Origin of the sequence: Bacillus sp. cl96 (genome assembly GCF_900100505.1) — a bacterium.
GTDB classification, from domain to species: Bacteria; Bacillota; Bacilli; order Bacillales; family Bacillaceae_G; genus Bacillus_A; species Bacillus_A cereus.
In genome coordinates this window covers 57,053-114,723 of record NZ_FNDM01000005.1, presented here as the reverse complement: position 1 = coordinate 114,723, position 57,671 = coordinate 57,053, and the positions used below count along the sequence as shown (strand labels likewise).

The window sequence follows — 57,671 nt, the reverse complement described above, 5'->3', positions numbered from 1 at the left end:
ATTAAATTTACTCCAAGCGGTGGTACGATTACTATTCAGTTAAAGGAACATGAGACAGTAGTGGAAGTGCGTATCCGTGATTCAGGAATTGGTATATCAGAAGAACAGAAACAACATATTTTTGAGCGTTTTTATAAAGCGGATTCTTCACGAAATCGTGCCTATGGGGGAAGTGGCTTAGGTTTAGCTATTGTAAAGAAAGTACTCGACCTTCATCAAGGAGAGATAAAAGTGGAGAGTGAGGAAGGAAAAGGTACTGAATTTATTGTGCGTATGCCGAATCATGAAGAGAAATAGTGTTAGAAGGTTCTCCTTCTAACACTATTTCTCTTTAAAAATGCATTTACCGTTACTGCAATTATATTGATAAGCTTTTCCTTCGCTATTCATACGATATGAGTAATCGGATTCTTTATCTTTCTTAAAGTCAACGTATGCTTCCGCACCGTTTTTATCGTCATCTATATCAATGAATTGAACGTGTCGTATAGAATAATCTTTCTTTTCTCTTAAACCTCTTCCTTGCAAGTTTGTATGAATACCATCTACTAACTGGTCAAACAACGACCAGTTTAAATTAAGATGTTCAAATGACTCAGTGTGTCTTCCTAAAATACCGTTGTCTTGTATTATTTTTTTATTATCATCGTATGTATAAGAGTAGGTGAAATATGGTTTGTCTTTATATACTACTGTTGCATAATAGCCAATATTATAAAGGGGAGTATATTTTCCGGTTATGTTTTGTATTTCTTTTTGCTTATAACCTTTTTTAGTATGGAGATAATGGCTAGTATCTTTTTCTATTACTTTATAATTTAGTGGGTTACCAAATATAAAGTACAGTGCAAACAATATGATACATAGTCCGACTGCAGTTAGTAACAAGAACCATTTTTTTCTTTTCATACTCATACACTCTCCTATGCTGGATTTGTTTTTATTTTACATGAATAATGGTAAAAAAATGAAACTTATAAATAAAACCTTTCTATAGTTACCTACAAGTAACCTACGCACATGAAAGTGCATCATTGCCTTTTTACATAAACATAGATACAATTTTAATATAATACATAACTGAGATGATTAAGGAGTGTTATACTTGGCAGAATTATTACAAGGTAAAAATGCTTTAATTACAGGAGCAGGTAGAGGGATTGGTCGCGCTGTAGCAATCGCATTAGCGAAAGAAGGCGTAAATGTAGGCTTATTAGCTCGTTCAGAAGAAAACTTAAAAGCTGTAGCGAAAGAAGTAGAAGCAGAAGGTGTAAAAGCCGTTATTGCAACTGCTGATGTTTCTTCATACGAAGAAGTAACAACTGCGATTGAAACGTTAAAAAATGGTTTAGGATCTATCGATATTTTAATTAATAACGCTGGTATTTCTAAATTCGGTAAGTTTTTAGAACTAGACGTTGCTGATTGGGAAAAAATCATTCAAGTAAACTTAATGGGTGTATACTATGCAACTCGTGCAGCTTTACCGAGCATGATTGAACAACAATCTGGTGATATCATTAACATTTCATCTACAGCAGGACAAAAAGGCGCACCTGTAACAAGTGCATATAGTGCTTCTAAATTTGGTGTCCTTGGCTTAACAGAATCGTTAGCGATGGAAGTTCGCAAACATAACATTCGTGTAACAGCTTTAACTCCAAGTACAGTAGCAACTGATATGGCTGTAGATTTAGGATTAACTGATGGAAACCCTGATAAAGTAATGCAAGCAGAAGATATTGCAGAATTTATCGTAGCGCAGCTGAAATTAAATAAACGTACATTTATTAAATCTGCTGGGCTTTGGTCTACTAATCCATAGGAATTAAATTTAACTTTAAAAGAAGGGATATCTATTCTATAAGGGGTAGATGTCCCTTCTTTATTTTTTGTATTCAAGACAGAATTTTCGGTATAATTAAAAGTGAATGGTAGAAAGCATTGGTAAATTGAAAGGAATGGCAGTTGTAAAAGAGTGATGTAAGGAGGGAAAAGGAATGAAAAAGAAGTTTCAAAAATTATAACGTGTAGCGTGTATAACGAGACTAGCTCGTGGACCTCCAATATACATAACACTATATTGTATATTAAAAAATTGGAGGCTATAAGTAGATGAGAACTGAAAAAGAAATGTTAGATTTAATTATAAATACAGCAATAGAGGATGAAAGAATTCGAGCTGTCATCATGAATGGATCGCGTGTAAATCCAAATGTGAAAAGAGATTGTTTTCAAGACTATGATATTATGTATGTTGTAAATGATATACAATCTTTTACGTCTAATCATAATTGGATTCATAGATTTGGAGAAATAATGATTGTACAAATGCCAGAAGAAATGTTGTTAGTTCCACCAGATGAAGACGGGAAGTTTCCATATTTAATGCAGTTCATGGATGGGAATCGGATTGATTTAACGCTAGTTCCAGTTGAGTTAATAAAAAAGTTCGTTGGACAAGATAGTTTAAGTAAACTGCTTCTTGATAAAGATAATTGTCTGGAAGAATTCCCGCCAGCAAGCGATAAGGATTACTTAATAAAAAAGCCTACAGAAAAAGAGTTTTTAGATTGTTGTAATGAATTTTGGTGGTGTAGTACGAATATCGCAAAAGGGTTATGGCGAGAGGAACTTTCTTATGCAAAAGGAATGCTTGAAGGACCAGTGCGAGATATGTTCATCGTAATGCTAGAATGGCATATTGGTATGAAAACAGACTTTACAGTTAATACAGGGAAGTTTGGAAAGCATTTCGAGCAATATATTGAAGAAGATATGTGGGAGCAATTTAAAAGGACATTTTCTAATGCAGAATATGAAAATATATGGGAGTCATTCTTTGTTATGGGTGATTTATTTAGGGAAGTGGCGAACGAAATCGCTAACACATATGAATATCAATATCCGCAAGATGAGGATGATAAAGTGACGAACTATTTAAAACATGTGAAAGCTTTGCCAAAAGATAGTACATCAATTTATTAATAATATAAAGTAGTAAGGCTTTCCTAATTAAGGACAGTCTTATTTTTGTTTATGAATAACAATTTCTCTAACAAAGTGCAGATGAATCACATATGAAAATTTAGGGAGGTTTTTTATCATGTATTATTTTTATTCGCCAGAAATGTTTGCTCCATATCAATGGGGACTAGAACGAGATGTTTCGTATGCTTATATGCCATATAACTCATTTTATTATGGAGACTATATAAACTCATTGCCATACGCATATATCCCTCAAAATTATGAAGTACAAATGAAAGCAGATGATCGTGGATCGTGGACACCATTTTCATGGGTTGAAAAATATGCGTACGCATTTTCAGGACCGTATAATAAAGCGGAAGTCGCTCTTACATTTGATGATGGACCAGATTTAGAATTCACGCCAAAAATTTTAGATAAGTTAAAACAACATAATGTAAAAGCTACTTTTTTCTTACTTGGTGAAAACGCAGAAAAATTTCCGAACATAGTAAAGCGTATTGCAAATGAAGGGCATGTAATTGGTAATCATACGTATAGTCATCCGAACTTAGCGAAAGTAAATGAGGATGAGTACCGTAATCAAATTATAAAAACGGAAGAAATATTAAATCGTTTAGCTGGTTATGCACCGAAGTTTATACGTCCGCCATACGGTGAAATACTTGAAAATCAATTAAAATGGGCCACAGAGCAAAATTTTATGATTGTACAGTGGAGTGTTGATACAGTTGATTGGAAAGGTGTGAGTGCTGATACGATTACAAATAATGTGTTAGGGAATTCATTTCCTGGAAGTGTCATCCTCCAACATTCAACACCAGGTGGGCATTTACAAGGATCTGTTGATGCACTAGACAAAATCATTCCGCAGTTAAAAACGAAAGGGGCACGTTTTGTAACACTTCCAAGTATGTTCCAGACATCAAAAGAAAGAAAGTGAATGTGTTATAAATTGGAAAAATAAGGGTTGTGTCGTATAATGAAAGTGTAAGTTAGGGGGGGATATAATTGATTGATGCACTAGTAAACATAGGAATAAGCATATTGATTGGTATTATTTTTATACTTGCGGCAATTATTCTTCAAAAAAATCCACCGACCGATATTAATGCGGCATATGGTTATCGTACGAAACGATCTATGAAAAATAAGGAATTATGGGATGCGGGTAACAGGTATAGTGCAGAAGTGATGAAGCAAAACGGATTTATCATGATGTTAATTGGAAGTGTTATTAGTATACTGTTTAGATATCCACATACAATAATAGCGATTATAGTGGTTATGCTGTTATTAATCATTCGTTTATTTATACAAGTAGAGAGTAGATTAAAAATCCTTGAACAATAATAAAAAATAGGACTCTACGCAATATTATGCTAGGAGTCCTATTTTATTTATAAACTATTATTTTTTAATAATTCTTTTCCTTGCTCTATAACAAATTCATAGTATGCAAGATCATACGGATAAATATCTTCAAATGTTATCGTAATCGGTGTATTGTTTAAGACTGAAATAGTCGTTAAAGATGAAATCTCTCCTTTTAATAGTTGTAGAAAAGAAGTTGCATGTACTTTCATCACATCGTCTACTTCTTCACCTGGTGCGAATGGAAGTGGATTGATGACGTTGTGAAAATACATATGACAAAACTCGCGATCAGTAAGATTTGAAATTTCATAATCTATTTTAAAGATTCCCTTGTATGTTAAATCATTAGTTTGAAAGGAAAGCCCTAATTCTTCCTCAATTTCACGAAGACCACCAATTTGTACATCTTCATCATGCATAATATGTCCAGCTGAAGTAATATCCCATATACATGGAGCTTCTTTTTTATTTTTAGAGCGTAATTGGAAATATAAAAACATATCTTCAGTATCTTTTTCTACAAACCAGCAATGAAATGTCTCGTGCCAATCGCCGTCACGATGCACTTCATCACGTAATTTCTTCCCAAGTGTATTTCTTTCAGGATCAAATATTGTTAACCACTCTGTCATTTTAATTCCCCTTTCCTCAAATTTTATTATACAATATTTGTATTGAATTTTGGGAAAATAAAGAAAAAGGAGTGGTTATAAGTGGGGATAGAGCGTACGGAAATAAAATCGATTATTTCAACAGAGGAAGAGTTACGGAAAATATTGGGGCAACCAAGTGAGCGAGCGTTGAAAAAAGTCATTTCATCATTAGACCACCATTGCGTAGATTTTCTTTCTAAATCTCCTTTTCTAGTATTATCCACTGGAAATCAGTTGGGGGAGTGTGACGCCTCGCCGCGAGGAGATGCACCTGGATTTGTATACGTACTCAATAATAATAAAATTATCATTCCAGAAAGACCAGGAAATCGTCGTATAGACTCCATTTTGAATATTATTTCAAATCCACGTGTAGGACTAATCTTTTTTATTCCAGGTCTTGGGGAGACACTCAGAATAAATGGCCGAGCGTATATTACAAACGACGAAGAAATTTTGAAAGAAATGCAGGCGAATGGACGCAATCCGTTGCTTGGAATTGTTGTTGAAATAGAAGAGTGTTATATTCATTGTGCAAAAGCGTTTATTCGTTCTAAGATGTGGGATCCAGAATCTTGGTTAAATAAAAAAGAGTTACCATCAGCAGCAAAAATGTTGCTGGAGCATGCGAAAGTGAATACTTCAGAAGAAGATGTTGCACGTTCTTTAGAAGAAAGTTATACAAAAAGATTGTATTGAAAATTTTATTAATATAGCTTTGTGGAGCGGATATGTACGGGTTTTAGAATGGGGGATTTATCCCGCATTAACGGGCAGTAAGACCCCTACCTCAAAATTCAGCGAAAACAAAGAAGTCAGGTGGGGATCAACTGCCCGTAAAAGCCCGATTGGTGAAGGCTAATAATCAGTGGGGATGAACAAAATCCCCACTGATTAAAGTTTCACTTTATATATGAACCGTTGATTTATAAACTGGAGAAATGACAAAATAGGTAAATTGAGTGGCAGTTGCATAATGCTATTGTGAAATATAATAAAAAGTTATTTTGAAAATAGTTAGTAAAAATAGGCTTGCTTTTTAAAAAGTTGATAACTATAATAAGTTAACAAATAGACATGAACGAAAAAGTAATGATAAGGACATGAAATCATTTTTACGGTTTACAGAGAGGGAAGTCAAGGGTGTGAACTTCCTAACACGAGAAATGATTTTACCACCTTTGAACTTCAATAGTGAACGAGTAATCTAGTAATTATTGACGGTATCAGCCGTTATCTGAACTTGAGCAATCTAGGGAGAAATACGTCTAGATTGGAACAAGGGTGGAACCACGAAAACACATTCGTCCCTTTCCTAGGGATGAGTGTGTTTTTTTACGGATTTAGAGATTGAAAATTTAAAATAATTAAAAAATAGTATTGATTTTGTTTTTTATGCGAGTATAATGAGTTAACAAATAAACATGAACGAAAAAGTAACGATAAGGACACGAAATCATTTTTACGGTTTACAGAGAGGGAAGCCAAGGGTGTGAGCTTCCTAACACGAGAAATGATTTTACCACCTTTGAACTTCAATAGTGAACGAGTAATCTAGTAATTATTGACGGTATCAGCCGTTATCTGAACTTGAGCAATCTAGGGAGAAATACGTCTAGATTGGAACAAGGGTGGAACCACGAAAACACATTCGTCCCTTTCCTAGGGAAGAGTGTGTTTTTTTATTACTTTGAAAGGAGGTGCGGTAATATGAAACGATTTATAAGTACGGAAATAACCACCACCTGCATGACAAAAAAGCAGAGTAAGGTGATTTATAGGTGTAACAATTAAACTTTTAGGAGGAGATTAGAAGATGAATAACGTTATAAATGTTGGAGTATTAGGTTTAGGTACGGTCGGAAGTGGTGTTGTTCATATTTTGAAAGAACATTATAAAAAAATCGCTCTTGATACAGGATACGAAGTGAAAGTGAAAACAGTCGTTGTACGTGATTTGGAAAAAGAACGCGATGTTTGTATTGACGGGATTGCAGTCACAAGTCATGCAGATGAAGTTCTAAATGATTCGAATATTGATATTGTAGTAGAGGTAATGGGCGGAATTGAAGAAGCGAAGCAGCATATTGTTAAGGCTTTACGAAATAAGAAACATGTCGTGACAGCAAATAAAGATTTAATGGCTGTATATGGTGCAGAGCTTCTTCAACTGGCGAACGATAATGATTGTGATTTATGTTATGAAGCGAGCGTAGCAGGCGGTATTCCAGTGTTAAGAGGACTAACTGACGGGCTAGCATCAGATCAAATTGAAAAAATAATGGGAATTGTAAATGGTACAACAAATTATATGTTAACAAAAATGAGTCAAAATGGATGGTCTTATGAAGAGGCTTTACAGGAAGCGCAAAAATTAGGTTTTGCAGAATCGGATCCGACAGCAGATGTAGATGGACTAGATGCGGCAAGAAAAGTAGCAATTCTTGCAAACTTAGGTTTTTCGATGAATGTTTCATTAGATGATGTGCAAGTAAGAGGGATTCGAAAGGTCGAAAAAGAAGATTTACAAATGGCTGAAAAGTTAGGATTTACTATGAAGTTAATTGGTAAGGCTGAAAAACAAGGACCAGCCATTCATTTAAGTGTAGAACCGACGCTTTTACCGAGCCAGCATCCATTATCAAATGTGAATAATGAATTTAATGCGGTGTATGTTCATGGCCAAGCGGTAGGAGAAGTGATGTTTTATGGACCCGGAGCTGGGAAGTTACCGACTGGTTCTGCTGTAGTAAGTGATATTATTTCCATCGTTAAAAATATGAATCAAGTTCCGAAAAATAAAAGTGCGTTAAAAGAACCAGTTCCTTATGAATTACAAGGTGATGAAGAAGTAGTTTCGAAATATTTCTTACGCATTTCATTACGAGATGAGCCTGGGATGTTACAAAAAATAACAGAATGTTTCGTTAATTACTCTGTAAGTTTAAAAGAAGTTATTCAATTACCTTTAAACCGTGAACTGGCAGAAGTCGTTGTTGTGACACATCGAACTTCCAAGTATCAATTTGAACGAGTTTTAGGAGCGATAGAAGCTGTCGCAAGTGAAATAAACAGTTACTACATTATTGAGGAGGAAAAACAATATGTATAAAGGACTATTAAAACAGTATGCTTCTTATTTACCGGTGAATGAAAATACACCTGATGTCAGCTTAATGGAAGGAAACACACCACTTATTCCATTATTAAACATATCAAAACAATTAGGGATTCAGCTATACGGTAAGTACGAAGGAGCGAATCCGACAGGTTCTTTTAAAGATCGTGGTATGGTCATGGCAGTTGCTAAGGCGAAAGAAGAAGGTTCAGAAGCAATCATTTGTGCATCAACAGGTAATACATCAGCATCAGCTGCAGCATATGCGGCACGTCTTGGGATGAAATGTATTATCGTAATACCAGAAGGAAAGATTGCACATGGAAAATTAGCGCAAGCGGTCGCTTATGGAGCTGAAATTATTTCAATAGAAGGGAATTTCGATGATGCACTTAAGGCTGTAAGAAATATTGCTGCAGAAGAGCCGATTACGTTAGTAAATTCAGTGAATCCTTATCGAATTGAAGGGCAAAAAACGGCAGCATTTGAAATTTGTGACCAATTGCAAAATGCACCAGATGTTCTAGCTATCCCTGTTGGGAACGCAGGAAATATTACAGCATATTGGAAAGGTTTCTGTGAATATGAGAAAGAAAAAGGTTATAAGAAGCCAAGAATCCATGGTTTTGAAGCGGAAGGAGCAGCTGCAATTGTAAAAGGGCATGTAATTGAAGAACCTGAAACAATTGCAACAGCGATTCGCATCGGTAACCCAGCAAGTTGGTCGTATGCAGTAGAGGCTGCCGAGCAGTCTCGTGGTGAAATAGATATGGTATCAGATGAAGAAATTTTACATGCGTATAGGTTATTAGCAAAAACTGAAGGAGTTTTCGCTGAACCAGGATCAAATGCTTCATTAGCCGGCGTAATTAAACATGTTGAATCTGGAAAAATCAAAAAGGGAGAAACAGTTGTTGCAGTATTAACTGGAAATGGTTTGAAGGATCCTGATATCGCTATTTCTTCAAATCAACTAGACATCGCAAGTGTGTCAAATGATATAGAACAAATTAAAGATCATATTAAAGGGGTGATTATGTCGTGATACCATTTAGCGTTCGTGTCCCTGCTAGTACGGCGAATGTTGGTCCTGGATTTGATTCAGTTGGAATAGCTTTGTCATTGTATTTAGATGTGGTGGTTAAAGAAAAAGCTGATAAATGGCAAGTGATCCATTCCTTTGAAGAATCAATTCCGACAGACGATAAAAATTTAATCGTTAGCACGGCATGTAAAGTCTGTCCTTCTATATCACCTCATATAATAGAAGTTACTAGTAATATCCCATTAACGAGAGGGCTAGGAAGTAGTGCATCAGCGATTGTAGCTGGGATAGAGCTTGCGAATCAACTAGGCAATTTGAACTTAACTGCTGATCAAAAAGTTCAAATTGCTACAAATTTTGAAGGACATCCTGATAATGTTGCTGCTTCTATATTAGGTGGAACTGTAATTGGAGCACTTGATGGAAAGGATGTTTCCGTCGTAAGAATTGAGAGCAAGGAATTAGGTGTAGTTTCTCTCATTCCGAATGAAGAATTAAATACAGATGAAAGTCGATCTGTATTACCAAAGATGTTTCCGTTTCATGAGGCAGTTAAAGCGAGTGCGATAAGTAACGTATTAGTAGCTGCATTATGTCAAAAGCGGTGGGAAGTTGTAGGTGAAATGATGGAGAGAGACCATTTTCACGAGCCATATCGTTTAGAACTCGTACCGTTATTACCATCTATTCGTAAATGCGCAAAAGAATTTGGTGCGTACGGCACAGCACTTAGCGGTGCGGGACCATCTATTTTTATATTAGCACCATATGAGAAACGTCAAGAAATCGCTGAGCAATTAGCGAGAGTATTTACAGATATGAAAGTATGTGAGCTTGAAATCGACCATAAAGGTATTATTGTAAATAAGGAAGAGCATATTGGATCGTAAAGAAAGCTGGCATGGCTAGCTTTCTTTACGTTGCAAACCTATTTTAAATTAGGTTTTTTCGGAAAAAAATATAAAACAAATGTTGATTTTGAATAATGTAAGTAAAGAGTGCATTCATTTTGGAGGTGATTACATGAATAAAGAGTCACCAGAAGAAAAAAGAGAGCGTATGAGACAAAGTGAATTAAAAAGTAATCCTACGGGTTCTTTACATGACGGACTCAATAGAGCGGAAACAGGTAGTCCAGTTGATATAGCAGGCGGTATGAATTGGAAAGGTACAGGGATAATCATTTTAGTACTACTTTTAGGATACATTGTATACACTTATTTTTTCAGTTAAAGAATGCTTGTTAAAATTTTGATTTGTTTAGTTTCATAATTGTTGAGAAAAAATGCAGTTACTGTATTACATATCTTCTAAGCAAGTTATAGTTGTTCATATCAACTTTTAATACTCCAAATAGAGCTAGCAAAATGCTAGCTCTATTATTTTTTGCCACATTCCTGTAACAAAGCACCTGTATATTCATTGGTGGAGGTGCAGAGGATGAAAAAAATGATAGCGATATGTCTTCTTACAACTATGTCGTTTTCGACTTTAGTCGGTTGTGACGTAAAAGGTAGTAATGCTGTACAAGAGTCTAAAATAAAGAAATCGACGTATAAAGATTTTACTTATGATGTAAATCCAGAAACATTCACATTAACTGTAGAACATGAGGGGGTAAAGGAACAGGCATCACAACCCCTACCGAAAATGAAGGTATCGAATGTAAAAAAAGAAAAGGATCGTACATCGTGGGAATATCCAGATCAAAAAGTAAAAATAAAATTAGAAAAGAAAAAAGACCACTTAAACATTGAAGTGGAATCGACTGGTGCAGAAAGCTTTACATGGCCGAAAGTAGAAGCTGAAAATTATACACTTCCGTTATGGGAGGGTAAGCAAATTCCGAGCAATGATGAGAATTGGAAGAAGTTTTTAAAGGATGATGCATATTCATTTGCTGAATCATTTTCTATGAAGTTTTTCGCATTAAATGGTTCGAAATATTCAATTGTATATATTGCAAACAATATGTTTAATAATGAATTGAAGTTTCATTCGGATCCGAAAATAGGATTTGATTTTACACATGAATTTCCGAGCATAAATAAAAATAAAACATATGGATTTCAATTATATGTGACAAATAATGATGCGGTAAGCATTGCTAAACTGTATAAGGATGATATTGTTCGAAAAGGTGAATTTAAAACATTACAAGAAAAGGCTAGAAAAAATAAAGAAATCGAAAAGTTATATGGAGCGGCGCATTTTTATTTTTGGAATCAAAATGGTCTATCAGAAAATAATATAAATTGGCCAAAACTAAGGGAGCAAATAAATAGCCCGCTGTTTAGTCATATAAAAGAACTTATTCAAAAGAATAGTTCAGAGCCTGGGGAACTGAATGTATTAGATCAAGTAAGTAAACAAGATTTCATTGATAAGTATCAAAAAAATGTTATTTTACGTTATATAAACGAAGTATTATCCATGAAGGAATTTTATAAAGAGGATATTTTTCAAAACGTTGATCAGGAAGCTAGTGTGCTATTAAAGAAAGGTGTAGGTCACTTAACGAACACAGAATTGTATAGCTTAAATAAGCATTTATTAAAGTCGCTACTTGGTGATGCGGTTGAAGAGGTAAGTAAATGGGGTAATGCAGATGGAACGGACATACTAAAGGAAATGAAAGAGGTAGGAATAGAAAAAGCGTGGATTGGTCTGCCGAACTGGGAACAAGGATTTATGCAACCTAATTTCGTGACAAAAGCGAAGGAAATGGGGTATTTAGTTGGTCCGTATGATTCATATCATTCCATTCACGAAAAAAGTGATAAAAATTGGAACACAGCATCCTTTAATGACCCATCATTATATGAAGAGGCTACTGTAACGAAGAAAAACGGAGAAAAGGTGCAAGGCTTTTTAGGCAGAGGTCGCAAGTTAAACCCGGCTTTATCGCTGCCTAGTGTAAAGGAACGCATGAATGATATATTACAAAATGGTCCTAAATATAATTCATGGTTTATTGATTGTGATGCGACAGGTGAAATTTACGATGACTATTCAGCGAAACATATAACGACACAAGAGCAAGATTTAAAAGCACGTTTAAAACGAATGGACTACATTGCGCAAGAAAAGGGTATGGTCGTTGGTTCTGAAGGTGGAAATGATTTTGCTAGTAGTACGATTGCATTTGCACACGGAATTGAAACACCTGTTATTAAATGGGACGATGAAGATATGCGGAAAAATAAAACAAGTCCGTATTATGTCGGTGGATATTGGTCACCAAATCAAAATGTTCCCGAAAAATATGCAAAACAAGTACCATTGAAAGAAGAATATAAACAAGTGTATTTAAACCCAGTATATTCGGTACCATTATATAAATTAGTATACAATGATTCCGTTATTACAACGCACCATTGGGAATGGGGAAGTTTAAAGGTAAAAGATGAAGTTGGAAATCGAATGCTGTCTGAATTATTGTATAATGTTCCTCCGTTGTACCATTTAGATGAAGTAGAGTGGAATAAACATAAAAAAGAAATTACAGAGCATCTAAAAGTTTGGAATGAAGTTCATGAAAAAGCAGTAAAAGAAGAGATGACGAATTTTGCGTATTTGTCAGAAGATAAGCTAGTACAATCTGTTTCTTATGGAAAAAATATTAAAATCATTGTGAACTTCTCAAATGAAGACATGGAAGTAGAAAAAACGAAAATAAAAGCAAAGTCGGCTTTTATTGATAATCAGGGGAAGAAAAGCATGTATACGCCGTTTGAGAAATAATAACGTGAAATATACTGTATTCATAGAGGTTTTATCATTAGCTGGACTCTTTATTCATATCGTTTATCTGGAAAAAGATATCCTAATTTAAAATGAAAGAGTTAATGAATTTATAAATTTGCATGTTGCGAAGTGCTAAATTTTTGAAATTGGTAAATAGTGACTTGCCAAAAATAAGTACGAGAGTATAATGTGAAATGGAATACATATTGGGTTTTAGTAGTAACCTTACAAAATTGTAAGGTTAATGAAAGGAAATTCAATATGAAGATAAATAGACTTACATTATACTTGGTAAAGAGAAAGAGAGGCGAATGGGTATGAGCTCTGAATTAGAACAAAATACGAGAAGTAATAAAAAGCGTTCTAAAAGAAAGTCAATAAAATGGTTCATATTAATTCCATTTTTCCTACTTATTTTTGGAGGAGTAGGATATGGTTCGTTTATATATAATAAAGCAAAAGCTGTTGTAAATGATGCGTATGCGAAAATTGAAAAGTCATCAAAGCGTGATAAAGAAGTTGAACCTTTAAAGGATAATATTTCAATATTAATCATGGGTGTAGATGGAAGTGAAATGAGAAAAAGCCAATATGGCGAAGCAGTTCGAACAGATGCACTTTTATTAGCAACAATTAATAAAGATGATAAGTCTGTTAAGCTAGTAAGTATTCCACGTGATTCACGTGTTTATATTCCAACTAGAAAAAAATTAGATAAAATTACTCATGCTCACGTATTTGGTGGCGTAGAAAGCACACGCGATACGGTGGAAAGATTCTTAAATGTCCCTGTTGATTATTATGTGAAGTTTAACTTTGAATCATTCGTACAAATTGTCGATTCAATTGGTGGTATTGATATTGATGTACCAGTTACTTTCACTGAACAAGATAGTAAAGACCAAGCTGGTATGATCCATTTAGAAAAAGGTTACCAACATTTAAATGGAGAACAAGCACTTGCACTTGCAAGAACGCGTAAAATTGATAGTGACGCAATGCGTGGACAGAGACAGCAACTTGTAATAGAAGCAATTGCTAAAAAAGCGATGTCTGTTCAATCAATTAGCAAAATGGGCTCTTTACTAGATGCGGTTGATAAAAATATGAAAACGAACTTAACATTTGACGATATGCTTGCCATTACAAAAAATATGGCAGGATCTAATTTGGAAATGGAAAAATTGCAAATAGAAGGTACAGATAAACGTATCGGTGGTATTTATTATTACATTCCAAATGAAAAAAATGTAAAAGATATTTCAAAAAAATTAAATGATCATTTAGGTGTAACGCCAAAATCAGTCCGAAATGAATAATAAAAAAAGATTGGCTTTTGCCAATCTTTTTTTTTGGAATGTATTTGTAACTTTTCTGTAACGATTTTTTAGTTTAGAAAAATTATACTCATATGTATGAGTATAATGGATAGGTAAAAAAGTAAAAGGACATATTCAAAATTTGTGGTAAGGAAAGATATCATATGCAGAAATGGTTAAGCATGATGGGAATTATCTTTATATTGACTGGATGTAAAATGTCTGAAGCTCCAACAAGTCTAATGGAAGCTCCTACAAATGAAAAATGGATTAATGAATTAAAGGAACAAATTGATAAAGATTTACCTGTTAATTATCGCTTACTTACTCCAATGTCTAACAAAGATAAACAGATGATTTGGTCAATGAATTTTAAACAAGATAATAAGAAAGAAGCCATCTTATTTTATAAATTGCCGAATGAAGATCATAGCGTATATTTAGCCGTATATGAAGAAATCGGAAATGGCTGGAGAATAAAGTCCACACATAAATTTGATGGTGGAGATGTAGATATCGTTGAAGTCGGTGATTTTACAGGGAACGGGAAGAGAGAGTTGTTAATCGGAATCTCTGTAAATCGTGAATCGTTAGAACATGTTATGTATGTTTTTTCGGAAGAAAATGAAGAGATGAAGGAAATATATAATCGAAGTTATACGAAGTTATTCATAGAGGATCTAAATGAAAATGGACTGAAAGATATAAGCCTTGTTACATTTGAAAAAGATGAGAAGCTGACAGTTGAGTTCATGGAACAATTTAAGACTTTATCTGAAGTGTCATACGATCCATTTATAAATAGTATTCAAAGAATACAAATGGGTCGTATTTCTAAATCATTAAAGGCAGTTGTAATCGATGCGGGAACAGGGGCTCATTCAGGTATAACTTATGTAGCAAAATTTGATCAGGATCATTATGAAGTATTACCTATGGATGGGAAAGAAGATTTATTTAATGAATATGTTGTAGAAAGTAAAGATGTTAATGAAGACGGCATTATTGAATTTGTTCGTACTGTACGCCCAAAAGGTTGGGAAGATAAATCACATGGTGATAGTCCGCTTTTCGAACGTTACATACAGTGGAGTGAATCTGGAATTAAACCAATTGAAGAACGATATATAGATATAGAAAAAGGGTATTATGTGAAAATCCCTAAAGAGTTAATAGGGAAAATTACAATACCAGATCAGCAAAAAGAATCAAATTCTCAAAAGTTTTTGGATACAAGAACAAATAAAATATGGCTTGAAGTTCATATTTTTAAGCGGAAAGAATGGTTCAATATAAAAGGCTACAGCGCAGCAATTAAAACGGCTTCTCACGTATATGCAGTACCGAAGCAATCGGAATTTGAAAAAGTGAAAGCATATATAAAACCGCTAGCGGATTATCAACAAGAGTAGGGGGTGGGAATTATGTCAAAAATTTTAGTTTTAGAAGATGAATTAACGATCCGTAGCTTTATTGTTTTAAATTTAAAACGTGCTGGATTTTATGTAATAGAAGCTACTACTGGAGAAGAAGCGTTACAAATTTTGAGTGAACAAACTGTTGATATAGCACTGCTGGATGTAATGTTACCGGGGATTGATGGTTTAGAGGTTTGTAAGGCTATCAGGAAAGAAAATAAAAAAATGGGTATTATTATGTTAACCGCACGTGTACAAGATGAAGATAAGGTGCAAGGACTAGGAATGGGTGCAGATGATTATATTGCAAAACCGTTTAGTCCAGTAGTATTAACTGCACGTATACAGTCTTTATTAAGAAGAATAGAAGTACATGAAGAAAAAACGAATATTGTTACGTCAGGTCCATTTTCGTTAAATATTATAGAAGAAAGATTGTATAAAGATGGACAATTAGTCGATTTAACACCTACAGAGTATATGATATTACAGTATTTAATGAATCAGGCTTCAAAGCCAGTTTCGCGTGATGAAATTTTAAATATGATTTGGGGAACCAATTACGTAGGTGAGACGAAAGTAGTAGATGTAAATATGAGACGGTTACGTCAAAAGATAGAATGTAATCCATCAGAACCTGAATTTATTCTTACGGTGTGGGGAAAAGGATATGTGTGGAAGGAAAGTATGAGATGAAACGGAAAGTGACTTTATATTTTATGACGGTCATTACACTTATGCTTGTATTATTTGAAGTTGTATTTTCAGTCTCAATTTATCGATACTATTATAATGGTATTGTGCAATATATAGAGTCTCATGCGAAAACGAGTACACGTTTTTTTTCAGAATACAATTCACTATACTTTATTCGATTACAAGAATATAGTGGTGACATAATTAGTAGCTTTCAATTAGAAGGAACAGAATTACAGTTAATCGATCGTCACGGCTCGGTTATACAATCTTCAAGTGGTGAAAAGGTAGAAGGTAAAGTGAATATTCCACAATCATTATTAGAAGGTGAAATGTATAATCAAGTTACTACGAAAGGTAATAAAAAACAACTAGAGGTGCTAAGCCCACTTATACATCAAGGACAAACTATTGGTGTTTTAAAATATACGACTGTTTTAACAAATGTAAATAAAAAGATTATTGAAATTATTACGTTTACTATTTCTGTAGGTATTGTTATTTCGGGAGTCGTCTTCTTAATTAGTAGACGTTTGGCAAATTCATTTGTTGAGCCAATTGAATCCATTATTCAAGCCTCTTCACAAATTGCAGAAGGCACATTAAAGCAAAAAATTAAAGAAGATTATCCTGGAGAATTAGGTGACTTGGCACATAGTTTAAATTATATGGCCTATAAAATAGATAAGGCTGAGCAGATGAAAAATGAATTCATTGCTTCTATTTCGCACGAAATACGAACGCCTTTAACAGGAATTAAAGGTTGGAGTGAGACGTTAAAAACAGTAGATCATTTAACAGAAGAAGAAATAAAGCAAGGTATGGGCATTATTTCAGGTGAGACAGATAGATTGATTCATTTAGTAGAAGAATTGCTAGATTTTTCAAGATTACAATCAAATCATTTTAATTTATATAAACAAAAGGTTCAATTGTACGATATACTAGAGGAGACGATTTGGCAATTAACTCCTAAATCGGAAGAGAAGGAAATTCAATTTATTACTACTATAGACCGAATTGAATTGATGGGAGATCGAAATAGGCTAAAGCAAGTTTTCTTGAATATTGTTCAAAATGCAATTAAGTATTCACATAAAAAAAGCACAATACACATTGAAGCGACTAAAATAGAAGGACAAGCAGTGATTAAGGTAAGAGACGAAGGGATTGGAATTGCTAAAGAACATTTACCATATATTGAGCAATCATTTTACCAAATTAATAATCATGCTGCAGGTGCAGGTATTGGTTTAGCTATCGTTAAAAAAATGGTGGAGCTTCATGGCGGTGCGCTTAGTGTTACAAGTAAAGAAGGAATAGGAACAACAATTTTGATAAAACTCCCATTATAATACAAATAAAATCTATTTATATGGTGAAATAAAAATAAATAGATGTATAATTATATTGGGCGATTTATATATAAGATTAATAGGGAGAGGAATTCGATAGAATGGAAAAAGCTTTAAAAATTAAACAAATAGTAGTCGTTTTAATAGCGATTGCCGCAGTAGCTATTGGGTATTACATGTTTCAATCAATTACTTCACCAGCAAAAGCTGTTGCGAAACAAGAAAATGTAGTGCAGCTTGCAAGTGAACAGCCGAAAGTTGAAATGAATAAAACGGCACCAAGTCGTTTTAATGGAAAAGAAAGAAAAGTTGCTTATCTTACATTTGACGATGGGCCAGGGAAATATACGGCTGAATTATTAAATACGCTAAAACAACATGATGCGAAGGCGACGTTCTTTTTAATTGGAGCGAATGTAAAAGAATTTCCTGATTTAGTGAAACGTGAAAATGCTGAGGGTCATTATGTAGGCATGCATAGTATGACACATAATTTCGCAAAGTTATATAAAAATGGCGAGTATGTAAATGAGATGAAAGAAGATCAAGGTTTAATCGCTAATATTATTGGGAAATCACCTAAATTAACACGTCCTCCATATGGTTCGATGCCTGGATTGAATGAAGGTCTTCGAAATAAAGTGGTAGAAGGCGGATTTAAAGTATGGGATTGGACAATTGATTCATTAGATTGGAGATACAATAAAATGCCAGTTGATGCAGCTGCAGCACAAATTGCTCAAAACGTATTAACAAACGCAACAAAACCACAAGAAGTAATTTTAATGCATGATATTCACCCGCAATCAGTTGCTGCTGTGCCAGCAATTTTAAAGGGACTAAAAGAAAAAGGTTATGAGTTTGAAGCTTATCATGAAGAGAGTCACTTCCCAGTGAACTTCTGGCATGATAACCGTATGTAATGGAGGAATGAACGTTGAAGTATGGAAAAGTAGCAGTAGTTGGAGCATTATCAGTAGGACTTTTAACAGGTTGTTTCGGTGAAAAGCCAGAAGAAAATCTATATACAGCTTTTGAAACAGCAGCAACACAAGAAAAATCTTTAGTGGATGAAGCAAAAAAATTAGAGCAATTAGAGAAACAAGGGCAAGAATTATATGCTCAAATTTTGCAAGAAGGTAAAGAACATAATGAAGCAGTTGTGAAGAAAATAGAGCAAGCTACTGCAAATGTAGAAGATCGTGAAAAAGTATTGAAAAGTGAGAAAGAAATGCTAGAAAAAGCACAGAAGGAAACGAAGTCTGTTCAAAGTAATATAGAGAAGATTGAAGATAAGAAGTTACAAAAACAAGCAAAAGCAGTAGAAGAGTCGTATAAGAATCGTTATGATGCATTCCAAAAGATGAATGAAAATTACACGAAAGTGTTAGCGACTGAAAAAGAACTGTATGAAAAATTAAAAGTAAAAGAAACGAAATTAAAAGAAATCGGTGAAAAAGTTAAAACTGTTAATGAATTAAATGTGGAAGCACAAAAGTCGAAAGAGCAGTTTAACAAATTTACAAAAGAGTATAATGACAGTAAATTAGCATTCTACAAAGGTGCAGAAATTAAGATTAAAGATCAGAAATAAAGAAGAATCTAAAGTGTAATAAAAAGCCGGAGAAACATCGTTATAAATGTTTTTTCGGTTTTTTACGTTAAATGAATAGAAAAGACTGGAATTGATATCATAAAAGAGTTATAGTGAGTTATTCTAAGGGAAACATTGTAAAGTAAGGAGAATAGGAATATGTCATATGAATTTTTACTCAAATTAGGTTTAGCACTCTTTTTAGGATTATTCATCGGGATAGATAGGCAGCTAAAGAATAAACCACTTGGTGTGAAAACAAGTATGGTTATTTCTGTAGCAAGTTGTTTAATTACGATGGTTTCAATTGAATCTGTACATGTATATTCTGTTCCAGGACATACAAATATGGATCCGATGCGACTGGCCGCTCAAATTGTTAGTGGAATTGGTTTTCTTGGCGCGGGTGTCATTTTACGAAGAAGTAATGACGTTATTTCTGGATTAACAACAGCTTCTATGGTGTGGGCTGCTTCAGCTTTAGGGATCGCAATTGGTGCGGGATTTTATTTACAAGCGACAGTTGCGATGGTTTTAATTATTTTAGCGATTAATGTACTTCCGCAACTTGTGAAAATTGCAGGACCGTATTCATTAAGACAAAAGGATTTATCTATAAAAATTACTGTTAAAGAGCATCATGAGTTAGATGGTATATTTAAGCAAATTAAAAATTTAGGCATGCATGTGAAACGCGTGAAAATTAAAGATATAGATAGTGGAGCATTTCAGCAACTAGAGATGGTTATTTTAGCTCCAGAAGATTTATATACAACAGAGTTATATAGTTCCCTGAAAGAGATTGATCGAGTAGTTTCAGTTGAAGTGGAAAGTAGATAATTGTGATAAAAAAGAGTGAAGTGAATTCACTCTTTTTTATTTGGATTTTTAAGGAATGAAATTGATATAATGATGAGTAATAAAGGGGGGGAAATGATGGGAATACATATTAGAAGAGCAATAAAGGATGATATACAAGGTATAGCAAAGGTGCATGTCGATAGTTGGAAAGCAACGTATAAAGGGATATTTGCTGACGAAATTCTAGATAATATAGCATATGAGAAACGAGAAAAACAATGGGAAGATATTTTTCAAAAAGAGGGTAATCATCAATTTAGATTTGTAGCAGAGAATTTAAATGGAGAAATAGTTGGATTCATCGATGGGGGAGTAGAAAGAACTGGTACTTATAATTGTGATGGAGAATTATATGCAATCTACCTTTTACAAGAGTATCAAGGAATGAAAATAGGACAAAAGTTATTTCAAGCTTTATTATCGGATTGTATAAATAATGATATGCAATCACTTTTAGTTTGGGTTGTTACGAATAATCCTTCTAAAAAGTTTTATGAAAAATTTAACCCAGAAAAAATTGATACAAAATTTTTAGAGCGATTACAGGTAGAAGAGACAGCATATTGCTGGAGAGATATAAATAATATTATTATGTAAATTTTATGTTTGAAAGAGGTATACCAATTAAGGTATACCTCTTTTGTTTAAACATTTTGGATAGATTACTAATGAAAAATAGTAAGTATGTAGTTTGAAACTGAGTATTTTTTTGTGTATTTTTAACTAGATCAAAGAAAAGAGGGAAAACAATAAAAATTAAAGCAGATAAAAAAATTCTGAAATATACTATTGAATTGAATATCATTATCAATTAGAATCATAGTTGATAACGATATTCAATTATCAATTGTAATATGAAATTCTCATAGCGTTAATATAAAGAGGAGGACCAACATGCAGCATGCGAAACAAATCGCAGAACATGCAACATTACAAAGCTTTTTAAACTGTTATTTAAGAGAAACAGGGAGTGGAGAATGGATTACAGAGGATGAAAGAATGAAGAGTATCTTCAGTAATACGTTGAATAGAGATACAGTCCCCACATATTTATGTTGTCGGCTATCGGCACAGAACGTTACTTTGTATGGAGAAGTTATATATAAATCATCAACAGATCGCCATTTGTTTGGAGAACAATTTTATTATCAAATTGGAGATAGTAATTCTGTTATTACAGCAGATTACGTTACAGTTATTACATTTTTAATAAAAGAGATGTCTATCAACTACGGAGAAGGAACGAATCCTGCGGAACTTATGCTTCGAGTCATTCGTAGTTGTCAAAATATTGAGGAATTTACAAAAGAGAGAATAGAAGATAAATCCGCATTATACGGTTTCCATACAACTTTTATAGAAGCGGAGCAGTCTTTATTATTTGGGCATTTAACTCATCCTACACCAAAGAGTAGACAGGGGATATTGGATTGGAAAAGTGCAATGTATTCTCCAGAATTAAAAGGAGAATGTCAGCTTCATTATTTTCGGGCACATAAAAGTATAGTAAATGAAAAATCATTATTATCAGATTCTACAACAATGATTATAAAAGAAGAATTAAGCAATGATGAGACGGTTAGTAAGGAATTTATAGCGAAGTACTGTAAGGAAGATCAATATGCATTAATTCCAATTCATCCGCTTCAGGCAGAATGGCTCTTGCATCAAGCTTACGTACAAGATTGGATAGTTCAAGAATTGCTTGAGTATATTGGACCTATAGGTAAGTATTATATGGCAACATCATCACTAAGGACACTGTATCATCCCGATTCGAAGTATATGCTTAAGTTTTCATTTCCGGTGAAAGTAACGAATTCAATGCGTATTAATAAACTGAAAGAACTTGAGAGTGGTCTTGAAGGGAAGGAAATGTTAAATACGGCTATTGGTGAAGTACGAGAAAGATTTCCAGGATTTGATTTTATTTGTGATCCAGCCTTTATTACATTAAATTATGGAACACAAGAATCTGGATTTGAAGTAATTATTCGTGAGAATCCTTTTTATAGTGAACATGCAAACGACGCAACATTAATTGCTGGGCTAGTTCAAGACGCTATACCTGGAGAGCGTACGCGGTTATCGAATATTATTCATCGTCTAGCAGATTTAGAAAGTAAAAGCTGTGAAGAAGTAAGCTTAGAGTGGTTTAGACGATATATGAATATTTCTTTAAAGCCAATGGTATGGATGTATTTACAGTATGGTGTTGCATTAGAAGCTCATCAGCAAAATAGCGTTGTTCAGCTAAAAGACGGTTATCCGGTCAAATATTATTTCCGTGATAATCAAGGATTTTATTTCTGTAATTCAATGAAAGAAAAGCTTAATAATGAATTAGCTGGTATTGGAGAACGTACTGGAAATTTATATGACGACTATATTGTGGATGAGAGATTTCGTTACTACTTAATTTTCAATCATATGTTTGGCCTCATTAATGGTTTTGGCACAGCAGGATTAATTAAGGAGGAAATTCTTCTCTCGGAATTAAGGTCTGTACTTGAATCATTCCTTCCGTATAACCGGGAACCTTCAACATTTTTAAGAGAATTATTGGACGAAGATAAGTTAGCGTGTAAAGCAAATTTACTAACGAGATTTTTCGATGTCGATGAGTTAAGTAATCCATTAGAGCAAGCAATTTATGTGCAAGTACATAATCCGCTCGTTAGAGAAGTGGCTGTTCGTTCATAAATAGCGTTAAAATTTCACGTAATACAAATAATGGTATTTTGTCATAAGGTGGAGGGTTTTATGAGAGTGGACATGTATCATACGAAAGTATTGAAGGCGCTCGAATCAGAAGATTACATTTCAGTAAGAAGAAGAGTGCTACGTCAATTAGTAGAATCGTTAATTTATGAGGGGATTATTACACCGGTTCGCATAGAAAAAGAAGAACAAATTCTTTTTCTAATACAAGGACTGGATGAAGAAGACAAAAGTGTCACGTACAAATGCTATGGCAGGGAACGGATGACATTTGGACGTATTTCTTTAGACTCATTAATAGTAAGAGTCCAAGATGAACAGCAAGAAATACAGTCTGTCTCGCAATTTCTAGAAGAAGTTTTTCGGGTTACTAGTGTAGAACAAGCTAAATTAGATTCTTTTATGCACGAATTAGAACAAACAATATTTAAAGACACGATTGCACAATATGAAAGAAATAATAAGAGAGAATATACTCAAAAATCTTACGATGAGTTTGAAAGCCAATTAATAGATGGCCATCCATATCATCCTAGTTATAAAGCACGTGTTGGATTTCAATATCGTGACAATTTTCAATATGGTTATGAATTTATGCAGCCAATAAAACTCATATGGATTGCAGCACATAAGAATTATGCGACTGTAGGTTATGAGAATGAAGTGATGTATAACAACATTTTAAAAGAGGAGATTGGCGATCGTAAATTAGAAGAGTTTATGGAACGAATTCGTAATAAGGGATGTAATCCAAAACAGTACGTGTTTATACCTGTTCACCCATGGCAGTGGGAGAATTTCATCATTTCAAATTATGCGGATCATATACAGGGTAAATTTATTATTTATTTAGGAACATCAGAGGACGATTATTGCGCGCAACAGTCAATGAGAACGTTAAGAAATATTACGAGTCCAAAGAAACCGTACGTTAAATTATCGATGAATTTACTCAACACTTCAACACTTCGTACGCTGAAACCATACTCTGTTGTAAGTGCACCAGTAATATCAAATTGGTTAAATGATGTTGTAAGTAATGACGCCTATTTAATGGATGAAGCACGTTTAATCTTGTTAAGTGAGTTTTCAAGTGTAACGTATGACACGAATAAGAAAGCTATATATGGTTCATTAGGATGTATTTGGCGCGAAAGCGTTCACAAGTATTTAGATGCACAAGAGGATGCAATTCCTTTTAATGGTTTATACGCTAAAGAGAAAGATGGTACACCAATTATTGATGCGTGGTTGAATAAATATGGAATGAAGGATTGGCTACAATTACTTATTCAAAAAGCGATAATACCAGTTATACATCTTGTTGTAGAGCATGGCATCGCACTGGAATCACATGGACAAAATATGATTCTAGTCCATAAAGAAGGGGTGCCTGTTCGTATTGCGTTAAAGGATTTTCATGAAGGGCTTGAGTTTTATCGTCCATATTTGAAAGAAGTTGACAAATGTCCCGACTTTACTAAAATGCATAAAACATATGCGAATGGAAAAATGAATGATTTCTTTGAAATGGATCGCATTGAATGTTTGCAAGAGATGGTGTTAGATGCACTATTTCTGTTTAATTTAGGAGAATTAGCATTCGTACTTGCGGATGAGTATGGATTGAAAGAAGAACATTTTTGGATGATGGTTGTTGAAGAAATTGAAAATCATTTAAGAATATATCCACATTTGAAAGGTAGATTTGAAAATATTCAATTATATGCACCTACATTCTATGCTGAACAATTAACGAAACGTCGATTATATATGGATGTGGAATCGCTTGTTCATGAAGTTCCAAATCCATTGTATAGAGTAAGACAACTTATGAAACAAAAATCAGCTGTTACAGGGGGAAATTATGCTAATCGTTAATAAACAAGAGTATAGCAAAAGTGATTTTGAATTGAGATTACAAGTTTATGAGGAAATGGAACAATTTCAAAAAGCAGAAGGAAATAGATTTGCACTTTGTCTGAAAGATCCATTCGATATTATTACGCTTGTGTTTTTCTTAAAAGAAAAGAAATCATCAGTATTACTTATACATGAAGATACGCCAAAAGAAACGACTATTGAAATGGCAAAGCGTGCGAATTGTGTAGGGATTTTATATGGAGAATATGGCGATTTTACAAAATTAGAAGTAGGGAACTTTTTACTAGAAGAGCCTTCTTTATTGCAATATAGTTCGGGAACTACGGGAGAACCGAAACTGATTCGTAGAGCATGGACGGAAGTTGATACAGAAATTACTGCCTATAATGAAGCTTTAAACTGTGAAGTAGATGAAGTGCCAATCGTTATGGCTCCTGTTTCACATTCATACGGACTAATATGTGGTACGTTATCAGCAATTACGAGGGGGAGCAAGCCTGTAATCATTACGAACAAAAATCCTAAATTCGCATTAAATATAGTTCGCAATACAGAAAAACATATTATATATGCAGTACCACTTATGTTACACATTATGGGGAGTTTTCCATTAGGAACGTTCCAGTTTCATAAAATTATGACATCAGGATCGCCTTTGCCAGAAGCACTATTTTATAAACTAAAAAAAATGACAACATATATGATGCAGCAATACGGTTGTTCTGAAGCAGGTTGTATTAGTATATGTCATGATATGAAAAGCCATTTAGATTTAGGAAACCCTCTACCTCATGCAAGTATAAGCATAGGTTCAGATGAAAATGCACCGGAAGAAATCGTCGTGAAAATGAATGATAAGGAAATTTTCACGAAGGATTTAGGGTATAAATCTGAGCGTGGCATTCATTTTATGGGGCGTATGGACGATGTAATTAATGTCTCAGGATTAAAAGTCTTTCCTATAGAGGTAGAAGAAACGATGCTTCGATTGGAAGGTGTGCAAGAGGCAATTGTATATCGGGGGAAACATCCTGTGATGGGCGAAATAGTTAAAGCGAAAGTGATCTCTCATGTTGATCCAGTGAAAATAAGAGAATGGTGTATTCAGCACTTACCTTCTTATAAAGTTCCGCATGAAATTGAAAGTGTAAATGAAATTCCTAAAAATAAAACTGGAAAAGTAAGTAGAAAGTTACTAGAGATGGGAGAGGTTACAACATGAGACGGGAAGCGTTAAAGAATGCCGTGTTAAAAATTATGATAGAAAAAATGGAACTGAAAAATGTAACGCATTTAGAAGAAACGATGCGCTTAAATCAAGATTTATATATAGATTCGGTAATGATGTTACAGCTTATTGTATACATAGAAATGGATGTAAAGCTATGCGTTCCAGAGGATGAGGTAGACCCAAAGGCATTTCTTACTGTAGGATCTTTGCTTGATTTTATGGAAGAGTTAGAGCCGTTACAGGAAGTAAATGTGAATAACTAACCTTTAGGAAAGTGGATGAGAGTATGACTTCAATTAAAGTGCACTGTTTAGTGAGTTGTTTTTGTGAAATTATAAAAATGCGTAGCGACATTGATTTTCGTCCATTTTATTTTGGACTATGGGATGGAGATTTTGATATAACACAAGGCGGAATTATTTCATATCACTCTGAAAACATTAACCATGATCATTATTTACTTTGGTTTGAAAAATTGTACGGTATTAAAGTAAACGAATGGTATGATCATGCAAAAGATAAAGATAGCAATGTAGAAACGTTTTTAGAATTAGTAGAAAACAAGCCGGAAAATCGTTATGTCATTGTAATGGTTGATATGTCTCTATTACCAGAGAGGGAAAATAAATTTCATCAAAAACCGTTTCCACATTATTTAATGATATCAAAAACAGAGAAAGAAGAAGAGTGGTTCATGCTAGATCCTGATTTTCGTTGGGAAGGAAATATGGAAAGAGAAAAAGTACTTCACTCTATTCAAGATAACCCATTTGGTGGAGGTTATTTCATTGATATAGAAGGAATTGGGGAGCCAACGCAAGAAACAGTAGCTAGTTATTTCACAGAAACATTCAAAAAGAACGACAATGAACTGACTATGGAACTGAAAAATTTAATTGTAAAAATGGCAAATGAGGAAGAAGGATATGCGCTTTCTGGACTTGTAGCAGCAGTAAAACAAATACCAGTACTTGCAATTCGTAAATATAGTTATGAGCATGCCTTTGCATACTTCCGTGAAACGTTGCAATATTCGGAGCAAGAATTTGATTATTGGTGTGATCGGGTAGAGGATATTGTACAAGGATTTACAAATGTACAGTATCGTGCAATTAAAATGGCAATGACGAATAATAAAGGTATGCTAGTATCGATTATTGAAAAACTGGATGAAATGAATGCAATTGAACTGCAAATTAAGAAGGAATTAGAGAGACAGTTTCTATCATGGAAAGGTATGAAAACAAATCAATCTGTCGCAACTCTTTAATAAGCTAACTGAATTTAAGATAGGGGAGTTTAATACTATGAAATATTCGCTATGTACCATTTCATTTCGTCATCAATTAATTTCATTTACTGATATTGTTCAATTTGCATATGAAAACGGTTTTGAAGGAATTGAATTATGGGGGACGCATGCACAAAATTTGTACATGCAAGAACGTGAAACGACAGAACGAGAATTGAATTTTCTAAAGGATAAAAACTTAGAAATTACGATGATAAGTGATTACTTAGATATATCATTATCAGCAGATTTTGAAAAAACGATAGAGAAAAGTGAACAACTTGTAGTACTAGCTAATTGGTTTAATACGAATAAAATTCGCACGTTTGCTGGGCAAAAAGGGAGCAAGGACTTCTCGGAACAAGAGAGAAAAGAGTATGTGAAGCGAATACGTAAGATTTGTGATGTGTTTGCTCAGAACAATATGTATGTGCTGTTAGAAACACATCCCAATACACTAACGGACACATTGCCTTCTACTATAGAGTTATTAGAAGAAGTAAACCATCCGAATTTAAAAATAAATCTTGATTTTCTTCATATATGGGAGTCTGGCGCAGATCCAATAGACAGTTTCCATCGATTAAAGCCGTGGACACTACATTACCATTTTAAGAATATATCTTCAGCGGATTATTTGCATGTGTTTGAACCTAATAATGTATATGCTGCAGCAGGAAGTCGTATAGGTATGGTTCCGTTATTTGAAGGTATTGTAAATTATGATGAGATTATTCAGGAAGTGAGAAATACGGATCTTTTTGCTTCCTTAGAATGGTTTGGACATAATTCAAAAGAGATATTAAAAGAAGAAATGAAAGTATTAATAAATAGAAAATTAGAAGTAGTAACTTCGTAATGTGAAATGATGTGAGAGTCTCGTTTAGAGGCTCTTTTTTTATGGTAAAAAATAACCAAAAATTTCCATGTATTTTAATTTGAATTTAACACAATTTATATATAAATAAGGAGGTGATTGGTAATGGCTAGAAATCGTAATTCTAATCAATTAGCATCACATGGAGCACAAGCAGCTTTAGATCAAATGAAGTATGAAATTGCACAAGAGTTCGGTGTACAACTTGGAGCTGATACTTCTTCACGTGCAAACGGTTCTGTAGGCGGTGAAATCACAAAACGCCTAGTAGCGATGGCAGAACAACAGCTTGGTGGCGGATATACTCGCTAAATGTATAAGGTTATAGGAGAAAGGAAGGATTCTTCCTTTCTTTTTTTTTCAATTAATTGGTATGGATATATAGTGAACAGAATTCAAAGAATAGAAGTAATACTATATTTTACCCAATTTCTTTTGTTGTGAATGGGAAGTATTAAAGATGTAATAGCCCTGGTGGAATGAAAATTATGTTCCAACAGGGCTATTATATGGTAAGAAATATATGATGAAAGGTTCCGAAATCAACATGTTAAAAAAAGAAAACTGTTGTTTAATTGCGCTTGCATCAGTTCCACTTGTCATGACATTAGGGAATTCAATGCTCATTCCAATCTTGCCGACAATTGAAAAGAAATTACATATTTCATCGTTTCAAGTATCCATGATTATTACAATTTACTCTATCGTAGCCATTTTACTTATACCGATTGCTGGTTATTTATCAGATAGATGGGGACGAAAGATGGTAATGGTTCCGAGTTTGCTGATTGCGGCTATAGGAGGAGCGATAACTGGTTGGGTATCATGGAAAATTGATAATCCCTACATTTGGATACTAATCGGTAGAGCGATTCAAGGTATTGGTGCTGCTGGTGCAATGCCGGTTGTTATACCGTGTGTTGGTGATTTATACAAAGATGAAAAACAAGTTAGTACAGGGTTGGGAATCATTGAGACATCCAATACATTTGGAAAAGTGCTGAGCCCTATTTTAGGATCTGCTCTTGCTGCCATTGTATGGTTCTTACCATTTTGGGCGATTCCAGTTTTATGTGTCGTATCAATTGTTTTGTTACTTGTTCTAGTAAAGGCAAAGAAACAAGAAGGAGAAGTACCACCACTTAAAGAGTTTATAAAATCTATTCTGTCTACGTTTCGAGAAAAAGGAAGATGGTTAATTGCCATTTTTGCATTAGGTGCAATTATTATGCTTATTTTATTCGGAATTCTCTTTTATTTGTCGACTATACTGGAATCAAAGTATGACATTCATGGTATATGGAAAGGGTGTGTGCTTGCTATCCCGTTACTTGTACTGTCACTTAGTTCCTATATGGCCGGTAAAAAAATTGGAGATAATCAAAATGTTATGAAGAAGTGTATTTATATTGGTTTTTTAATGGCAGCTGCATCAGTCATCATTCCTTTATTTATAAAAGGGATTTATTTACTACTTCTTTGTCTCGTTATTATGGGGATAGGGATTGGTATGGCACTCCCATGTTTAGATGCCCTCATTACACAAGGAATTGAAAAGGAGCAAAGGGGAACGGTTACGTCATTTTATAGTTCAATGCGATTTATCGGTGTAGCAGCTGGACCACCTTTATATTCTTTTTTCATGAAAGGGGCGGACCATGAAGTGTTTTATTTGACAAGTATTTTCGCTGCCATTGGTGCTGTCATAGCAATCATTTGGATTAAACCAGCAAAGGATGCAAAGACGGTAAAACAGAAACCAGAGCCTACTTCATAATTTGTAAGAGAATTGCATGATGTTTTGAGTAACATGCAATTCTCTTTCGTTCATTAAGAATAAATAACTTGTTTTAACATATAAAGCGCGACACCCCATATGATGAGACCAGAAAATTTATTTAATAATAAAATTGTCTTTCCGGTTGAGTCTAGTCTTTTTAGAAATTTCCCCGCTAACGCTAAGCTTATAAACCAAATCCAAGAAACGATAATAGTTGCAAGTGTGAAAGCCCATTTTTCACTTCCTATGTATTGAATAGAATTTGTTCCAATTACACCGATTGTGTCTAAAATAGCATGTGGATTTAATAACGAAACGGATGCTGCGAAAAGGATTTGCTTTTTTAAGGGCATACTTTTTTCTTGTTTTACATCGTTGGAAGGGTTACTTCTCCAAATAACAAAGCCCATGTATAGGAGAAAGAAAAATCCAACTATATATAACGAGTTAGTTAGCCAAGAAAAAGTAAGGAGTACAAGGGAGACACCTTGCACTGCAATCAATATGAGTAACGTATCACATATAGAGGCAGTTAATATTACGGGGGCTGCCCTCCAAATGTTTGGTTGGCTCGCACCTTGGTTAAAGACAAAAACATTTTGTACACCTAATGGAATGATAAGTCCAAATGCAAGAATGATACCATGAATAATTGCTTCACTCATCATATTACCTCCTATTTTAATTCATTATGATAGTGTATATTGTATAGAAGAAATGAAAATTTGTATCCATCCATATGGTTGGGGAGGTTACCAACCAAAAAGAATATAAGGTGATATAATGGAAAGATTCGTTTGGAAACCGAATATGTCTCTAGCGACTCCTCTGTATAAACAAATAGAAACGTATATAAAAGAAAGGATCGTTAATGGAGAATGGACCGTTGGAACGAAATTACCTTCACAAAGAGATTTGGCCCATACATTTGGTGTGAATCGAAGCACAATTGTAATGGCTTTCGATGAACTAGTTGCAAAGGGATACATTGAAGGGAATGGCAGGAAAGGAACAATTGTTGTAAATAATAATGAGAATGCTTCAACTTACGCACCCCCGCCTAATTGGCAGTCTTATGTAGAAACAGGACTTCATTATCCGAATCTCCCAGCTATTCAGGAGATTAATCAAGCTGAATTTTATCCACATGTAATTCGATTAGGAACAGGTGAGCTCGCGCCGAGTCTCTTACCTGAGAAAAAGATGAAAGAAATTATGAATAAGCTTTTAAAGTCAAATGTGAAGCTTGGGTATGAAGAGCCGAAAGGAAATTTTTATTTAAGGGAAAAGATTTCCGAATACTTAAAGGGGCATGGTATATGTGTATCTCCTGACTCTATATTAATTGTTTCAGGAGCAATTCAAGCGCTGCAACTTATCTCTATGGGGCTTCTTCCAAAAGGGGCATCCATCTTATTAGAGAAACCATCCTATTTATACTCGCTTAATGTTTTTCAATCCGCAGGAATGCGTTTCATTGGAATACCAATGGATGAGAACGGTTTAAATACATCATATATTACAAAATATAAGAAGCAATTTAATGCATCTATTTTATATACAATCCCGTCTTTTCATAATCCAACGAACTTTAGTATGAATGCGAAGAAACGAATAGAAGTGATGGAAATATGTAATGAAATTGGATTACCTATTATAGAGGACGCAGTGTATCAAGACTTATGGTTTGATTCACCTTGTTCGAAACCTTTAAAAGCCTATGATAAAAATGGAATCGTACTACATATTGGAAGCATGTCCAAAGTAATTAGTCCAGGGTTAAGAATTGGATGGATTGTTGGACCTGAGCCAGTAATTCAAAGATTGTCAGACATAAAAATGCAAACAGATTATGGTTCAAGCACTATATCTCAGAAAATTGCAGCAGAGTGGTTTACAAATGGTCTATATGATGAGCATTTGCGCTTTGTAAGAAGTGAATTGAAAAAACGAAGAGATTTTATGTTACTAATGTTAGATAAATATCTTCGTGAAATAGCAACTTGGCATGAACCAACAGGGGGATTTTATATATGGGTACATATAAAAGTACCCATTTCATATCGCAGTTTATTTGATAAAGCTCTGCAAGAAAAGGTTTTATTAAACCCAGGTACTTTATATGATAGAAGTGCAAATCAATTTTTGCGCCTATCGTATTCATACGCAACGTTAGAAGAAATTGAAATAGGTATAAAAAAACTTGCACAACTAATGAAAAAGTAAGAGGAGAAAGTAATGAAACAATATGTAATTTGCCAAATGATCAATGGAGAAAAATATTTAGCTGCTTATGCAGAGACGAAGCAAGAAGCGATTGAAAAAGCAGAACTGTTAGGATTAAGAACGGGAAATCGTTACATAGTTATTACTGCAGAGGAAGCCGAAGGGTTAACGTATCCTTAAACAATGTACGAGATTATATAATAATAAATAAGTCTAGTAATATAAGAAATTACTAGGCTTATTTATTATTAAGTTGTTAAACGTTCTCGTATTTATACGCAAAGTAATAATATTATGAGTCAAGTTGACGAAAAAATCGATTTGTCTTTCGGTCTTGATTTCCTTTTCTATATTCATCGATATATTGCCTAAAGTTCCAAGCTTGTAAAAATTTATTAGCAGAGTTATAACCAGAATTGTAAAGCCATTCTTTTTCTTCCTTTGTCAGTTCAAAATTAGTACTTGTAATCGTTCCTGTTGGAATTGTAATCGTTCTTGCTTTTGATTCCTTATCTAAATGACGTAAATCATGAGCTTGCATCATTGTTTTAAATAGTCCTTTGAACATGGAAATAGGCTCGTTATAGTGAGCAGGATCAGCTTGAATCTCATCTTTTACAAAATGAAATCCGAAAGTCGGCCAGCGAGGAGCGGTAGGTGAATCGAAGATCCAAATTGGATAATTACTTAGAATTCCTCCATCAACCATATAACAAGGCTGCTTCCATTTTGGAGTTCTCCATTTTACGGGTTCAAAGAAGAAGGGGATTGTACTACTCATTCTTACCGCTTTAGCGATAGAGAAGCGATAATTTAAAAATCCGTAGTTTGGTAAGTCGTCAGGAAAGACAACCATTTTACCATTACTAATATCAGAGGCGATGATTTTGAGTTTGTTTAGATCCGGTAAATCAGTAAATAAATGAACACCTTTTTTTCGAAGTAACTCTTCAATCCATTCTTCTATAAATACATTAGAATATATACCTAGAGTAGTCCATGCACTGAGTCCCTTGCCGATAAAAGGAATTCTATCAATAAAAGTTCTTTTCGTAAATTTATTATAATCAATATCAGTTATAATCGTTTTTAACTCTGAACAAGAATATCCTGCCGCTAGGAGCGCTGCAATAATCGAACCAGCCGATGTACCAGCTACACGTTCCCATTCATAACCTTTTTCGGCTAACGCACAAATTGCCCCGACATGCGCAATACCGCGCACACCGCCTCCTTCAAAAACACCATCAATCTTCATTAAACATACTTCCTTTCGAATGAAAGATTTAGAAATGGCAAAAAAGCACGTATTGTACGTGCTTTTTTACAATAGTTTTTTAGTTTACTAGCAGCCTACAAAGCCGCCCCAACAGCTAGCTCCGATGATGATTAGAAGGATAAATAAAACGATTAATAAAGCGAAACCTCCGTAACCACAACCGCCGCCACCGTATCCGTAACCACAGCAACTATATCCGTAACCCATGTAGAATTCCTCCTTATATTTAAAAATGAACGAGGGGAAAATGTACTGGAAGAACTAAAGAATTATCATGTTTGTAGGAACAATGTATAGTATGCTTTTTTAAACTTGTTCGCGTACGAAGGATAAGCCCGTTTTTGGGAGGCTTGTTGATTTTGTAAAGAATGAAGTATAATCTTTGTACTATGATATAAATAAGTATGTAAATGTAAGGAGAATTTATGAATAAAAAAATTGAAGTATTAATTGATAAATATGAACTAACACACTTGAAAGAAGAACTTATTAATACTGTATTTCCTTGTATAAAAGTTGTGCCAAAGCAGCAGGGAACTGTTGCGATAGGTAGTTCGAAAATGGGAGGAGTTCCTGATCTACCAGCTTTATTTGAATATCCAAAGCATAAAGGAAATCCACTACAATTTATCGCGCAATTTAACTTAAGTGATTTACAAAACGTTGGTATGGATCACAATCTTCCTAAGACGGGGATGCTGTATTTCTTTTGCATTGAAAATTATTTTGAAGAAAATGTGAATCTAACAGAAGCTGGGCGTGTACTTTATTATGATGTTCCTGTAGAGCAATTACGAAGAGAAAATGAAATACAAGCGAAATATAACCAGTGTGCAATTACTTTTGAACTGACATACAAATTACCAGAACTTTTCATTGAAGATGAGGCTGATTCAGATCGTTTCTTGCAATTACTTGAAGAGCTAATTCCAGATAACTACGATAACCATCAAATGTTTGGTGAGCCATTCTCTGTACAAGAAGAAGTGTTATATGAGACAGGAGAATATATGGGAGTAGACCCGCAGCAAATGACTCTTTTATTCCAAATTGATTCAGATCATAAAAATTGTAATATGGTTTGGGGAGAACTAGGGATGCTATATTTCTGTATTAATAATGAAGATTTGAAAAATCAACGTTTTGAAAATACATGCTGTGTATTACAAACATGCTAATGAAAAAAGGTTGTTCTTTTAAAAAGAACAACCTTTTTATGTGAATTAGTTAATATGCATAATCTCATATGACCTATACGAAAAAGTATTGTATACTCTGAAACTATACGATACTTTTTCGTATAGTTATAGAATATAAGGAGTGACAAGATGGGAAAGACAAGTAAGTATGTGACAGCTGCCGCACTTTGTTCAACTATAGTAATGGGAGGCTTACAAGCATCATCTGTATCTTATGCAGCTACAAATCCGACTACAGTGACAGCACAATCAGATGTAAAGTTATTAGATGATTTCAGAAAAGAATTAAAAAAACAGATTGATAATCGAGAAGAAAATATTACAATCACATATAAAACAAAAGATAGAAATGCTAGAAATATTATGGATCAATTGTATGGTGAGTTTAATAAAATTGTAGATGCTGATGAGTATGTAAAATATAATGTAGCGTCTACTAGATATTCTATTAAAGGAATGCCAGGGGACTATACGTTTACACTGCAAGTAAAATACCGTGAATCAAAAGAACAAACTCAATATGTAAAAGCTCAGGTGAAATCAATTGTTGGATCAATTGTAAAACCAGGGATGGATGAGCATGAGAAAGTAAAAGCTATTCACGATTACGTTGTTAAGCATGTGTCTTATGATACGTCTTATCAAGCGTATACAGCATATGAAGCATTAGCGAATCGTTCTGCCGTTTGCCAAGGATATACATTATTAACGTATGAGTTGTTAAAAGAGGCAGGTATTCAAAACCATATTGTAACAGGCACAGGAAACGGACAAGCTCACGCGTGGAATTTAGTGAACATTGAAAACAAATGGTATCACCTAGATACTACATTTGATGATCCAGTACCAGATAAAGCAGGGCGTGTAACTTACTCATATTTTAATATGTCTGACGAACAGTTAAGTAAAGATCACGACTGGGATCGTAGTAAATATCCAGCAGCAACTACAAGTTATTTTGGTGAATTAACAAACAAAATAAAAGCTGGTAGCTCAAAAACTGTCGTATATGAGCAGATGTTAAAAGAAACAAATTTACAATACTTATCTGCAGAATACGGAGCAGAAAATTATAATGAATTTAAACAAAAGTTGCAGCAACAGTTTGCAGCCAAACCAGAAAAAGTAGAAGTGCGATATAAGCAGTCCATGGATGGGACGATGCAAGATATAAAGAAAGTATTAAATGAAATAAATTGGCCAAAAGGTGCAAAGCGTGTGTCTTATCAAGTAGCGCCTTATAGTGCATTGGCTGGTTATTCATTGGCGACAATTACATTTACGTATTAAGCAATGAGAAAGAGCATCTGTAAAAGATGCTCTTTTTATATTTGTTGATCACTTTAAAATATTGGGAATTATGTGATAAAATAAAAAGGAGAGGATGTGAATGCTGAATGAACTTGTTCGAAAGTAATATTTTCACATTGATATATACTTGTTTAGTAATCGGACTTATCGTTTTGTTTTTCATATCATTTACTTTGTTTATTAGAAGAGTATTACAAAGCAGCGTTGCAAAGAAACACCACGTGATTAATATGAACCAGAAGCTAGATCGAATCATTGAATTGCTTGAAAAAGATAAAAAATAGCGATAGAAGAAGTATGAAAAGGGGAAAGAGAATGGCGAATTATATAAAAGAATTACGTGAAAAAGTAGGACATGATTATGTTTTCTTAAACTTTGCCGGTGGTTGTGTATTTAATAAAGATGGAGAAGTATTACTGCAAAAAAGAGGAGACTTTAACGCTTGGGGATTTCCAGGTGGTGCAATGGAGATAGGAGAATCAGCTGCGGAAACTGCAATCCGGGAAATAAAAGAAGAAACCGGGTATGATGTAGAAATAAATGAGCTTATTGGAGTGTATACAAAATATTTTCAATCATATCCAAATGGAGACAAGGCCCAGTCAATTGTGATGTTCTTTTCATTCTCAATAGTTGGAGGTGACAAAAAAGTAGATGGTGATGAAACGTTGGATTTGAAGTTTTTCCCGTTAGACGACATGCCACCGTTATTTTGTAAACAACATGAAGATTGCTTGCAAGATTTATTGGAGAAAAGAGTAGGGGTATATCGTTAACATATAAAAAAGAAGCTAAATGAAGATTAGCTTCTTTTTTATGTTTTATTTATTTCCACCAATCATCAAACATTGACGCTGGTACTTGTCTTTTATGCTCACTCACTGTGTAACGTTTTTCAATTTTCTCTGCAACGTCAGCTGGAACTGCTTTACCTTCTAAATAATCATCTAATTGATCATAAGTAATACCTAACTCTGTTTCGTCAGCTTGACCTGGTTTTTCATCTAATAAATCAGCTGTTGGCATTTTTAAGTAAAGTCGCTCGTCTGCACCTAACTCTTGTAATAATGCACGTCCTTGGCGCTTCGTTAATCCCGTTAATGGTAATAAATCTGCACCACCATCTCCGAATTTTGTAAAGAACCCTGTTACAGCTTCTGCAGCGTGATCTGTTCCGATAACAAGTAACCCTTTTTGTCCACCAATTGCATATTGAGTAACCATACGGATACGTGCTTTCACGTTACCTTTATTGAAATCTGTTAATGATTCACCCAATAAGTTTTCATATTGATTTGAAAAAGCATCAACAGTTGAAGCAATATCAAATGCAACAGATTGATCTGCTTGAATGAATTGTAATGCTAATTGTGCATCATCTTCATCTTTTTGTACTTTATAAGGAAGACGCACGGCGATAAACGTTACATTACCACCTTCGTTACGAATTTCTTCAACTGCAAGTTGTGCTAAGCGTCCTGCTAATGTAGAGTCTTGGCCGCCGCTAATACCAAGTACAAATCCTTTTGCGCCTGTTTTTTTTACATAATCCTTTAAGAAATCAACTCGTTTACGAATTTCAACTTTTGGATCAATTACAGGCTGAACATGTAATGCTTTCATAATTTGTTCTTGTAATGTCATTATGTTTTCCTCCTATTCATATTAAAGCGGTAAATAAGTTTATATGTATAATGGTACATACTTCTATCCTTTATTATTTCGCAAAACTAACGAATATACAATAGGATGTGTGTATGAATATGAATGTAGTCATTATAAATAAAGTACTACGTATAAGCAATTTTTTAAACCTTTCAAAAATGTAAGGTTTTTGTCATTTGAATCGATGGAAGGTATTTCCGCACTTTACTAATATAAAAACATAGATAGTAGAAGGGCGGAGAAGTAATATGAACATTAGAGAACTAGCATATCGGAATGTAACCCGAAATAGACGGACATACTCAGCCTATTTTTTGAGTAGTGCATTTGCAATTATGGCCTTTTTTGTGTATTCATTTTTTGCGTTTCATCCGGCATTAAGTGCAGGAGAATTAGGTCAGTACGTATTCGTAAGTATGTCTTTTGCACAGTCTATTATTTACTTATTTACATTCTTCTTTATTTTATATTCTATGGGAATGTTTTTAAAAACGAGAAAGCGTGAACTAGGAATTTTAATGATGCTAGGTATGACGAAATATCAATTAAAGCGTCTTATCTTTTTTGAAAATATTATGATTGGAATAGGGGCAATTATTTTTGGTATTCTTTCAGGTATGTTATTTTCAGGGGTATTACTATTTGTCGCTCCGATGATATTGAAACTAGATATCTCCTTATCCTATTACATACCGATGAAAGCAATTGTTGTAACGGGTATTATGTTTTTTATTTTATTTATGATCATATCATTGTTTAGTGCAGGAATGATTCGTAAAAATAAGATTATGAAGTTGTTTAGAGGATCAGCAGAGGCGAAACCGGAACCGAAAGCATCAATCATTTCTTCAATATTAGCAGTAGTATTGCTTAGTGCTGGCTATGTAGGAGCTCTTCTATCACATGGAGCAATGGTATTTATTATGATGATTCCTGTTACAACGGTAGTTATTATTGGGACGTATTTGTTGTACAAGCAGCTGAGTGTCTTTATTATTCGATTATGTAAAAAAAGTAAACGTTTCTATTGGACACAGACTAATATTATTACGTTATCAGATTTAGCGTATCGTATGAGAGATAACGCAAGAATGTTCTTTATTGTAACCATTATTTCTACTGTAGCATTTTCCGCAATAGGGACATTAGTCGGCTTCGCATCCATGACGAAAGGGATAATGGAGAGACCAATTGCGTTTCATTACCATTCTAAGCAAGGGAATAGTAACGAATCACAACATATACAAATGATTGACAAAGGATTAAAGAAACATAATATAGCAGCTTCAAAAACTAATATTTCGACAAAGAAAACGGAGGAACAGTCGTTAAGAAGCGCCACTTTTATAAAAGAATCAGACTATAAGGAATATGCAAAGTTAACGGGAGAACCATTTAATACTGTAGCAAATAAAGAGGTTGTATTTTTGTCAGCTGATATACCAGGGCCAGCGATGAAAGAAAGAAAAGAAATTACTTTACCCAATATGAATGAAAGTTTAAAGGTGAAAAAAGTTACTTCATCTTCATTGGGGAAAATATTAAGAGGAAATGTTTATGTAATCTCTAATAATCAATATGATTCATTACAAGATGGATTTATAGAGACAAAAGATTATATGTATAAAACTGAAAGAACGAAAGATGAGATTGAAATTGGTAAAGAGCTTACTCATCAAATTAAACCGTATCAAGAACAGTTAACGTTTAGTGCGGAAGAGTACGAACAAAACCAAAGTTTACAAATTGCAGGACCGATTTTATTTGTAGGTTTCTTTATTGGTATAGTATTTTTCGTTTGCGCAGGAAGTTTCCTTTACTTCCGTTTATTCTCCGATTTGGAGGATGATGTTCGCTTGTTCGAAATGATTCGAAAAGTTGGATTGACGAGTAGGGAATTATCGAAGGTAGTTACAATTCGATTGGCGCTTTTATTCTTCGTTCCAATTGGTGTTGCAACATTACATGGGGCAGTAGCCTTAACGGCGTTAGGGCAAATGTTTGAGTACTCATTGTTTAAAGAAAATACAGTTGTATTAAGTATTTTCATAGGTATTCAAGTTGTATACTTCTTACTTATAAGATCCCGTTATGTAAAACAATTGAAAGAGAGATTACGTATGCATTAAATGTGTTTTTTTAACTCGAGTACAAAATTTTCTAAAAAGAGGCAAGTATTGCCAAAAAGTGATAAAATGGAAAAAGCGAGGTGAAAAAAATTAATAGAGAGAAAGGGGGGAGAAATATGAAAGCAACAGGAGTTATTCGAAAAGTAGACGAATTAGGACGAATTGTTATCCCTAAAGAATTACGCGATGTATTGGGAATACAAATCAAATCACCGCTTGAAATTTTTGTAGAAGCAGATAAAATCATTTTACAAAAATATCAACCTTACAATGCTTGCCAAATCACAGGTGATGTTTCAGAGCAGAACATATCATTAGCAAATGGAAATATTACTGTTGGGATAGAGGGAGCGGAATATTTAGTAAAAGAAATAGAAAAGTTTTTAAACAAGAGTGAGGTTTAGTCTTAATTTATATTATTTTTCAAATTACATATCATTCTTTTAAAAGACTGTAAGAGGACCATTAATTGGTCCTTTTATTTTGGTTATTAGTTGAATGACCCAGGCTGTTATTTCCTATAAATCATAGGGGAAATACAAAAGTAGTATAGAGTTAGTAAATGATGTTGAGAAATATTTGAAAAGAAGGAAAACAAAAAGAATAAAACGAATGTTACATTTACACGTATTCAAAAGTGGTCTGAAATGAAAATAATACATTTTCAGGAGGGATTACGATGAGTAGTACAGTGAATAAACAAAAAGGTATACAATTGATTCCATTTATCGTAAATAAAGTTGTAGAACAAGTAAATGAAATTCCACCAGGTGTACAACTGATTCACGCTCCGCAAGTATGGGAAAAGAGTGTGAAGGGGCAAGATGTAGTCGTTGCCGTATTAGATACAGGGTGTGATACTAATCATATAGATTTAAAAGATCGTATTATCGGCGGAAGAAATTTCACAAAAGATTATGAAGCTGATCCAAATGTGTATCTTGATAATAACGGACATGGTACTCATGTCGCGGGGACGATTGCAGCAACTGAAAATGGTGTCGGTGTATTAGGAGTTGCACCACTTGCTAAAATGTTAGTATTAAAAGTTTTAGCGGGAGATGGTTCTGGAAGTTACGAGCAAATTATTGAGGCAATTCATTATGCTGTAAATTGGAGAGGGCCGAATCAAGAGAAAGTGAGAATTATTTCAATGTCACTTGGTGGTCCGCAAGATGTTCCAGAATTACATGAAGCAATTCAAAATGCGGTAAAGCAGGATGTTCTCGTCGTATGTGCTGCTGGGAATAATGGAGATTGTAATGATAATACAGAGGAACTAGATTACCCAGGTGCTTACTCGGAAGTAATTGAAGTTGGCGCTGTCAATTTAGAACGGAAAATCACATGTTTTAGTAATTCAAATCAAGAAATTGATCTAGTAGCGCCAGGTGATGAAATATTATCTACGTATCCAGATGGGAAATATGCAGTGTTAAGTGGAACTTCCATGGCGACGCCGCATGTTGCTGGAGCGCTTGCCTTGCTCATTAAACAGTGTGAGAAAGAATACGGTCGAAAGTTATCAGAGCCGGAAATATATGCACAACTTATTAAAAGAACTGTACCTTTAGGGTATGAACGTACATCCGAAGGTAATGGATTATTAGATTTATTAAAAGAATAGCCATATTAAAAAAACATCTCATATGAATATGAGATGTTTTTTTAATATGGCTCTGTCGCATGTAATACAACTTGTAATAAACCTGGGAATCTAGCATTTAAATCTTCTTCACGAATTGAAATGAAACGTTGTGTTCCTTCAAGGCGCGTGTACATAACACCTGACTCACGTAAAACTTTGAAATGGTGAGATAAAGTTGATTTTGCAACAGGGATGTTTAAAGCACCACAAGATTGTTCATTTTTCTCTAGTAACATATTTACAATTTGTAAACGAATTTGATCGCTAAGTGCATATAAGACAGAAGAAAATTGAATTTCTTCTCGATTTGGATGATAGAGTGTACGCATATTTCACCTACTTGTATAAGTTAAGATATTTGCACTATAACATATAAAGTGGTATATTTCTATTGTTCGAATATATTCGAACAATAGAAATATAGGGGGAGAAAAAATGAAGTATACAAAATTGCAAAAGGCAGGATTAAATATTTCAAGGCTGGGTTTAGGTACAAATGCAGTAGGGGGACATAATTTATATGCTAATGTGAATGAAGAAGAAGGAAAGCAATTAGTAGAAGAAGCTATTCAGCAAGGGATTACATTTTTTGATACAGCAGATTCATATGGTTTCGGTAGATCAGAGGAATTAGTAGGAGAAGTATTAAAGGGAAAACGTCATGAGTTTATACTTGCTACAAAAGGTGGAATTCAACCGTTGTTAAATGGAGAAACTTATATTAACAATGAACCAAGTTATTTAAGAAATGCTGTGGAAAATAGCTTAAGAAGATTACAGACTGATTATGTTGATTTATATTATTTACATTTTACAAACCCTAAAACAAGTTACATAGATTCAATTGGAGAGCTTACTCGTTTAAAAGAAGAAGGGAAAATTCGTTCAATTGGAATATCGAACGTAAACATAGAACAATTAAAAGAAGCGAACCAACATGGTCATATAGATGTTGTACAATCTCCATACAATATGTTAGAACGTACAGCTGAGGAAGAACTGTTGCCGTATTGTATAGAAGCGGGTATTTCATTTATTCCATATGGGCCTCTTGCTTTTGGAATATTAGGCGGAAAATATACAGAAGATTTCAAATTAAATGAAGTCGATTGGCGTCAAAATGTAAATCTATTTGAAGAAAATACATATAAGAGTAATTTTAAGAAAGTGAATAAGTTAAAAGGGCTAGCGAAAGAAAATGATATTGAAGTGTCTCATTTAGCGTTAGCATGGTTATTAAATAAAGAAGGAATTGATACTGTTATACCTGGTGGAAAGCGGGCAGAGCAGGTAAGAGGAAGTGTGAAAGTGGTAGACGTTGCATTGAATGAAAGGGTCATGAAAGAAATCCAATCTATTTTAGAAGATTAGTTAAACAGAGGGAGAGTACCCTCTGTTTATATAAGGAGAAGGTCTAAATGAACAGAGTACTAGCTGTATTTTTTATGATAATGTTTATGATCGGTACAGATACTTTCTTAATTTCACCACTGTTGCCGACATTACAACAGGTGTATCATGTTTCAACTGAGTTGTCAGGATGGATGGTGAGTTCGTATGCTTTAGGGTATGCTGGATTTGCGCTTATTGCTGGTCCTATATCAGATGGATTAAACAGAAAAAAAGTGATGGTACTAGGTATGAGTTTTTTTGCAATAAGTACATTTTTTTGTGGAATTGCACCGAGTTTTTTATGGATGCTAACATTTAGATTTTTAGCAGGTGTAAGTGCAGCTTTTGTATCTCCACAAGTGTGGGCATCTATTCCGCTCCTTATAGAGAAAAAGCAAATTGTGAAAGCAATTGGGGTTGCAACAGCAGGGTTATCAATCTCTCAAATTTTAGGGCTGCCACTGGGAGCTTATTTAGCAACGATACATTATACAATCCCATTCTATTTCATTGGTATATTATCAGCACTACTTGTCATTCTTATTTATGTTGTATTACCAGAAATACAGTCGGTTCATATAGGTGGAAATAAAAAAGCGATTTTACAGCGTTATAAACAATTACTTACAGATTCAAAGGTTTCACTTTCTTATTTTGCATACTTTGTTTTTCAAACCGGAAATTTTGCTGCATTTTCATTTTTTGGTGTATGGCTTTCCATTCAATTTGGCTTACAAGTTCATGAAGTAGGTACAGCTATGCTCGTATTAGGGTTAGGAAATTTAACTGGTAATATTTTTGGTCCTAGAATCGTAAATAAAATTGGTTATAACCTTTCTTTCTATGGTGGAATTATATTTACAGCAGTGCTATATGTATTACTTCCACATGTAAAGAACATTGTATTGGTGGAGTTATCGTTCTTTGCTTTGTTTTTTTGGACAGGAATTTTGTTTGTATTAATGATGAGGCACTTACAAAACATATCTAGTGTAGCAAGAGGAACAGGAGCCGCGCTTGCAAATGCTTCTATGTACATTGGTCAAATGATTGGTGCGGCAATAGCTGGAATGTTATTTGCAATATCTCACAATTTTATCCTTATAGGTAGTTTTACAGCGTTACTATATATAGGAGCTTTATTTTTGTTTAGAAAAAGTGAAAAACTTACTGAAAATAGTGAAACAGGAATCGCATCATAAAGCTTGTATAAATATTTCGCAAATCAGAATTAATAAGAGTGTGAATACATGAATGTGCTTTTAATTAAAGTGGTTACTAAAAGTATAGAAATAGTAGAAGAAATGTATTGTAACAAAGTTATGAGGAATCAAAAAATAAAAATCCCTATAAAGATAGGGATTTATATATCGGCATATAGTTCCTTGGAAAAGGATATACTTAGTTTAGCATATCGGACTACTTATATTTGTGAAATAGATGTGAAAGTAATGTGAAAAATGCTGAAGGAAAAAACTATTTAAATAGAGGGCAATTTAGATGGGAATATGGATTTTACATAAATATTGTGTTATATTTCTACTTATCTGTTAATAATTACATATTTTAATTTTATTGGGGATAAAAGGGAGAGGTTTAAATGCAATGGTATTTGAAAGCTCTAAAGAATTATGGGAATTTTAGTGGTAGAGCTACGCGAAAAGAGTACTGGATTTTTAGTTTATCCAATATCGTAATTTTTTGGCTACTGTTATTTTTATCATCATTTTCAGAGGTGTTAGTTGCTATTATTGCGTTGCTATTTATGTTAGTAATGATTATACCAAGTTTTTCGGTTGGTGCACGACGATTACATGATATTGGGAAAACGGGATGGTGGCAACTATTAAATTTTGTACCGTTTGGTAGCGTTGTTTTACTTGTATTTTTTATCATTGAAAGTGAAGAAAATGACAATCAATACGGACCAAATCCGCATTCAGATTTAAAAGAAGCGATTTAATAAACTTATTTAGTTTGTAGCATTACTAGTTCAATTATTTTATCTATTATTAAAATGGTTTGCGTGGGCTAATATTATTAGTTTGATCTTTAGGTCTAGATGACTTTTGAAACTGTAAAAATGGGAAGTATAAAGGCGGAGAGAATATAGCATGGAAAGAGAAAAATTCTAAATAAAAAGCACTGTTTTAGCTAATGTAGCTAAAACAGTGCTTTTCTCTTTGATTGAACAGTTGCAGCATTTTCATCATGTATACCTGCATCTTTAATAATTCGTTGTTTTGCTTTATTTAATAGATGGTTTACTGCTTCGCCAAAATAGTTAGCTTCGCTTTTTGTGCGGGCTTCTCGTAAACATTTATAGTTTTCTAGCAGTTCCTCTTTTTCGGAGTTTGTTAAGAAATCTTCTATTTTCTTTTTTGTCATACGAAACACCCTTTCTCCTGACAAACGACGCAATAGAAAATATTTATTTCTCATTATAACAATAATTTTAAAAGAAAGTATACACTAACGTCGCAATAATTTGTCAATTTCTTGAATCTTCTCATCAGCTTTCCCAATTTGCGTATTTTTAGCCTGTTCGCCACCAAGAGCTTGATGTAGTAAAAAAGTTTGACCGGAAATAGCAGTTACAATGGATACTTTTATAATTTCTTTTATTGCGGTGACATCGAATAAAACGAGCCCAAGAAGTGCGGCTAGGCTACCAGTAAAAATATCAGTTAAAAATCCAAAATGAAAAAATGTTTTCAAACGGCGTGGAAGCAATAACTTACCTTGGTTATTGATTAGATGGGAAACGAAGCCGGTAATGCCACCAACGAGAACAGCGGTTAGCCATTGATACATCTCCATCGAATCCACTCCTTTTAGTGAATAAGATTCGATTATTTTATATTGATTCCTTTTAATATTTCATATAAGCATATTGAGAAAGTTTGTTTGGGTATAATTTGTATTCAAATTAATTGTAACAGAAAATTTAGATATATTTCAGTCTATTATATGAATCATTTTTACAATAATATGAATGCAGAAAGGGGTGCGTGATATGAATATAGATTATCGAATAAGAAGTGTAGTTGGTTATACAAAAAAATAGGGGAATTAGTAAGCCTGCTTGAGCATACGAGAGCTGTAACATTAGGCGAAGTAAAAAATTTATCAGTTGAGCAATTAGATTTAATTATTCAAAGCAGCGGAAATTCAATTGGCGCCTTATTAAAGCATATAGCAGCTATTGAAAAAGTTCATCAGCTTATTTCATTTCAAGATCGTGACTTTACAAAAGAAGAATTAGAAATCTGGGAAGATGCACTGTATTTAGGGGAAGCGGGTAGAGCAATCCGTGGTCATGAAATACAGTATTATGTACAACGTCTACAAAGTGTTCGAGAAGAATCTCTGAAGTATTTAAGTGAACAAGGTGATGAGTGGCTCATGTCAGAAAGAAAGTGGCCTAACGGTGTAGCATATAACCAGCACTATCTATGGTTTCATGTGCTAGAAGATGAAATTAGTCATCGAGAACAAATTAGACTGCTCAAAAACAAGTTATTTGAAAATTACGTAAAATAATGTAGCTTTTTATAGGAGAATTCCATATAATGAGAATAATTAAAATAAGAACGGGGTGATGTATTATGGCGAAAATAACTTATATGAATAATCAACCAAATACAAAGGTGGATGGAAAGGGCGATATTATATAAGGTAATTCGCAATCCTTCCACTTAGTACAAACTAGGGAGGATATTTATTTGAATCAAAATATTTTAGAATCTTTCGGCTGGGATTCATTTTTTGAAGAACAAGTTACAGAGAAAAATTATGAAGTAGGTCGTATTTTACTTGAGCATAAGCATATATATCGCATTATTTGTAATGATGGTGAATATATGGCAGAACTGTCTGGGAAGTTTCGGCATGAAGCGATTACGAAAGGCGATTATCCAGCAGTTGGTGATTGGGTGTATATAAAGAAAATAGAAGATGAAAAGAAAGCGATTATTCATCGTATTTTCCAGCGAAGAAGTTCTTTCTCAAGACAAGAGGCTGGAACAAGAACAGAAGAACAGATTATAGCAGCAAATGTAGATTATTTATTTTTAGTGAATGCACTTAATCATGATTTTAATGTTAGAAGGATGGAACGTTATTTATTATTGGCGTATGAAAGTGGCGCTATGCCAGTTATTGTTTTAACAAAGAGTAGTATATGTAATGATGTAGAACAAAAAATTGTAGAAACGGAAGCTATAGCAATTGGTGTTCCTATTTTCGTTGTTGATAGTTTAGAGCATACAGGTATTGATTCGTTGAAACAATTCGTTTCTTCAGGGAAAACAATTGCTTTAGTTGGGTCATCAGGGGTAGGAAAGTCAACTTTGTTAAATGCTCTAATAGGAATTGATGTAGCAAAAACGGGAGATATACGTGAAGAGGATAGTAGGGGGAGGCATACGACAACGCATCGAGAATTATTCCAATTGCCTAGTGGCGCTCTCGTGATTGATACGCCTGGCATGAGGGAATTGCAACTTTGGGAAGGCAGCGAAGCGATTCAAACAGCATTCTCTGATATTGAAGAATTTGCGACAACATGTCGTTTCCGTGATTGTAAGCATGAGAATGAACCAGGATGCGCGGTGTATAGTGCAATTGAAAACGGACTTATTACGATAGATCGTTTGAAAAGCTATAAAAAATTACAAAGAGAACTGGCGTATTTTATGAGGAAACAAGATGCAATCCTTGCCAGAGCAGAGCGTGATAAATGGAAGAAAATTTCTAAACAACATAAAAAAATGTAAAAACCAAAGGGGCCCCTTTGGTTTTTTCTATTTGTAAATTTTATAATAATATTATTCGTATATATAGACAAAGAGAAATTAATTGTTTAAACTTTACAAAGTATTCACCATAATAGGTTATGAAAATAATAATTAAGGAATGGGAAATATTCATAATTAACTCAATTTAACTTTTAAATTCGAAAATTAGGAGGTTCATAATGGGTAAACTATTAAATTTGTTTCGTGATATGAAAGTAGCAAAAAAGCTATTAATTTCATTCTTTGTAATTTTAATTGCAGCCGTTTCTATAATCGGGGGCATGTCTTATCAAACTGCTAAAAAGAATTTTGAATCACAAATTACGAGTAGTGCTAACGATAATATAAAAATATTAGATAATTTAATCAATCAAATGATTGAAGCAAAATTTAACGATGTGAATAACTTTGCACGAGTAATTCAAGGGAATATGTATCAAGGGGATAATCAGGATGAGCTAAGAAAGACATTATCTCAGTATATCAATTTGAATATAGATGTTGAACAAGTGTATGTTGCCGGTAATGATAAGAAATTTGTACAGGAACCAAATATACAAATGGCAGCAGATTATGATCCAACAACACGACCTTGGTATAAAGATGCAGTGGCAAAACAAGGTGGTATTGTTGTTAGCGAGCCATATAAGGCAAAAGGAAATGGACATATTGTCGTAACGATTGCAAAACAAACAGAAGATAAAAATGGGGTTGTTGCGCTAGATTTAAGTTTAGACAATTTATTAAAAACAACAAAGTTAATCAATATTGGTAAAAAAGGATATGCCTTCATTTTAGATGGAAAGCAAAAAATCATTGCTCATCCACAAGAAAAATCAGGGGATAAAGCAGCTGATTCTTGGGCAAAGAAAATTTATGAAGATAATCACGGTGCTTTTACATATTCTTATGGTGGTAGTGAAAAGAATATGGTATTTGCTACAAACGTAAAAACAGGTTGGAAAATTGGTGGGACGATGTACGCAACTGAAGTAATTGAAGCTGCTCAACCTGTATTTTATAATATGTTAATTGTTATGCTTATCTCATTAGTAGTAGGCGGGGCACTTATTTATTTTGTGACACTTTCAATTACGAAGCCTTTAAAGAGATTAGTTGTTACCTCTAAAGAAATAAGCGAAGGGGATTTAACGCAAACAATTGAAATCCATTCTAATGATGAAATCGGCCAACTTGCTAAAGGCTTTAATGAGATGACGAATTCGTTACGGACGTTAATTGGAAGAATTAACGATTCAGCTGGGCATGTTGCAGCGGCATCAGAAGAGCTAACTGCAAGTGTAAGGCAAGCAAGTGAAGCGACTGAGCAAATCACAATCGCAATGGATGAAATATCAAGTGGGGCAACGACGCAAACAACAAGCGTAGAAAATGGCGCTATGTTACTGTTTGATGTAACGGAAGGAATTCAACATGTAGCAAATAGTTCATCATCTATTAATACGGCTTCTGCACATACTCGTGAAAAAGCAGAAGATGGTGGGAAACTAGTAGGAAGAACAGTAAACCAGATGCAGTCTATTGCAGAATCGGTTTCACAATCAGATGCAGTTATACAATTACTAAATAATAAATCAAAACAAATTGGTGATATTTTAGAAGTAATTCAAAATATTGCAGATCAAACAAACCTTCTAGCTCTAAATGCGGCGATTGAAGCCGCAAGAGCCGGTGAGCATGGAAGAGGTTTCGCAATTGTTGCAGATGAAGTGCGTAAATTGGCAGAGCAGTCTAGCGTATCTTCTAGTGAAATTAGTAAATTAATATGTGAAATACAAGATGATATGGGTAAGACAGTCAAATCTATGAATCATGTAAATGAGGAAGTTCAATCTGGACTTGTTATCGCAAATGAAACGAAGCAAAACTTTGCTGAAATCTTACAATCTACAAATAAAATAGCTAATCAAATTAAGACGATGGTTGAAACGGCTAATGGAATGTCAAAAGGGGCAAATGAAGTATCTATTTCGGTAGGACAAATTGCAATGACAGCACAAAATAATGCGACAAGCACACAAAATGTTGCGGCTTCAGCTGAAGAACAGCTAGCTTCGATGGAGGAAATTGGATCTGCAGCAGGCACGTTATCTCAAATGGCTGAAGAGTTGCAAGGACTAATTGACAGATTTAAAGTCTAATAGAGAACAGACTACCTCTAGTAGCATTATGCCAATAGAGGGTAGTCTGTTTTATTGTGTAAAATCAAATGGAGATGTAAACTTCCTTTATGACGTTTAAAATGGTATTTTGCATAATGTTTGTCGAAAAATAGAGGTATTTGTTAGCTTTGTGTATAATTATTAACGTATAGAATACAAATAAAAGGAGAGTATTATGGGAGTGTATTGGGGGACAAAAAGACATTCTTGGCTTAGTTACGTCTCATTTTGGCTAAGTATTTCATTTTTTATTGTTTTTCTAATTGAAGTGTTTATATTAAAAACACTTTCGAATAGCTCGGTGCAAATTGTTAAATATTTTTATTTTATATTTGTACCAGTAAATATTTTTCTTAGTTTAAAGTTACTATTTAAGAAGAATGAAAAGAAAGCGTTACCTATTTTTAGTTTCATTGTCTCATTATTATTTGCAATTTTAATAATCGTATTAGTTTTAGCAGCTATAGGGAAGGTCTTTTGAGGGGAGTGGTATAAGTCACTCTCCTTTTTTATTTGTGGTAGTCTTACTATATGTAAAAGTGTGAATGCTGTGAGCTAATAAAAGCAGAGAGTAGACAATATTTACATGGATTAAAGTCTGTCGTTATTTGAACTTGTAAGAGTGTATGGAGTAATGAGGTAATATACATAATAATGGAGATAGAATTAGTTATTTTATAAGTATGTATGAAGCAAATGAATACGGTAAGAACGTTGATATATGGTACAATAGCTATGGATAGTGATAGAGATAAAGGGTATATAAAATACTCATCGTTTTTTAGTAAGAGAGGGGTTATCTTATGCTATACGAGGATTTGGAGACATTATTTCAAACAGCTCCGAAAGAAGATAGAGGCGGATGGAAATATATAATCCAAGAACAAAATAATACATTTAAAATTGTTGATGAAATACTGAAAAATCAAATGAGTGTCGAATTATATTTTAATGAATACGATGAGGTGAAAATCACTTTATATAAAGATGGAATTCCCATTACGACTATGCAAAGAATTGCGATTTCAAAAGTTGAATTAGACGAAGATGAAGAAGGTATTCAATTTGTTTTAGAGCGCATGCCTAGTCGAATGATTCGGTTGCAGTTAAAGCCATATTTAGCATTAGAAATGGGACCGTACTGGGAAGTATGTGATGATTGTGAATGAGCATAAAAAAGCATCCAATAACATGGATGCTTTTTTATGTTTTTTGAAGTTGTTTAAACGCAATGATTGGCAGTATAACAATACTTACCCATCCGATGATAGGATATAGAATGTGAAGTAAGTCACTGTAACCGATGTAGCTAAAGCAATAACTAATTAGTAAAATGAAGAAAATAATATTGTTATTTTTCCACCCAGTAATAGATTGCATCTGTTTTGTCATTCCGAACACATTACCAACTAAAGTTGTGAAAACTTCACCGAAAATAATGAGAACGAAAAAGAAGTGAAAAGTTGCATTAAATCTTCTTATGACTTCAGCCATTGGGATGTTATATTGGTAAAATTGATCGACTGATAAGATTGCTAAATGGCTGCATAATAAAATTAAAGAAAGTCCAGCACCACCCAAAATCCCACCCCAAAAAATAGCTTTTCGATCTCTTACTTCACTGGCTAATGGGACGAGAACACTTTGGGCGAGAGAAAGATTTAAGGCGACATATGTAATAGGGCTAGTAATCCATTTCATATTCCAGTTCTCTGCAGGAATAGTGTTATTAATGGAAGGTGTACCGTGAAAAAAGGTTGTAATAGCAAGTCCGATAATAAAAATCATCATAATAGGTACGACAAGTGTATTTACTTCAAAAACACCTTGTAATCCGCGGCTACTTATAATAAGACAAGCGATAACTGTAATAAGAATACCGAGTTGTCTTGGTAAGCGAAGTTGCTCTTCAAATACTGCACCAGCCCCTGATAACATAACGCTCGTTACGCCGAATAAAACGAGTAATAATAATGTGTTTACAACATTCCCAAATACATCCCCAAATAAATATTTGTTAAATTCTTGCGCTGAAAATGCCCCGATTTGTGATGAAAGTAACATCATCTTTGTGCCAAGCCAAATAAAAAAAAATCCACTTACACATATGCCAATTGTCCCGTATAATCCATTCACTGTGAAAAATTCAACAATTTCTCGTCCAGTAGCAAATCCAGCTCCAACGACAGTTCCGATATAAGTAGCGGCTACTTTCTTTGCTACTTGCCATTGTTGATTGTCCATGTTATCCCTCTTTCTACTATGATGAGCTTGATGTACTATTATGCATATGTATGAGCTTGGACAATTAGACGTATGAAGTGTTTGAAAAAATACATGAATTTAATGATATTAGGGAAGCATTAAAGGTGTTAAAACTTTGTTACATATAAGCCAATTGTTCGAAAGGAAAGGGAATGTATGGTAAAATGTAATTAGGTTATTAAAAGATAAACATTACAAAATGATAAGAGGAGTGATTGTATGAGTACGAAAACAAATGTTGTTGAAGTATTAAACAAGCAGGTAGCAAACTGGAATGTGTTATATGTTAAACTACATAATTATCACTGGTATGTGACAGGGCCACACTTCTTTACATTACATGAGAAATTTGAAGAGTTTTATAATGAGGCTGGAACGTATATTGATGAGTTAGCAGAACGTATTTTAGCTTTAGAAGGTAAACCATTAGCGACAATGAAAGAATATCTCGCAACATCTAGTGTCAGCGAAGGGACAAGCAAAGAATCTGCAGAAGAAATGGTGCAAACATTAGTGAATGATTATTCTGCACTTATTCAAGAATTAAAAGAAGGTATGGAAGTTGCAGGTGAAGCTGGTGATGAAACATCAGCTGACATGCTGTTAGCAATTCATACAACATTAGAACAGCATGTATGGATGCTAAGTGCATTCTTAAAATAACGATAAATATAATAGAAACCCATTGAAAAATTATTTCAATGGGTTTTTTTATGATTTTTCAGTTTTCTTTTATGCTATAATATAGTAAAAAGGAGGCGATGCGATGTTTCGCTTTTTCAGAACTGGAAAAGAAGAGCGGGAAATTACGAAAGATGAATTAGAACAAGCGATGGCTCAGTTTTTAGAAACGAATGCTAATATCGTTTATACAGTATTAGTAAATGAAGATTATACAGTAAATTATGATTTGTTAAAACCGTATTTACCTGCATTTCCAACAAATGATTTTCTCATAACGAAGGAAACGCTTGAGGTATTTGAACATACAGCAGAAAATTTAAGCCTAGTGAAAGAAATTGATGTCGTACAAAAAGCAGTAGACCAATACGTAACAGAAAAAGAAATGTTCCCAATTGTTGAAGGTAGCGAAGATCGCCTCATATGCGGAATGAAGCTAGGACCTTACTTAAATCGTAGCTTAAAAAGAGACTTATATATTTCAGAAAAACATTATTTAGTTTCAAGTAAACCAGATAGAAAAAAACAAAAGAGCGGGTACATGTAATGAAAACAACAATACATATATTGTTGTCTTTTTTTGTTTTTTAAAATATTGATTTTTCAGTCTATTATTATTTATACTAAATGTATTGGACAGGGAAGAGTAACTATTAAGCATCATTTTGAGAATAAGGTATTGTTAGCGTGGGTTATACAAAGTGGTATAAAGATTCGCAAAAAATATTATAAAAGGTTTCGGGGGAATTGGTACATGAAAAATAGCATGACTTACATTCAATTATTAAATGAAACGTTACGTTGTTATGCAAATAAAGGAAGTTTTGAAGCGTACAATTATATAATGGAAAACGCTACAGGTGTAATAGGGAATGAGGCGCAAATATATAATTTTAAGTATGCACTCGCAAGTGCATCGGGACTTGAAAAAGAAGCATTACATTTAATGAGAGAGGCCATTATAGAAAAGGGATTCTGGTATGGAAATGAGTATTTAATTTCCGACGAAGATTTAAAATCACTACATAAATTTGAAGAATTTCATACAATGGTGCAATTATGTAATGAAAGAGAAGAATTAGCACATAAAAAGGAAAGACCAGATGTGAAATATATATACAGCAAGAAAGAAGGAAATCTACTACTTACATTGCACGGTGACCAAGAAAATATTCAAATAGTAGAGCCATATTGGAAATCAGTTTTGACACAAGATTACACGTTAGCTTTACCACAGTCTTCACAAATTCAGTTTTCAGATGGATTTGTTTGGGATGATATAGAGAGAGGGAAAGAAGAATTAAAAGGGCATTACAATAAGTTTATAGAAAACCATACAGTAGAAAATGTAATCATTGGTGGTTTTTCTGCAGGGGCAAGAGTAGCTTTATATACGATTTTGCAAAAAGATATAGAGGTTGATGGTTTTGTTTTTATGGCACCATGGCTTCCCGAGATTGAAGAATGGGATGAGTTGCTAAGAGTGCTGCAGGATAAACATATAAAAGGATATATAGTATGCGGGGATCAAGATGAAGATTGTTTCGAATCCACGCAGCAATTTGTACAACTATTAAGAGAGAAGAATATAGAACATAAGTATAAAGTTGTCCCTGACTTAGATCATGATTATCCTATTAACTTTGAAGAGCTATTAAAAGAAGCTATTGAATATATAGGAAATGAAAACAATAAGTAGTAAGAAAAAGAGATGCATCATATGTGATGCATCTCTTTTTAGAATTATAAATTAAAAGCATTTGCTAATAAGCGATAAGACTTTAATTTATGTTCAAATTGATGAGTAATCGTGACAATCATAAATTCGTCAGTATTGTATGCTTTGCTTAAGTTTATTATTTTTTCTTTTACAGAAGACGGATCACCAACAATCATACGTTGACGATTTTCTTTTATACGGAATAAATCATAAGCGCTGTATGAATAATTTTGAGCAGTTTCAATAGAAGGTGTACCAGTAGTTCGTTTTCCTTGCTCTAATAATAAGATTGATAAATCTAAACTAGAAGCAATTTTTTCCGCTTCTTCATTTGTTTCTCCGCATATAACAAAAATGGCAACGATTGAATTAGGCTTATCTCCTAAAAATGAAGGCTGATATTGTTCTTGGTAAGCCCTCATAACTTCAGGGCCTCCAAAGCCATTAATAAATTGCGCAAATGCGAAAGAAGCTCCGTTGTTTGCAGCAATTTTAGCGCTCTCTCCGCTAGAACCGAGCATCCACATTTCAGGAGATGTTGGGATAACTGGAGTGGCTTTTAAGTTTGCATAGTGATGGTTTTCTGGTACTTGATCATGTAAGTACATTGCAACGTCTGCAATTTGTTCTGGATATTGATCAAGTGAGACCATTTTCCCTTCTTGAAGTGCGCGAGTTGCTATTGGCATACCACCAGGAGCTCTACCAACACCGAGATCGATGCGGTTCGGATACAGTGCTTCTAGAACACGGAAATTCTCAGCAACTTTATATGGGCTATAATGCGGTAACATAACACCACCTGAACCGACTCTAATACGGTCCGTTTTCGCGGCAATATGAGAAATAAGTATTTCTGGACTTGAACCAGCTAAGCTTACGGAATTATGATGTTCGGATACCCAAAAACGTGTGAATCCGAGTTTTTCAACTTCTTGTGCAAGCGTAACTGTATGTGAAAAAGCTTGGGCTGCTGTGCTACCATCTGAAATAGGTGATTGGTCTAATACACTTAACTTGATCATAGAATATACCTCTCAATCTTAATGTACATCCTATTATATATTTACTTATGAAAAATGCGTAGTGAAATGCTCAAAATGAAAAGCGGATAATCCTATTTCCGCTTTTAATGAGAAAATCCGCGTTCATAATGATTCATTTCAACCAGATTTAAAATATATTCATAGTTGTCAATTTCACATTTTAGCTGTTCACGTTCTTTTTCAGATAGTGTCATATTGCTAAGTTTTTTACATAAGTTTTGTTTCTTTAATTCTAAATGCTTTTTTGTAGCGTGGTAATCATAAGTATGTTTCATTTTTTAGTCACTCCTTCGTGCGGTTGCTATATTATACGAAGCATAAAGAAATATGAAATCTGTCTCTTATGTACTTTTAGTGAATATTCAAATTGCAATGGTGTTATGTTTATGGGGATGTATGAATAAAATGCACTAAACCACTAACGTCCATTTGATGAAGTAAGGGGTGGAATTGTGCAGAAAGATATAATGTATAACACTGAAATGGATGAAGCGTTAAAAGTTATAGATAAAGGATTGAAGAAGACGACAAATCCAAAACAAATTATTGTAGTGGGAGCTGGTATGGCTGGATTAGTTTCAGCATCTTTATTAAAGGCTGCAGGACATGATGTGAAAATTTTTGAAGCAAATAACCGGGTAGGTGGCCGTATAGAAACGGTTAGAATGGAAGATACCGGATTATATTTAGATGTTGGAGCAATGAGGATTCCATATTCGCATACATTAACGATGACATATATAAGAAAATTTGGGCTACAGGTGAGACCTTTTATTAATAGAAATGAGACGGATATTATATACGTAAATGGACGGAAAACGACGTTAAAACAATATGAAAAAGATCCAAGTATTCTAAGATATCCTGTGGAAATGAATGAAGTTGGAAAAACGTCAGAGGAATTATTATTGTTAGCGGTACAGCCCATTATAAATTTTATAAAAAAGAACCCAGAAAAAAATTGGGACGTTGTAGTAAAGGATTTTGGAAGATACTCTACTGGGCAATTTTTAAAGTATCATCCTTATCAGTATAATACTTACTTTTCGCCAGTAACAATTGAGATGATTGGTGTTCTATTAGATTTAGAAGGTTTTTTGGAACGGTCGTTTGTAGAGACTTTACGCTTTCTATACATTATGCAAGAGGAGAGCGGATTTTGTGAAATTGTGGGCGGGAATGATAGATTACCAAAGTCATTTTTACCGCAATTAGAAGAAAATATTATATATAATCAAAAATTAATGAAGTTACATCAACACGATAATGGTGTGACAGCTTTCTATCGGAACGAGGAAACTTTTGAATATAGCAGTATTACAGGAGATTTAGTTATTGTTACCATTCCGTTTTCGACAATGCGTTTTGTAGAAGTAGATCCGTTTGATTCTATATCTCATGAAAAATGGAAAGCAATTCGTGAATTACATTATATGCCTGCGACGAAAATAGGAATTCAATTTAAAAGCCGATTTTGGGAAGAACAAGGACAATTAGGTGGCAGAATTATAACAGATTTGCCAATTCGTTATGCCTATTATCCAAGTTATGGAATTGGTGAGAAAGGACCGGCTATGATGTTAGGTAGCTATACATGGTCTTATGATGCATTGTTATGGGATGGTTTATCGAAAGGTGATCGTATTTATTACGCATTACACAACTTAGCAACAATATTAGGTGGTCAAGTGTATGATGAGTTTATATCTGGAATATCAAAAAGCTGGACATTGGATCCGTATGCGCTTGGAGGATTTGCACTTTTTCAAGCAGGTCAAGAATCTGAGCTGCAACCAGCGATTGTCAAACCAGAGGGGAGAATATTCTTCGCTGGAGATCATACAACGCTATATCACGGATGGATTCAAGGTGCGATTGAATCTGGAATTCGTGTAGCGGCGGAAGTGAATGAGTAAAAGGTTTTTAATTCAGAAAATTCTTTACTATATAACTTGAGATGGATATTATTATATATAAAAGAATTATGGGGAGTGTTTACAGTGAATCCGTTATTATTCGATTTTCCTTCTGAATTTTATACTGACAGGCTTTTTATTCGAATGCCGAAACCAGGAGATGGTAAAGTTGTATATGATGCAATTCAGGCTTCAATACAAGAACTGAAACCTTGGATGGTGTTTGCACAAAAAGAGCAAACAGAGCAAGAAA

61 protein-coding genes, 1 pseudogene and 2 other annotated features (2 of these 64 running past the window's edge) are annotated in these 57,671 nt (G+C 34.0%); of the genes and pseudogenes, 50 read left to right on the top strand and 12 right to left on the bottom strand.

Annotated elements, in window-relative coordinates:
• Positions 1-297, top strand: partial view of an envelope stress sensor histidine kinase HitS gene (hitS, locus tag BLT20_RS13145; protein WP_001231631.1) — the 3' end only. 777 nt of this gene lie to the left of the window's left edge; the window shows 297 of its 1,074 coding nt (coding positions 778-1,074); the start codon falls outside the window, past its left edge; its stop codon occupies positions 295-297.
• Positions 298-321: 24 nt separating this feature from the next.
• On the opposite strand, the gene BLT20_RS13140 is transcribed toward hitS, so the two are convergent.
• The gene (locus BLT20_RS13140; protein ID WP_000823542.1) at positions 322-909 is read right to left on the bottom strand and encodes a DUF3139 domain-containing protein; all 588 of its coding nucleotides are present in this window, start codon (positions 907-909) and stop codon (positions 322-324) included.
• Between the two features lie 196 nt (positions 910-1,105).
• Here BLT20_RS13140 and BLT20_RS13135 point away from each other — a divergent pair, with 196 nt between their 5' ends.
• The 4 genes from BLT20_RS13135 to BLT20_RS13120 all read left to right on the top strand — a co-directional run bounded on the left by BLT20_RS13135 (position 1,106) and on the right by BLT20_RS13120 (position 4,344).
• Positions 1,106-1,825 (top strand): 3-ketoacyl-ACP reductase, encoded by a 720-nt coding sequence (locus BLT20_RS13135; protein WP_000818985.1) that lies wholly within the window; start codon positions 1,106-1,108, stop codon positions 1,823-1,825.
• 290 nt (positions 1,826-2,115) lie between these two features.
• Positions 2,116-2,988, top strand: a complete 873-nt coding sequence (locus BLT20_RS13130) for an aminoglycoside 6-adenylyltransferase (protein ID WP_001258500.1) — start codon at positions 2,116-2,118, stop codon at positions 2,986-2,988.
• 118 nt (positions 2,989-3,106) lie between these two features.
• Positions 3,107-3,934 carry a peptidoglycan-N-acetylglucosamine deacetylase gene (locus tag BLT20_RS13125; RefSeq protein ID WP_000291199.1) on the top strand — a complete coding sequence of 276 codons (828 nt, stop codon included), beginning with the start codon at positions 3,107-3,109 and terminating at the stop codon, positions 3,932-3,934.
• 71 nt (positions 3,935-4,005) lie between these two features.
• Positions 4,006-4,344, top strand: coding sequence for an SdpI family protein (locus BLT20_RS13120; RefSeq protein WP_025118474.1), 339 nt, complete (start codon positions 4,006-4,008; stop codon positions 4,342-4,344).
• A 47-nt stretch (positions 4,345-4,391) separates the two neighbouring features.
• Here the strand turns inward: BLT20_RS13120 and BLT20_RS13115 are convergent, their stop codons facing one another.
• Positions 4,392-5,000 carry an NUDIX hydrolase gene (locus BLT20_RS13115; protein WP_000141357.1) on the bottom strand — a complete coding sequence of 203 codons (609 nt, stop codon included), beginning with the start codon at positions 4,998-5,000 and terminating at the stop codon, positions 4,392-4,394.
• An 81-nt stretch (positions 5,001-5,081) separates the two neighbouring features.
• Here BLT20_RS13115 and BLT20_RS13110 point away from each other — a divergent pair, with 81 nt between their 5' ends.
• The 22 genes from BLT20_RS13110 (at position 5,082) to BLT20_RS13005 (ending at position 29,955) form a co-directional block, all read left to right on the top strand.
• Positions 5,082-5,720: a pyridoxamine 5'-phosphate oxidase family protein gene (locus BLT20_RS13110; protein ID WP_000510732.1), complete on the top strand. Its 639-nt coding sequence runs from the start codon at positions 5,082-5,084 to the stop codon at positions 5,718-5,720.
• A gap of 384 nt (positions 5,721-6,104) precedes the next feature.
• Positions 6,105-6,336, top strand: a binding site (T-box leader).
• Between the two features lie 115 nt (positions 6,337-6,451).
• Positions 6,452-6,683: a binding site (T-box leader), on the top strand.
• Between the two features lie 154 nt (positions 6,684-6,837).
• Entirely contained in the window at positions 6,838-8,133 is a 1,296-nt protein-coding gene (locus tag BLT20_RS13105) for a homoserine dehydrogenase (RefSeq protein WP_001066902.1), read from the top strand.
• Positions 8,126-9,184, top strand: coding sequence for a threonine synthase (gene thrC / locus BLT20_RS13100; protein ID WP_000276438.1), 1,059 nt, complete (start codon positions 8,126-8,128; stop codon positions 9,182-9,184). Before BLT20_RS13105 ends, thrC begins: the two co-directional genes overlap by 8 nt.
• Positions 9,181-10,074 (top strand): homoserine kinase, encoded by an 894-nt coding sequence (gene thrB, locus BLT20_RS13095; protein WP_000612102.1) that lies wholly within the window; start codon positions 9,181-9,183, stop codon positions 10,072-10,074. Before thrC ends, thrB begins: the two co-directional genes overlap by 4 nt.
• A 133-nt stretch (positions 10,075-10,207) precedes the next feature.
• Positions 10,208-10,417, top strand: coding sequence for a DUF6366 family protein (locus BLT20_RS13090; RefSeq protein WP_001031479.1), 210 nt, complete (start codon positions 10,208-10,210; stop codon positions 10,415-10,417).
• A 207-nt stretch (positions 10,418-10,624) separates the two neighbouring features.
• On the top strand, positions 10,625-12,928 hold the full coding sequence (locus BLT20_RS13085) for a glycoside hydrolase (protein WP_000738158.1): 2,304 nt from the start codon (positions 10,625-10,627) through the stop codon (positions 12,926-12,928).
• A 320-nt stretch (positions 12,929-13,248) separates the two neighbouring features.
• On the top strand, positions 13,249-14,250 hold the full coding sequence (locus BLT20_RS13080; RefSeq protein ID WP_002182662.1) for an LCP family protein: 1,002 nt from the start codon (positions 13,249-13,251) through the stop codon (positions 14,248-14,250).
• 164 nt (positions 14,251-14,414) lie between these two features.
• A complete protein-coding gene (locus BLT20_RS13075) occupies positions 14,415-15,662 on the top strand; it encodes a hypothetical protein (RefSeq protein WP_001174862.1) in 1,248 nt (415 codons plus the stop codon).
• 12 nt (positions 15,663-15,674) lie between these two features.
• Positions 15,675-16,364, top strand: coding sequence for a response regulator transcription factor (locus BLT20_RS13070; protein WP_000036073.1), 690 nt, complete (start codon positions 15,675-15,677; stop codon positions 16,362-16,364).
• Positions 16,361-17,719 (top strand): sensor histidine kinase, encoded by a 1,359-nt coding sequence (locus BLT20_RS13065; RefSeq protein ID WP_000824534.1) that lies wholly within the window; start codon positions 16,361-16,363, stop codon positions 17,717-17,719. Before BLT20_RS13070 ends, BLT20_RS13065 begins: the two co-directional genes overlap by 4 nt.
• Positions 17,720-17,820: 101 nt before the next feature.
• Positions 17,821-18,642, top strand: a complete 822-nt coding sequence (locus BLT20_RS13060) for a peptidoglycan-N-acetylglucosamine deacetylase (protein ID WP_000409484.1) — start codon at positions 17,821-17,823, stop codon at positions 18,640-18,642.
• 14 nt (positions 18,643-18,656) lie between these two features.
• Positions 18,657-19,313, top strand: coding sequence for a YkyA family protein (locus tag BLT20_RS13055; protein WP_000873573.1), 657 nt, complete (start codon positions 18,657-18,659; stop codon positions 19,311-19,313).
• A 159-nt stretch (positions 19,314-19,472) separates the two neighbouring features.
• Positions 19,473-20,153, top strand: a complete 681-nt coding sequence (locus tag BLT20_RS13050; RefSeq protein WP_000119510.1) for an MgtC/SapB family protein — start codon at positions 19,473-19,475, stop codon at positions 20,151-20,153.
• Between the two features lie 96 nt (positions 20,154-20,249).
• Complete coding sequence (locus tag BLT20_RS13045) at positions 20,250-20,771, top strand: GNAT family N-acetyltransferase (RefSeq protein WP_000511208.1); 522 nt, start codon at positions 20,250-20,252, stop codon at positions 20,769-20,771.
• A gap of 297 nt (positions 20,772-21,068) precedes the next feature.
• Positions 21,069-22,877 (top strand): IucA/IucC family protein, encoded by a 1,809-nt coding sequence (locus BLT20_RS13040; protein ID WP_001163348.1) that lies wholly within the window; start codon positions 21,069-21,071, stop codon positions 22,875-22,877.
• A gap of 60 nt (positions 22,878-22,937) precedes the next feature.
• On the top strand, positions 22,938-24,776 hold the full coding sequence (locus BLT20_RS13035) for an IucA/IucC family protein (protein ID WP_001261824.1): 1,839 nt from the start codon (positions 22,938-22,940) through the stop codon (positions 24,774-24,776).
• Positions 24,763-26,001 carry an AMP-binding protein gene (locus BLT20_RS13030; protein ID WP_000909577.1) on the top strand — a complete coding sequence of 413 codons (1,239 nt, stop codon included), beginning with the start codon at positions 24,763-24,765 and terminating at the stop codon, positions 25,999-26,001. Before BLT20_RS13035 ends, BLT20_RS13030 begins: the two co-directional genes overlap by 14 nt.
• Positions 25,998-26,273, top strand: a complete 276-nt coding sequence (gene asbD, locus BLT20_RS13025; protein WP_001250560.1) for a petrobactin biosynthesis protein AsbD — start codon at positions 25,998-26,000, stop codon at positions 26,271-26,273. The genes BLT20_RS13030 and asbD overlap by 4 nt, the downstream gene beginning before the upstream one ends.
• A 23-nt stretch (positions 26,274-26,296) precedes the next feature.
• A complete protein-coding gene (locus BLT20_RS13020; protein ID WP_000200691.1) occupies positions 26,297-27,280 on the top strand; it encodes a DUF6005 family protein in 984 nt (327 codons plus the stop codon).
• A 37-nt stretch (positions 27,281-27,317) separates the two neighbouring features.
• A complete protein-coding gene (locus BLT20_RS13015) occupies positions 27,318-28,160 on the top strand; it encodes a sugar phosphate isomerase/epimerase family protein (protein WP_000877687.1) in 843 nt (280 codons plus the stop codon).
• 123 nt (positions 28,161-28,283) lie between these two features.
• Positions 28,284-28,490: an alpha/beta-type small acid-soluble spore protein gene (locus BLT20_RS13010; protein WP_000113545.1), complete on the top strand. Its 207-nt coding sequence runs from the start codon at positions 28,284-28,286 to the stop codon at positions 28,488-28,490.
• Positions 28,491-28,725: 235 nt separating this feature from the next.
• Positions 28,726-29,955 carry a bacillibactin exporter BcbE gene (locus BLT20_RS13005; RefSeq protein WP_025921900.1) on the top strand — a complete coding sequence of 410 codons (1,230 nt, stop codon included), beginning with the start codon at positions 28,726-28,728 and terminating at the stop codon, positions 29,953-29,955.
• 53 nt (positions 29,956-30,008) lie between these two features.
• Here BLT20_RS13005 and BLT20_RS13000 read toward each other — a convergent pair whose 3' ends face one another.
• A complete protein-coding gene (locus BLT20_RS13000; protein ID WP_001287291.1) occupies positions 30,009-30,623 on the bottom strand; it encodes a LysE/ArgO family amino acid transporter in 615 nt (204 codons plus the stop codon).
• Positions 30,624-30,741: 118 nt separating this feature from the next.
• On the opposite strand from BLT20_RS13000, the gene BLT20_RS12995 reads away from it, so the two are divergent.
• Both BLT20_RS12995 and BLT20_RS12990 read left to right on the top strand, forming a co-directional pair.
• Positions 30,742-32,184, top strand: coding sequence for an aminotransferase-like domain-containing protein (locus BLT20_RS12995; protein ID WP_000439412.1), 1,443 nt, complete (start codon positions 30,742-30,744; stop codon positions 32,182-32,184).
• A 12-nt stretch (positions 32,185-32,196) separates the two neighbouring features.
• On the top strand, positions 32,197-32,364 hold the full coding sequence (locus tag BLT20_RS12990) for a DUF3933 family protein (RefSeq protein ID WP_000816389.1): 168 nt from the start codon (positions 32,197-32,199) through the stop codon (positions 32,362-32,364).
• A gap of 112 nt (positions 32,365-32,476) precedes the next feature.
• On the opposite strand, the gene BLT20_RS12985 is transcribed toward BLT20_RS12990, so the two are convergent.
• Positions 32,477-33,442 carry a patatin-like phospholipase family protein gene (locus tag BLT20_RS12985; RefSeq protein ID WP_000686807.1) on the bottom strand — a complete coding sequence of 322 codons (966 nt, stop codon included), beginning with the start codon at positions 33,440-33,442 and terminating at the stop codon, positions 32,477-32,479.
• An 87-nt stretch (positions 33,443-33,529) separates the two neighbouring features.
• Positions 33,530-33,670, bottom strand: coding sequence for a YjcZ family sporulation protein (locus BLT20_RS12980; protein ID WP_000540419.1), 141 nt, complete (start codon positions 33,668-33,670; stop codon positions 33,530-33,532).
• 218 nt (positions 33,671-33,888) lie between these two features.
• Here BLT20_RS12980 and BLT20_RS12975 point away from each other — a divergent pair, with 218 nt between their 5' ends.
• From BLT20_RS12975 to BLT20_RS12960, 4 genes are all read left to right on the top strand, one after another.
• Positions 33,889-34,641 carry a YwqG family protein gene (locus BLT20_RS12975; RefSeq protein WP_001034843.1) on the top strand — a complete coding sequence of 251 codons (753 nt, stop codon included), beginning with the start codon at positions 33,889-33,891 and terminating at the stop codon, positions 34,639-34,641.
• Positions 34,642-34,791: 150 nt separating this feature from the next.
• Positions 34,792-35,952, top strand: coding sequence for a transglutaminase domain-containing protein (locus BLT20_RS12970; RefSeq protein WP_000520867.1), 1,161 nt, complete (start codon positions 34,792-34,794; stop codon positions 35,950-35,952).
• Between the two features lie 107 nt (positions 35,953-36,059).
• Positions 36,060-36,257 (top strand): DUF4083 domain-containing protein, encoded by a 198-nt coding sequence (locus BLT20_RS12965; RefSeq protein WP_001048104.1) that lies wholly within the window; start codon positions 36,060-36,062, stop codon positions 36,255-36,257.
• 31 nt (positions 36,258-36,288) lie between these two features.
• Complete coding sequence (locus BLT20_RS12960) at positions 36,289-36,750, top strand: NUDIX hydrolase (RefSeq protein ID WP_000024992.1); 462 nt, start codon at positions 36,289-36,291, stop codon at positions 36,748-36,750.
• Positions 36,751-36,799: 49 nt separating this feature from the next.
• On the opposite strand, the gene nadE is transcribed toward BLT20_RS12960, so the two are convergent.
• Positions 36,800-37,618, bottom strand: a complete 819-nt coding sequence (gene nadE, locus BLT20_RS12955) for an ammonia-dependent NAD(+) synthetase (RefSeq protein ID WP_000174904.1) — start codon at positions 37,616-37,618, stop codon at positions 36,800-36,802.
• A gap of 269 nt (positions 37,619-37,887) precedes the next feature.
• Here nadE and BLT20_RS12950 point away from each other — a divergent pair, with 269 nt between their 5' ends.
• The 3 genes from BLT20_RS12950 (at position 37,888) to BLT20_RS12940 (ending at position 41,395) form a co-directional block, all read left to right on the top strand.
• The gene (locus tag BLT20_RS12950) at positions 37,888-39,768 is read left to right on the top strand and encodes an FtsX-like permease family protein (RefSeq protein WP_001025989.1); all 1,881 of its coding nucleotides are present in this window, start codon (positions 37,888-37,890) and stop codon (positions 39,766-39,768) included.
• A gap of 116 nt (positions 39,769-39,884) precedes the next feature.
• On the top strand, positions 39,885-40,172 hold the full coding sequence (locus tag BLT20_RS12945; protein ID WP_000648324.1) for an AbrB/MazE/SpoVT family DNA-binding domain-containing protein: 288 nt from the start codon (positions 39,885-39,887) through the stop codon (positions 40,170-40,172).
• Between the two features lie 275 nt (positions 40,173-40,447).
• On the top strand, positions 40,448-41,395 hold the full coding sequence (locus tag BLT20_RS12940; RefSeq protein ID WP_000099748.1) for a serine protease: 948 nt from the start codon (positions 40,448-40,450) through the stop codon (positions 41,393-41,395).
• 41 nt (positions 41,396-41,436) lie between these two features.
• Here BLT20_RS12940 and BLT20_RS12935 read toward each other — a convergent pair whose 3' ends face one another.
• The gene (locus BLT20_RS12935; RefSeq protein WP_001259906.1) at positions 41,437-41,745 is read right to left on the bottom strand and encodes an ArsR/SmtB family transcription factor; all 309 of its coding nucleotides are present in this window, start codon (positions 41,743-41,745) and stop codon (positions 41,437-41,439) included.
• Positions 41,746-41,851: 106 nt separating this feature from the next.
• Here BLT20_RS12935 and BLT20_RS12930 point away from each other — a divergent pair, with 106 nt between their 5' ends.
• The 4 genes from BLT20_RS12930 (at position 41,852) to BLT20_RS12915 (ending at position 44,771) form a co-directional block, all read left to right on the top strand.
• On the top strand, positions 41,852-42,787 hold the full coding sequence (locus BLT20_RS12930) for an aldo/keto reductase (protein ID WP_000877968.1): 936 nt from the start codon (positions 41,852-41,854) through the stop codon (positions 42,785-42,787).
• A 47-nt stretch (positions 42,788-42,834) separates the two neighbouring features.
• On the top strand, positions 42,835-44,010 hold the full coding sequence (locus BLT20_RS12925) for an MFS transporter (protein WP_001082490.1): 1,176 nt from the start codon (positions 42,835-42,837) through the stop codon (positions 44,008-44,010).
• A 48-nt stretch (positions 44,011-44,058) separates the two neighbouring features.
• Complete coding sequence (locus tag BLT20_RS31330) at positions 44,059-44,265, top strand: hypothetical protein (RefSeq protein WP_001101741.1); 207 nt, start codon at positions 44,059-44,061, stop codon at positions 44,263-44,265.
• Between the two features lie 143 nt (positions 44,266-44,408).
• Positions 44,409-44,771: a DUF805 domain-containing protein gene (locus BLT20_RS12915; RefSeq protein ID WP_001198796.1), complete on the top strand. Its 363-nt coding sequence runs from the start codon at positions 44,409-44,411 to the stop codon at positions 44,769-44,771.
• Between the two features lie 200 nt (positions 44,772-44,971).
• Here BLT20_RS12915 and BLT20_RS12910 read toward each other — a convergent pair whose 3' ends face one another.
• Positions 44,972-45,196 (bottom strand): hypothetical protein, encoded by a 225-nt coding sequence (locus tag BLT20_RS12910; RefSeq protein WP_000162602.1) that lies wholly within the window; start codon positions 45,194-45,196, stop codon positions 44,972-44,974.
• A gap of 84 nt (positions 45,197-45,280) precedes the next feature.
• Positions 45,281-45,628, bottom strand: coding sequence for a DUF4257 domain-containing protein (locus BLT20_RS12905; protein WP_000426317.1), 348 nt, complete (start codon positions 45,626-45,628; stop codon positions 45,281-45,283).
• A gap of 196 nt (positions 45,629-45,824) precedes the next feature.
• Here BLT20_RS12905 and BLT20_RS12900 point away from each other — a divergent pair.
• From BLT20_RS12900 to BLT20_RS12875, 5 genes and pseudogenes are all read left to right on the top strand, one after another.
• Positions 45,825-46,351, top strand: a pseudogene (locus BLT20_RS12900) (DinB family protein).
• A 182-nt stretch (positions 46,352-46,533) separates the two neighbouring features.
• A complete protein-coding gene (rsgA, locus tag BLT20_RS12895; protein ID WP_001073076.1) occupies positions 46,534-47,586 on the top strand; it encodes a ribosome small subunit-dependent GTPase A in 1,053 nt (350 codons plus the stop codon).
• 200 nt (positions 47,587-47,786) lie between these two features.
• Positions 47,787-49,769: a methyl-accepting chemotaxis protein gene (locus tag BLT20_RS12890; protein WP_000517292.1), complete on the top strand. Its 1,983-nt coding sequence runs from the start codon at positions 47,787-47,789 to the stop codon at positions 49,767-49,769.
• 196 nt (positions 49,770-49,965) lie between these two features.
• The gene (locus BLT20_RS12880) at positions 49,966-50,271 is read left to right on the top strand and encodes a hypothetical protein (RefSeq protein ID WP_000539569.1); all 306 of its coding nucleotides are present in this window, start codon (positions 49,966-49,968) and stop codon (positions 50,269-50,271) included.
• A 322-nt stretch (positions 50,272-50,593) separates the two neighbouring features.
• The gene (locus BLT20_RS12875) at positions 50,594-50,959 is read left to right on the top strand and encodes a DUF3979 family protein (protein WP_000965068.1); all 366 of its coding nucleotides are present in this window, start codon (positions 50,594-50,596) and stop codon (positions 50,957-50,959) included.
• A gap of 34 nt (positions 50,960-50,993) precedes the next feature.
• Here the strand turns inward: BLT20_RS12875 and BLT20_RS12870 are convergent, their stop codons facing one another.
• A complete protein-coding gene (locus tag BLT20_RS12870; RefSeq protein WP_000370205.1) occupies positions 50,994-52,034 on the bottom strand; it encodes a YkvI family membrane protein in 1,041 nt (346 codons plus the stop codon).
• A 240-nt stretch (positions 52,035-52,274) separates the two neighbouring features.
• Between BLT20_RS12870 and BLT20_RS12865 the strand changes: the two genes are divergently transcribed.
• The 3 genes from BLT20_RS12865 (at position 52,275) to BLT20_RS12855 (ending at position 54,435) form a co-directional block, all read left to right on the top strand.
• Positions 52,275-52,718 (top strand): Dps family protein, encoded by a 444-nt coding sequence (locus BLT20_RS12865; RefSeq protein ID WP_000105199.1) that lies wholly within the window; start codon positions 52,275-52,277, stop codon positions 52,716-52,718.
• Between the two features lie 103 nt (positions 52,719-52,821).
• Positions 52,822-53,283, top strand: coding sequence for a DUF3939 domain-containing protein (locus BLT20_RS12860; RefSeq protein WP_000488211.1), 462 nt, complete (start codon positions 52,822-52,824; stop codon positions 53,281-53,283).
• Positions 53,284-53,490: 207 nt separating this feature from the next.
• Complete coding sequence (locus BLT20_RS12855; protein ID WP_000798324.1) at positions 53,491-54,435, top strand: alpha/beta hydrolase; 945 nt, start codon at positions 53,491-53,493, stop codon at positions 54,433-54,435.
• Between the two features lie 44 nt (positions 54,436-54,479).
• Here BLT20_RS12855 and BLT20_RS12850 read toward each other — a convergent pair whose 3' ends face one another.
• Positions 54,480-55,481 carry an LLM class flavin-dependent oxidoreductase gene (locus tag BLT20_RS12850; RefSeq protein ID WP_000594045.1) on the bottom strand — a complete coding sequence of 334 codons (1,002 nt, stop codon included), beginning with the start codon at positions 55,479-55,481 and terminating at the stop codon, positions 54,480-54,482.
• 104 nt (positions 55,482-55,585) lie between these two features.
• Positions 55,586-55,777 carry a DUF3896 family protein gene (locus tag BLT20_RS12845; RefSeq protein ID WP_000683364.1) on the bottom strand — a complete coding sequence of 64 codons (192 nt, stop codon included), beginning with the start codon at positions 55,775-55,777 and terminating at the stop codon, positions 55,586-55,588.
• A 177-nt stretch (positions 55,778-55,954) separates the two neighbouring features.
• On the opposite strand from BLT20_RS12845, the gene BLT20_RS12840 reads away from it, so the two are divergent.
• Both BLT20_RS12840 and BLT20_RS12835 read left to right on the top strand, forming a co-directional pair.
• Positions 55,955-57,418 carry a flavin monoamine oxidase family protein gene (locus tag BLT20_RS12840; RefSeq protein WP_001168128.1) on the top strand — a complete coding sequence of 488 codons (1,464 nt, stop codon included), beginning with the start codon at positions 55,955-55,957 and terminating at the stop codon, positions 57,416-57,418.
• Between the two features lie 84 nt (positions 57,419-57,502).
• A protein-coding gene (locus BLT20_RS12835) for a GNAT family N-acetyltransferase (protein WP_001068745.1) crosses the window boundary here: on the top strand, positions 57,503-57,671 show its 5' portion. The gene runs 416 nt beyond the window's last position; only the first 169 of its 585 coding nucleotides appear in the window; its start codon is at positions 57,503-57,505; its stop codon lies beyond the right edge, outside the window.

Excerpts from the sequence above, each read along its gene's own strand:
- BLT20_RS12875 (WP_000965068.1), top strand. The coding sequence starts at position 50,594 with ATGCTATACGAGGATTTGGAGACATTATTTCAAACAGCTCCGAAAGAA.
- BLT20_RS12930 (WP_000877968.1), top strand. The coding sequence starts at position 41,852 with ATGAAGTATACAAAATTGCAAAAGGCAGGATTAAATATTTCAAGGCTG.
- BLT20_RS12980 (WP_000540419.1), bottom strand. The coding sequence starts at position 33,670 with ATGGGTTACGGATATAGTTGCTGTGGTTACGGATACGGTGGCGGCGGT.
- BLT20_RS12995 (WP_000439412.1), top strand. The coding sequence starts at position 30,742 with ATGGAAAGATTCGTTTGGAAACCGAATATGTCTCTAGCGACTCCTCTG.
- BLT20_RS31330 (WP_001101741.1), top strand. The coding sequence starts at position 44,059 with ATGAATGTGCTTTTAATTAAAGTGGTTACTAAAAGTATAGAAATAGTA.
- BLT20_RS13035 (WP_001261824.1), top strand. The coding sequence starts at position 22,938 with ATGAGAGTGGACATGTATCATACGAAAGTATTGAAGGCGCTCGAATCA.
- BLT20_RS12970 (WP_000520867.1), top strand. The coding sequence starts at position 34,792 with ATGGGAAAGACAAGTAAGTATGTGACAGCTGCCGCACTTTGTTCAACT.
- BLT20_RS12910 (WP_000162602.1), bottom strand. The coding sequence starts at position 45,196 with ATGACAAAAAAGAAAATAGAAGATTTCTTAACAAACTCCGAAAAAGAG.
- BLT20_RS13005 (WP_025921900.1), top strand. The coding sequence starts at position 28,726 with ATGTTAAAAAAAGAAAACTGTTGTTTAATTGCGCTTGCATCAGTTCCA.
- BLT20_RS12850 (WP_000594045.1), bottom strand. The coding sequence starts at position 55,481 with ATGATCAAGTTAAGTGTATTAGACCAATCACCTATTTCAGATGGTAGC.
- BLT20_RS12925 (WP_001082490.1), top strand. The coding sequence starts at position 42,835 with ATGAACAGAGTACTAGCTGTATTTTTTATGATAATGTTTATGATCGGT.
- BLT20_RS12915 (WP_001198796.1), top strand. The coding sequence starts at position 44,409 with ATGCAATGGTATTTGAAAGCTCTAAAGAATTATGGGAATTTTAGTGGT.
- BLT20_RS13075 (WP_001174862.1), top strand. The coding sequence starts at position 14,415 with ATGCAGAAATGGTTAAGCATGATGGGAATTATCTTTATATTGACTGGA.
- BLT20_RS12935 (WP_001259906.1), bottom strand. The coding sequence starts at position 41,745 with ATGCGTACACTCTATCATCCAAATCGAGAAGAAATTCAATTTTCTTCT.
- BLT20_RS12940 (WP_000099748.1), top strand. The coding sequence starts at position 40,448 with ATGAGTAGTACAGTGAATAAACAAAAAGGTATACAATTGATTCCATTT.
- BLT20_RS12865 (WP_000105199.1), top strand. The coding sequence starts at position 52,275 with ATGAGTACGAAAACAAATGTTGTTGAAGTATTAAACAAGCAGGTAGCA.
- BLT20_RS12950 (WP_001025989.1), top strand. The coding sequence starts at position 37,888 with ATGAACATTAGAGAACTAGCATATCGGAATGTAACCCGAAATAGACGG.
- BLT20_RS13115 (WP_000141357.1), bottom strand. The coding sequence starts at position 5,000 with ATGACAGAGTGGTTAACAATATTTGATCCTGAAAGAAATACACTTGGG.
- BLT20_RS13090 (WP_001031479.1), top strand. The coding sequence starts at position 10,208 with ATGAATAAAGAGTCACCAGAAGAAAAAAGAGAGCGTATGAGACAAAGT.
- BLT20_RS12975 (WP_001034843.1), top strand. The coding sequence starts at position 33,889 with ATGAATAAAAAAATTGAAGTATTAATTGATAAATATGAACTAACACAC.
- BLT20_RS12905 (WP_000426317.1), bottom strand. The coding sequence starts at position 45,628 with ATGGAGATGTATCAATGGCTAACCGCTGTTCTCGTTGGTGGCATTACC.
- BLT20_RS13130 (WP_001258500.1), top strand. The coding sequence starts at position 2,116 with ATGAGAACTGAAAAAGAAATGTTAGATTTAATTATAAATACAGCAATA.
- BLT20_RS13050 (WP_000119510.1), top strand. The coding sequence starts at position 19,473 with ATGTCATATGAATTTTTACTCAAATTAGGTTTAGCACTCTTTTTAGGA.
- BLT20_RS12965 (WP_001048104.1), top strand. The coding sequence starts at position 36,060 with ATGAACTTGTTCGAAAGTAATATTTTCACATTGATATATACTTGTTTA.
- BLT20_RS13015 (WP_000877687.1), top strand. The coding sequence starts at position 27,318 with ATGAAATATTCGCTATGTACCATTTCATTTCGTCATCAATTAATTTCA.
- BLT20_RS12960 (WP_000024992.1), top strand. The coding sequence starts at position 36,289 with ATGGCGAATTATATAAAAGAATTACGTGAAAAAGTAGGACATGATTAT.
- BLT20_RS13000 (WP_001287291.1), bottom strand. The coding sequence starts at position 30,623 with ATGAGTGAAGCAATTATTCATGGTATCATTCTTGCATTTGGACTTATC.
- BLT20_RS13065 (WP_000824534.1), top strand. The coding sequence starts at position 16,361 with ATGAAACGGAAAGTGACTTTATATTTTATGACGGTCATTACACTTATG.
- BLT20_RS13125 (WP_000291199.1), top strand. The coding sequence starts at position 3,107 with ATGTATTATTTTTATTCGCCAGAAATGTTTGCTCCATATCAATGGGGA.
- BLT20_RS13080 (WP_002182662.1), top strand. The coding sequence starts at position 13,249 with ATGAGCTCTGAATTAGAACAAAATACGAGAAGTAATAAAAAGCGTTCT.
- BLT20_RS12890 (WP_000517292.1), top strand. The coding sequence starts at position 47,787 with ATGGGTAAACTATTAAATTTGTTTCGTGATATGAAAGTAGCAAAAAAG.
- BLT20_RS13020 (WP_000200691.1), top strand. The coding sequence starts at position 26,297 with ATGACTTCAATTAAAGTGCACTGTTTAGTGAGTTGTTTTTGTGAAATT.
- asbD (WP_001250560.1), top strand. The coding sequence starts at position 25,998 with ATGAGACGGGAAGCGTTAAAGAATGCCGTGTTAAAAATTATGATAGAA.
- BLT20_RS12870 (WP_000370205.1), bottom strand. The coding sequence starts at position 52,034 with ATGGACAATCAACAATGGCAAGTAGCAAAGAAAGTAGCCGCTACTTAT.
- BLT20_RS13030 (WP_000909577.1), top strand. The coding sequence starts at position 24,763 with ATGCTAATCGTTAATAAACAAGAGTATAGCAAAAGTGATTTTGAATTG.
- BLT20_RS13060 (WP_000409484.1), top strand. The coding sequence starts at position 17,821 with ATGGAAAAAGCTTTAAAAATTAAACAAATAGTAGTCGTTTTAATAGCG.
- BLT20_RS13085 (WP_000738158.1), top strand. The coding sequence starts at position 10,625 with ATGAAAAAAATGATAGCGATATGTCTTCTTACAACTATGTCGTTTTCG.
- BLT20_RS12945 (WP_000648324.1), top strand. The coding sequence starts at position 39,885 with ATGAAAGCAACAGGAGTTATTCGAAAAGTAGACGAATTAGGACGAATT.
- BLT20_RS12990 (WP_000816389.1), top strand. The coding sequence starts at position 32,197 with ATGAAACAATATGTAATTTGCCAAATGATCAATGGAGAAAAATATTTA.
- BLT20_RS13045 (WP_000511208.1), top strand. The coding sequence starts at position 20,250 with ATGGGAATACATATTAGAAGAGCAATAAAGGATGATATACAAGGTATA.
- BLT20_RS12985 (WP_000686807.1), bottom strand. The coding sequence starts at position 33,442 with ATGAAGATTGATGGTGTTTTTGAAGGAGGCGGTGTGCGCGGTATTGCG.
- BLT20_RS13105 (WP_001066902.1), top strand. The coding sequence starts at position 6,838 with ATGAATAACGTTATAAATGTTGGAGTATTAGGTTTAGGTACGGTCGGA.
- BLT20_RS12880 (WP_000539569.1), top strand. The coding sequence starts at position 49,966 with ATGGGAGTGTATTGGGGGACAAAAAGACATTCTTGGCTTAGTTACGTC.
- BLT20_RS12855 (WP_000798324.1), top strand. The coding sequence starts at position 53,491 with ATGAAAAATAGCATGACTTACATTCAATTATTAAATGAAACGTTACGT.
- thrC (WP_000276438.1), top strand. The coding sequence starts at position 8,126 with ATGTATAAAGGACTATTAAAACAGTATGCTTCTTATTTACCGGTGAAT.
- BLT20_RS13070 (WP_000036073.1), top strand. The coding sequence starts at position 15,675 with ATGTCAAAAATTTTAGTTTTAGAAGATGAATTAACGATCCGTAGCTTT.
- BLT20_RS13040 (WP_001163348.1), top strand. The coding sequence starts at position 21,069 with ATGCAGCATGCGAAACAAATCGCAGAACATGCAACATTACAAAGCTTT.
- BLT20_RS13140 (WP_000823542.1), bottom strand. The coding sequence starts at position 909 with ATGAAAAGAAAAAAATGGTTCTTGTTACTAACTGCAGTCGGACTATGT.
- nadE (WP_000174904.1), bottom strand. The coding sequence starts at position 37,618 with ATGACATTACAAGAACAAATTATGAAAGCATTACATGTTCAGCCTGTA.
- BLT20_RS13010 (WP_000113545.1), top strand. The coding sequence starts at position 28,284 with ATGGCTAGAAATCGTAATTCTAATCAATTAGCATCACATGGAGCACAA.
- BLT20_RS12860 (WP_000488211.1), top strand. The coding sequence starts at position 52,822 with ATGTTTCGCTTTTTCAGAACTGGAAAAGAAGAGCGGGAAATTACGAAA.
- BLT20_RS12845 (WP_000683364.1), bottom strand. The coding sequence starts at position 55,777 with ATGAAACATACTTATGATTACCACGCTACAAAAAAGCATTTAGAATTA.